Annotated in this window: 49 protein-coding genes and 1 tRNA gene (2 of these 50 only partly in view); 28 read left to right on the forward strand and 22 right to left on the reverse strand. The window is 40.7% G+C overall.

All coding sequences use genetic code 11. The annotated features are described in order from the left end of the window. Nucleotides 1-160, forward strand: partial view of a bifunctional diguanylate cyclase/phosphodiesterase gene (locus PISS_RS05075; protein WP_033103858.1) — the end only. 2843 nt of this gene lie to the left of the window's left edge; the window shows 160 of its 3003 coding nt (coding positions 2844-3003); its start codon lies off the left edge, out of view; it ends in the stop codon at nucleotides 158-160. A 15-nt stretch (nucleotides 161-175) separates the two neighbouring features. Here the strand turns inward: PISS_RS05075 and PISS_RS05080 are convergent, their stop codons facing one another. Next, nucleotides 176-505, reverse strand: a complete 330-nt coding sequence (locus PISS_RS05080) for an SUI1 family translation initiation factor (RefSeq protein WP_008464752.1) — start codon at nucleotides 503-505, stop codon at nucleotides 176-178. 247 nt (nucleotides 506-752) lie between these two features. On the opposite strand from PISS_RS05080, the gene PISS_RS05085 reads away from it, so the two are divergent. Both PISS_RS05085 and PISS_RS05090 read left to right on the forward strand, forming a co-directional pair. Further along, on the forward strand, nucleotides 753-1412 hold the full coding sequence (locus PISS_RS05085; protein ID WP_013464500.1) for a GAF domain-containing protein: 660 nt from the start codon (nucleotides 753-755) through the stop codon (nucleotides 1410-1412). 78 nt (nucleotides 1413-1490) lie between these two features. Further along, nucleotides 1491-2681 (forward strand): amino acid aminotransferase, encoded by a 1191-nt coding sequence (locus PISS_RS05090; protein ID WP_008464755.1) that lies wholly within the window; start codon nucleotides 1491-1493, stop codon nucleotides 2679-2681. 152 nt (nucleotides 2682-2833) lie between these two features. Here PISS_RS05090 and PISS_RS05095 read toward each other — a convergent pair whose 3' ends face one another. Genes PISS_RS05095 through PISS_RS05130 form a run of 8 tightly spaced genes read right to left on the reverse strand, consistent with a single transcriptional unit; the run spans nucleotide 2834 to nucleotide 11063 of the window. Further along, nucleotides 2834-3586, reverse strand: coding sequence for a DUF3379 family protein (locus tag PISS_RS05095; protein WP_013464501.1), 753 nt, complete (start codon nucleotides 3584-3586; stop codon nucleotides 2834-2836). Continuing rightward, on the reverse strand, nucleotides 3586-4143 hold the full coding sequence (locus PISS_RS05100; protein ID WP_058154369.1) for a sigma-70 family RNA polymerase sigma factor: 558 nt from the start codon (nucleotides 4141-4143) through the stop codon (nucleotides 3586-3588). Before PISS_RS05100 ends, PISS_RS05095 begins: the two co-directional genes overlap by 1 nt. A gap of 54 nt (nucleotides 4144-4197) precedes the next feature. Continuing rightward, nucleotides 4198-5844: a BatD family protein gene (locus PISS_RS05105; RefSeq protein WP_058154370.1), complete on the reverse strand. Its 1647-nt coding sequence runs from the start codon at nucleotides 5842-5844 to the stop codon at nucleotides 4198-4200. Beyond that, complete coding sequence (locus PISS_RS05110; protein ID WP_058154371.1) at nucleotides 5838-7745, reverse strand: vWA domain-containing protein; 1908 nt, start codon at nucleotides 7743-7745, stop codon at nucleotides 5838-5840. The genes PISS_RS05105 and PISS_RS05110 overlap by 7 nt, the downstream gene beginning before the upstream one ends. After that, the gene (locus tag PISS_RS05115; RefSeq protein ID WP_024602813.1) at nucleotides 7745-8728 is read right to left on the reverse strand and encodes a vWA domain-containing protein; all 984 of its coding nucleotides are present in this window, start codon (nucleotides 8726-8728) and stop codon (nucleotides 7745-7747) included. Before PISS_RS05115 ends, PISS_RS05110 begins: the two co-directional genes overlap by 1 nt. After that, a complete protein-coding gene (locus PISS_RS05120; RefSeq protein ID WP_013464506.1) occupies nucleotides 8721-9155 on the reverse strand; it encodes a DUF4381 domain-containing protein in 435 nt (144 codons plus the stop codon). The genes PISS_RS05115 and PISS_RS05120 overlap by 8 nt, the downstream gene beginning before the upstream one ends. 3 nt (nucleotides 9156-9158) lie before the next feature. Beyond that, the gene (locus tag PISS_RS05125) at nucleotides 9159-10103 is read right to left on the reverse strand and encodes a DUF58 domain-containing protein (RefSeq protein WP_024602812.1); all 945 of its coding nucleotides are present in this window, start codon (nucleotides 10101-10103) and stop codon (nucleotides 9159-9161) included. A gap of 3 nt (nucleotides 10104-10106) precedes the next feature. Then, nucleotides 10107-11063, reverse strand: a complete 957-nt coding sequence (locus PISS_RS05130) for an AAA family ATPase (RefSeq protein WP_013464508.1) — start codon at nucleotides 11061-11063, stop codon at nucleotides 10107-10109. 330 nt (nucleotides 11064-11393) lie between these two features. Between PISS_RS05130 and fadI the strand changes: the two genes are divergently transcribed. Both fadI and fadJ read left to right on the forward strand, forming a co-directional pair. Next, the gene (fadI, locus tag PISS_RS05135; protein WP_013464510.1) at nucleotides 11394-12704 is read left to right on the forward strand and encodes an acetyl-CoA C-acyltransferase FadI; all 1311 of its coding nucleotides are present in this window, start codon (nucleotides 11394-11396) and stop codon (nucleotides 12702-12704) included. After that, the gene (gene fadJ / locus PISS_RS05140) at nucleotides 12704-14896 is read left to right on the forward strand and encodes a fatty acid oxidation complex subunit alpha FadJ (protein WP_013464511.1); all 2193 of its coding nucleotides are present in this window, start codon (nucleotides 12704-12706) and stop codon (nucleotides 14894-14896) included. Before fadI ends, fadJ begins: the two co-directional genes overlap by 1 nt. A gap of 110 nt (nucleotides 14897-15006) precedes the next feature. Here the strand turns inward: fadJ and PISS_RS05145 are convergent, their stop codons facing one another. Beyond that, entirely contained in the window at nucleotides 15007-15393 is a 387-nt protein-coding gene (locus PISS_RS05145; protein ID WP_013464512.1) for an MmcQ/YjbR family DNA-binding protein, read from the reverse strand. Nucleotides 15394-15586: 193 nt separating this feature from the next. Between PISS_RS05145 and efpL the strand changes: the two genes are divergently transcribed. Together efpL and PISS_RS05155 are read left to right on the forward strand one after the other, a co-directional pair. Further along, nucleotides 15587-16159: an elongation factor P-like protein EfpL gene (efpL, locus tag PISS_RS05150; protein ID WP_024602810.1), complete on the forward strand. Its 573-nt coding sequence runs from the start codon at nucleotides 15587-15589 to the stop codon at nucleotides 16157-16159. Nucleotides 16160-16333: 174 nt separating this feature from the next. Next, complete coding sequence (locus PISS_RS05155) at nucleotides 16334-16528, forward strand: hypothetical protein (protein WP_138686387.1); 195 nt, start codon at nucleotides 16334-16336, stop codon at nucleotides 16526-16528. Here the strand turns inward: PISS_RS05155 and PISS_RS05160 are convergent. Together PISS_RS05160 and PISS_RS05165 are read right to left on the reverse strand one after the other, a co-directional pair. Then, nucleotides 16525-18765 (reverse strand): sensor domain-containing protein, encoded by a 2241-nt coding sequence (locus PISS_RS05160; RefSeq protein WP_033103870.1) that lies wholly within the window; start codon nucleotides 18763-18765, stop codon nucleotides 16525-16527. The two genes, PISS_RS05155 and PISS_RS05160, sit on opposite strands and share 4 nt — an antisense overlap. A gap of 51 nt (nucleotides 18766-18816) precedes the next feature. After that, nucleotides 18817-21540, reverse strand: a complete 2724-nt coding sequence (locus PISS_RS05165; RefSeq protein WP_058154372.1) for an insulinase family protein — start codon at nucleotides 21538-21540, stop codon at nucleotides 18817-18819. A gap of 184 nt (nucleotides 21541-21724) precedes the next feature. On the opposite strand from PISS_RS05165, the gene sixA reads away from it, so the two are divergent. Continuing rightward, nucleotides 21725-22201, forward strand: a complete 477-nt coding sequence (sixA, locus tag PISS_RS05170; RefSeq protein WP_024602806.1) for a phosphohistidine phosphatase SixA — start codon at nucleotides 21725-21727, stop codon at nucleotides 22199-22201. A gap of 66 nt (nucleotides 22202-22267) precedes the next feature. On the opposite strand, the gene PISS_RS05175 is transcribed toward sixA, so the two are convergent. After that, nucleotides 22268-23191 (reverse strand): AEC family transporter, encoded by a 924-nt coding sequence (locus PISS_RS05175; RefSeq protein ID WP_058154373.1) that lies wholly within the window; start codon nucleotides 23189-23191, stop codon nucleotides 22268-22270. Between the two features lie 32 nt (nucleotides 23192-23223). Beyond that, complete coding sequence (gene smrB / locus PISS_RS05180) at nucleotides 23224-23781, reverse strand: endonuclease SmrB (RefSeq protein ID WP_016899440.1); 558 nt, start codon at nucleotides 23779-23781, stop codon at nucleotides 23224-23226. A gap of 296 nt (nucleotides 23782-24077) precedes the next feature. Between smrB and prmB the strand changes: the two genes are divergently transcribed. From prmB to PISS_RS05195, 3 genes are all read left to right on the forward strand, one after another. Then, on the forward strand, nucleotides 24078-25013 hold the full coding sequence (gene prmB, locus PISS_RS05185) for a 50S ribosomal protein L3 N(5)-glutamine methyltransferase (protein ID WP_013464520.1): 936 nt from the start codon (nucleotides 24078-24080) through the stop codon (nucleotides 25011-25013). A 91-nt stretch (nucleotides 25014-25104) separates the two neighbouring features. Next, the gene (gene aroC / locus PISS_RS05190) at nucleotides 25105-26202 is read left to right on the forward strand and encodes a chorismate synthase (RefSeq protein ID WP_013464521.1); all 1098 of its coding nucleotides are present in this window, start codon (nucleotides 25105-25107) and stop codon (nucleotides 26200-26202) included. A 126-nt stretch (nucleotides 26203-26328) separates the two neighbouring features. Then, a complete protein-coding gene (locus PISS_RS05195; RefSeq protein ID WP_028835364.1) occupies nucleotides 26329-26715 on the forward strand; it encodes a DUF4112 domain-containing protein in 387 nt (128 codons plus the stop codon). Between the two features lie 45 nt (nucleotides 26716-26760). Here the strand turns inward: PISS_RS05195 and PISS_RS05200 are convergent, their stop codons facing one another. Further along, complete coding sequence (locus tag PISS_RS05200; protein ID WP_175527458.1) at nucleotides 26761-27459, reverse strand: 2'-5' RNA ligase family protein; 699 nt, start codon at nucleotides 27457-27459, stop codon at nucleotides 26761-26763. A 220-nt stretch (nucleotides 27460-27679) separates the two neighbouring features. Here PISS_RS05200 and PISS_RS05205 point away from each other — a divergent pair, with 220 nt between their 5' ends. The 5 genes from PISS_RS05205 to PISS_RS05225 all read left to right on the forward strand — a co-directional run bounded on the left by PISS_RS05205 (nucleotide 27680) and on the right by PISS_RS05225 (nucleotide 34714). Then, a complete protein-coding gene (locus PISS_RS05205; protein WP_058154375.1) occupies nucleotides 27680-30865 on the forward strand; it encodes an HD domain-containing phosphohydrolase in 3186 nt (1061 codons plus the stop codon). Nucleotides 30866-31045: 180 nt separating this feature from the next. After that, nucleotides 31046-31600 (forward strand): elongation factor P hydroxylase, encoded by a 555-nt coding sequence (locus PISS_RS05210; RefSeq protein ID WP_058154376.1) that lies wholly within the window; start codon nucleotides 31046-31048, stop codon nucleotides 31598-31600. Then, a complete protein-coding gene (locus PISS_RS05215) occupies nucleotides 31590-32732 on the forward strand; it encodes an ATP-NAD kinase family protein (RefSeq protein ID WP_058154377.1) in 1143 nt (380 codons plus the stop codon). Before PISS_RS05210 ends, PISS_RS05215 begins: the two co-directional genes overlap by 11 nt. 3 nt (nucleotides 32733-32735) lie before the next feature. Further along, nucleotides 32736-33011, forward strand: a complete 276-nt coding sequence (locus PISS_RS05220; protein WP_054202147.1) for a YfcL family protein — start codon at nucleotides 32736-32738, stop codon at nucleotides 33009-33011. Between the two features lie 143 nt (nucleotides 33012-33154). After that, nucleotides 33155-34714, forward strand: a complete 1560-nt coding sequence (locus PISS_RS05225; RefSeq protein WP_058154378.1) for an AbgT family transporter — start codon at nucleotides 33155-33157, stop codon at nucleotides 34712-34714. Between the two features lie 79 nt (nucleotides 34715-34793). On the opposite strand, the gene PISS_RS05230 is transcribed toward PISS_RS05225, so the two are convergent. From PISS_RS05230 to PISS_RS05240, 3 genes are all read right to left on the reverse strand, one after another. Then, complete coding sequence (locus PISS_RS05230; RefSeq protein WP_232311338.1) at nucleotides 34794-35345, reverse strand: hypothetical protein; 552 nt, start codon at nucleotides 35343-35345, stop codon at nucleotides 34794-34796. Between the two features lie 416 nt (nucleotides 35346-35761). After that, the gene (locus PISS_RS05235; RefSeq protein WP_016899447.1) at nucleotides 35762-37594 is read right to left on the reverse strand and encodes a DEAD/DEAH box helicase; all 1833 of its coding nucleotides are present in this window, start codon (nucleotides 37592-37594) and stop codon (nucleotides 35762-35764) included. Between the two features lie 160 nt (nucleotides 37595-37754). Beyond that, nucleotides 37755-38018 carry a GrxA family glutaredoxin gene (locus PISS_RS05240; protein ID WP_008114535.1) on the reverse strand — a complete coding sequence of 88 codons (264 nt, stop codon included), beginning with the start codon at nucleotides 38016-38018 and terminating at the stop codon, nucleotides 37755-37757. A 289-nt stretch (nucleotides 38019-38307) separates the two neighbouring features. Between PISS_RS05240 and PISS_RS05245 the strand changes: the two genes are divergently transcribed. Beyond that, a complete protein-coding gene (locus PISS_RS05245; RefSeq protein ID WP_016899448.1) occupies nucleotides 38308-38754 on the forward strand; it encodes an Hsp20 family protein in 447 nt (148 codons plus the stop codon). A 59-nt stretch (nucleotides 38755-38813) separates the two neighbouring features. On the opposite strand, the gene PISS_RS05250 is transcribed toward PISS_RS05245, so the two are convergent. From PISS_RS05250 to PISS_RS05265, 4 genes are all read right to left on the reverse strand, one after another. Continuing rightward, the gene (locus PISS_RS05250; protein WP_058154380.1) at nucleotides 38814-39326 is read right to left on the reverse strand and encodes a hypothetical protein; all 513 of its coding nucleotides are present in this window, start codon (nucleotides 39324-39326) and stop codon (nucleotides 38814-38816) included. Next, nucleotides 39323-40513, reverse strand: a complete 1191-nt coding sequence (locus PISS_RS05255) for a peptidyl-prolyl cis-trans isomerase (protein WP_058154381.1) — start codon at nucleotides 40511-40513, stop codon at nucleotides 39323-39325. The genes PISS_RS05250 and PISS_RS05255 overlap by 4 nt, the downstream gene beginning before the upstream one ends. Then, nucleotides 40513-41526, reverse strand: a complete 1014-nt coding sequence (locus tag PISS_RS05260; protein WP_058154382.1) for a phospholipase C/P1 nuclease family protein — start codon at nucleotides 41524-41526, stop codon at nucleotides 40513-40515. The genes PISS_RS05255 and PISS_RS05260 overlap by 1 nt, the downstream gene beginning before the upstream one ends. A 160-nt stretch (nucleotides 41527-41686) precedes the next feature. Next, nucleotides 41687-43267, reverse strand: a complete 1581-nt coding sequence (locus tag PISS_RS05265; RefSeq protein ID WP_058154383.1) for a cryptochrome/photolyase family protein — start codon at nucleotides 43265-43267, stop codon at nucleotides 41687-41689. A 224-nt stretch (nucleotides 43268-43491) separates the two neighbouring features. Here PISS_RS05265 and PISS_RS05270 point away from each other — a divergent pair. The 11 genes from PISS_RS05270 to PISS_RS05320 all read left to right on the forward strand — a co-directional run. Next, nucleotides 43492-43568 (forward strand) — tRNA-Met (locus PISS_RS05270). Between the two features lie 279 nt (nucleotides 43569-43847). Beyond that, nucleotides 43848-44303, forward strand: a complete 456-nt coding sequence (rimP, locus tag PISS_RS05275) for a ribosome maturation factor RimP (RefSeq protein WP_008114543.1) — start codon at nucleotides 43848-43850, stop codon at nucleotides 44301-44303. Nucleotides 44304-44341: 38 nt separating this feature from the next. Beyond that, nucleotides 44342-45841, forward strand: a complete 1500-nt coding sequence (nusA, locus tag PISS_RS05280) for a transcription termination factor NusA (RefSeq protein WP_013464535.1) — start codon at nucleotides 44342-44344, stop codon at nucleotides 45839-45841. A gap of 25 nt (nucleotides 45842-45866) precedes the next feature. Further along, nucleotides 45867-48524 carry a translation initiation factor IF-2 gene (infB, locus tag PISS_RS05285; RefSeq protein WP_013464536.1) on the forward strand — a complete coding sequence of 886 codons (2658 nt, stop codon included), beginning with the start codon at nucleotides 45867-45869 and terminating at the stop codon, nucleotides 48522-48524. A gap of 157 nt (nucleotides 48525-48681) precedes the next feature. Continuing rightward, nucleotides 48682-49089, forward strand: coding sequence for a 30S ribosome-binding factor RbfA (rbfA, locus tag PISS_RS05290; RefSeq protein ID WP_008467148.1), 408 nt, complete (start codon nucleotides 48682-48684; stop codon nucleotides 49087-49089). Beyond that, on the forward strand, nucleotides 49089-50033 hold the full coding sequence (gene truB / locus PISS_RS05295) for a tRNA pseudouridine(55) synthase TruB (RefSeq protein ID WP_013464537.1): 945 nt from the start codon (nucleotides 49089-49091) through the stop codon (nucleotides 50031-50033). The genes rbfA and truB overlap by 1 nt, the downstream gene beginning before the upstream one ends. A gap of 109 nt (nucleotides 50034-50142) precedes the next feature. Continuing rightward, nucleotides 50143-50412: a 30S ribosomal protein S15 gene (rpsO, locus tag PISS_RS05300; RefSeq protein ID WP_006793376.1), complete on the forward strand. Its 270-nt coding sequence runs from the start codon at nucleotides 50143-50145 to the stop codon at nucleotides 50410-50412. Nucleotides 50413-50774: 362 nt separating this feature from the next. Continuing rightward, the gene (gene pnp / locus PISS_RS05305; protein WP_013464538.1) at nucleotides 50775-52901 is read left to right on the forward strand and encodes a polyribonucleotide nucleotidyltransferase; all 2127 of its coding nucleotides are present in this window, start codon (nucleotides 50775-50777) and stop codon (nucleotides 52899-52901) included. Between the two features lie 185 nt (nucleotides 52902-53086). Beyond that, complete coding sequence (nlpI, locus tag PISS_RS05310; RefSeq protein WP_013464539.1) at nucleotides 53087-53959, forward strand: lipoprotein NlpI; 873 nt, start codon at nucleotides 53087-53089, stop codon at nucleotides 53957-53959. Continuing rightward, nucleotides 53943-55082: a hypothetical protein gene (locus PISS_RS05315; protein ID WP_058154384.1), complete on the forward strand. Its 1140-nt coding sequence runs from the start codon at nucleotides 53943-53945 to the stop codon at nucleotides 55080-55082. Before nlpI ends, PISS_RS05315 begins: the two co-directional genes overlap by 17 nt. A gap of 289 nt (nucleotides 55083-55371) precedes the next feature. Next, nucleotides 55372-57671, forward strand: the 5' portion of a protein-coding gene (locus PISS_RS05320) for a monovalent cation/H+ antiporter subunit A (RefSeq protein ID WP_058154385.1). It continues 493 nt past the right edge of the window; only the first 2300 of its 2793 coding nucleotides appear in the window; the start codon lies at nucleotides 55372-55374; its stop codon lies beyond the right edge, outside the window.

The following is a 57671-nucleotide window of genomic DNA, read 5'->3' on the forward strand; positions in this document are numbered from 1 at the left end:
TGATGTGGTTGCTGAAGGGGTTGAAACAATAGAGCAAGTTGAATTTTTACAAAATAATAATTGTTTTATTGTGCAAGGCTATTACTTTAGTAAGCCCGTTGCCGAAGCCGATATCCCTGTGTTGTTTGATCAATTAGCTGCGTTAAAAGTCCCTGAATAGAACAAAAATTGCGGGTTAACCACCCGCAATTTTTACCTTAAACTTTAATCCTTCTAAAATCGCCTTTAACTTATCGCGATCATCACCTTGTACTTCAATAACTCCTTCTTTTACTGCGCCACCTTGGCCCATCTTACTTTTTATTGTTTTTGCTAACTTTTTTAAATCGTGCTGTTGGGGATCTAATCCTACAACTAGCATTACGCCTTTACCTTTTCGACCTTTGGTTTGACGCTCTATGCGAATAGACCCGTCTTTAAATAGTTTTACATCCAGTTCTTTTTCTGGCTTTGGCTGGTCAATTCGCCCTGTTGCCGTTGAATACACTAAGTGATTATCACTCATAATTAACCTATCTAAGATTGAATCTAATATTGGGCTAAATAATAACAAATTTGTGACGCAAAGGCGTAATTTTTGCGCCTAAGCTGAACACCTTTTAATCCCGCAAAGATAAACATCCTCTGTTTAAGTACCGCAATAGTGCTTATGAATAAAAGTGCTTAAGGATTTTAAAAAGCGCTTTAAATTGGCTAGCGCTATAAAAATATCCATGCTACTATTTCGGCATTATAGATGTATGGATGGCCAAATGATAAATTCTTATTTAGAGCAAGCTCAGCTTAATGTAGAGCAACAGTTAATTAATGCTGAGCTAGAAAAGCTTGAGCAGTACTTAAATAGCAATGCTGCACCGGCCGTGCGTTGGCAGTATCAAATTCCAGAACTCGGTGAAGGTGGCGCATGTAGTTTATTCGGCTACTTGCAAGATGAGCCGTTTAATTTAAACGATTACGTTAGCCAAAATACGCAAACAACGGCAAAGTTAGCGCAACTTCAGTTGATTGTTGACTATGTAATCGAAAACACCCAGTTAGATTGGTATGGCATCTATCAAAATACGGCCACCCCTGAAGGCGAGCAGTTATTAAAGCTCGCTTATTTTGGTGCACCGAGTCGCCCTTTATTTCCGCTCACCGCTGAATTTGCAACCGGCAGTAATAATGTGCAAGTGGCACTCAGTGGTAAAGGACGTGTCATTAATAATGTTGAGCAATATTTAGCCGCGGGTGGTGAGTATTACACCTGCGATCCGAAAGTAAAAGCAGAGGCCTGTTTACCACTATTTAATGCGCAAAAGCAGTGCATTGGCATTGTCGATGGCGAAGCCTTTAGCACGGATTTTTTTGATAATGCGACACTCGCGTTATTAATTGCATGCTGTATTAAAATTCCTCACTTTTTAGTGTAAATAACACTGGTCAATCGAGTGAGTTTTTATGTTAAGCTTAGCGCAACAGCTAACCCCTAAATAACGAAGAGATAGTCAATGTTCTCAGTATTAAAACCATTACCAACAGACCCTATTCTTGGCCTTATGGCGGCCTATAAGCAAGATACTAACCCTAATAAGATTGACTTAGGGGTTGGTGTATATAAAGACGAGCAGGGGAATACCCCGGTATTAAAGTCAGTAAAAAAAGCAGAAGCGTTTCGTTTAGAAAATGAAATGAGCAAATCTTACATTGGTCTTGCTGGTAACTTAGATTACTGTCAACAAATGGAAAATCTTCTTCTTGGTGAGCACCCGGCATTATTAGCTAATCGCGTACGCACAGCACAAGCACCTGGTGGTACAGGCGCACTTCGTGTTGCAGCAGAATTTATTGTACGTTGTAACCCAGGCGCTACTGTATGGGTTACTAACCCAACGTGGGCTAACCACATTAGCTTATTTGAAGCTGCAGGCTTAACTGTTAAAGAATACCCATACTACGACTACGAAAACAAAGATTTATTGTTTGATGAAATGGTTGAAACATTAACACAGGTGCCTAAGGGCGATGTTGTGTTATTACATGCATGTTGTCACAACCCAAGTGGTATGGATTTAAACGAAACACAATGGAATACCATTGCTGAACTTGCAAAAGATGTGGGCTTTACGCCATTGATTGATATTGCATACCAAGGTTTTGGTTCTTCTTTAGAAGAAGATGCGAATGGTTTACGTATTTTAGCCAATGCGGTTGAAGAGTTGATCATTTGTTCATCATGTTCTAAAAACTTTGGCTTATACCGTGAGCGTATTGGTGCGTGTTCAATTATTGCAAAAGACAGTGCAACCGCTGATATTTCAAACTCGGTATTATTAAGTGTGGTACGTAGCATTTATTCTATGCCGCCAGCGCACGGTGCAGACATTGTAAACACCATTTTAAGCAGCACAGAGTTAACGCAGTTATGGCACAGTGAACTTGATGAAATGCGTAACCGTATTAATGGTTTACGTAGTTTAATTAAAGACAGCCTTGCAGCCAAAGACATTGCTCAAGACTTCTCATTTATAGACCGCCAACACGGTATGTTCTCTTTCTTAGGTATTAATAAAGAGCAAATCGAGCGTCTACAAAAAGACTACGGTATTTATATTGTGGGCTCTAGCCGTGTAAACGTGGCGGGAATTAGTCAAGCAAACATCGATTACTTTGCTAACGCTGTTGCTGATGTATGTAAGTAACCAATAATAAGTTTTAGCTTATTAGCAATAAAAAAACCGCACACTCGTTGCGGTTTTTTTATTGTTTGTAATACCCATCCCCTTATATCAATCTGCTTAGATATAAGGGAGTTTAACTCGTTAAATTGTTCAAATATTTATACAAATTGGTATTACAGCCAGCGAATAGCGCCTGCAATACGTTCATTATACATATCAACCGGTGAGCCTAGGCTTGCTATTAGTACAGTATCAGCTTGTTTTCCTCGGCTTATATGGCCTACGTAGCGAGAGTCACTAAAGTCACCCGAGCCAATTTCAAAGACTTTGTTATCACTAGGGACAATAAACACGGTCATAGGGCCAAAGTCCGATTCAAACACTAAATGGATGCCTTTCTCGCCTTGAAAATCGCAAAAGTTAACATAAGTAACTTTCCCAGGTAAATCATTAAGTTGACCGCCAAGTAAAGCCAGCTTTTCATTGACTGTTTGTAAGCTGATAGGTTGAGTTTTATTTAACGCGTTAAGTTCATGATAAACATGCGCCAATGCATGCTCGCCAGCCGCATGATTCAAGTTTTGCTCTGTGCTAAACATAAACGCACTTACCGCAATCACAAATGAAGCAGCGAACGCCAAATATACACGGTCAAACTTAAAGCGTGAGCGTGAATCAATGACATTGTCTTTTTGTTCAAGCTCATCTTTTCTGACTTTTTCTTTTAACGAGGTGTTTAAAATAATCCGTTCAGCAAGGTTGTCAGGCACAGGAATATCAAGCGCATCATTGAGTTGCTTATCAAATGTTTTGTTTTCATTTAAAAATTGTTGTCTATCGGGACTGCTGTTTGCAAATTCCAGTAGTTCTTTGTCTAGCTCGTTTGGCTGTGCAATCGTGCGGCGACGAAACTCAAGTTCATCCATTATTTTGATGCCCCTTTAAGTTGTTCATCATCACGGCTTAGTGCCTCTTTAAGTTGATTTTTTGCTCGAAATAAACGTGTCATAACCGTATTTTTGTTTAAATCGAGTATGTCTGCAATTTCACCCCCAGAGCAGCCCATAACCACTTGTAATAGTAGCGGCTCTTTGTATTCATCGGCCAACAACGAAATTTGCCGTTGAATAACGGTTTGCTCCATTTCATCATCTAAAGAATGACTGGTTTGATCCACTAGCGTGTCGTTGTCTACATCACTGTAATCAAATTGCTTGCGCTCAAAGCGCCTTGCATTTTCACGTCTTAAAATTGTTAGCAACCATGGCTTAGCTGCTTTTTGATCGAGTAACGAGTCAAGCGAGCGCCAAGCACGTAAAAAGGTTTCTTGCACTAAGTCATCTGCAATATTCGGATCGTTACATAACCAGTAAGCGAAGCGATAGAGTTCCTTATGATAAACGTGAACCAGGGCTTCGTAGCGTTGTTGTTTTTCAGCCATATTTAATAAGACCCGATCATTCGATTTTTTATTTCCAAACATAAGCACTTTTTAATTAAAATTATTATAGGCCAAAAAAGCAAAATACAATTGAGATCAAGAATACAGCTCTTTTAACGCAGGTGATGATGGCTTAGCTGTTTGCGATTGATGTGCCTTTAACATGCTAACTATAGCGTCTAAGTTGGCGCTAGCCGTTTGCTTACTGTACAACTGTGCTTGTAAATCGTTTACCTGCGCGGTGAACTCTGAGTTGTTTATCATAGCGCATAAATGGGATAAGGCCCCTACCTTTTTACCTGTAAGGGTTAGTGCATACTGATTAAGCGCATCGTAAAATGCTTTTTCGTCATGGCTTTTAGCTAATACCAGCAGGGCTTTTAAAGATGGTTGTTGATTTGTTTTATTAGTTGTTTGAGCCGCTTGTTGCACTTCTTTAGCTGGGCGTTTAATAAAGTAAAAAATCACCGTCGCAATCCATAAAACATAACCAAGCGAGGCCACAATAATTAGCCACAGTGGTGTGACAGTTTGCTGTTGCACTGTAACTGCTTGCTCCGTTGACTCTGCCATAGTGTTATTTAGGTTGTTTTCAGCTGGCGGATTAAGCGTTTGCACTGGCGCTGTTGTACTGGGGGTTACTGTAATAGTACGCTCAGGTAAGGTCGCGTAACTAATTCGATTCATTTTGGTGTTATACCAAGGCAAGCTAATTTCAGGTAATGTGTAAGTGCCAGGTGTTTGTGGCAGTAGCGCATACGAGGCGCTTTGCTGCGATACCACTCGACCATCACGTACCGCATTATTGGTTTCTTTTTCATCAGGGTAGCTGCGAATACCATTAATAGTAGGCATATCAATTTCGGGTAACTGCTCTTTAGTCACCCCTAGCGCGGTGAGCATAATTGTACGTGTTATCGGCGTGCCGGCTTCAACGGTATTATCCTCTGGCTGCCATTGCTCGGTTAAGCTCACCAGTTCACTGGGTAACCAGTCTCCTTGATAGTTTTCAGGGATAGGTTTAATTTCAATTTGCTGCTCATCGCCAAGCGCTGACACTTCCAATTGACGATAGTTTTGCTGAATACGCCCCTGAAAAACGGGAGCTGCAATAGTGTAGGCGCCACTTTTTTGGGGCTGAATTAAATAATTACGGGTGATCACTAAATAACGTTTACCGTTAACCAGTTCATAATCTTCGCTTTGTTTACCGAGTTGGGTAAGTTGTGCATCTTCCATACTTGGCGCACTTAAGCTGCCATCAAGAAGCTCTTTGGCTAAGTAAAGCTTAATGGTGTAAACGCCAGCCTCTTGTACAAATAAGCTGTTGTTTGAGAGTGAGGTTTTTAAAAATATATCGTTATTTTTATCTGCGTCGCTGCTGCGCTCTTTAACCGATAAACTAATTGGTTGCGAGTTTAGCCCTGCAACACTAAAACTGGGAATGGTGTATTCACCCGCCTTGCGGGTCATTAGTTTAACAGACCAAGAGGTTTGTTTTTTTATACTGCCATTAATAATGTTAGTGCGGCTACTTAAGCTCATAGGGCCGACTACAAAATCTTTTAATAATGCTGAGGTGTCGGGTTGTTGCCCTTTTATTGAATCATCAATGCTAATATTAAGCATAAAAAATTCACCCGCTAATACTGGGTTTTTATCAACGCTTGCCTCCAAAGTGGTGGCGGCCATTAATGGCATGGCAGTTAATAGCAATAAACAGCAAAATAATCGCATTACCATGATTTTTCTACTCCTGTTGGACGACGTTGATATTGTCTTTTTTGGGCTTCTAATTGCATTTTGTTTCTTAATAAAATAGCGGGATCGTCGGGCACTTTTCTTAATAACTGATTTAGTTGCTGTGCTTTTTCTTTTTCTTCATTAGTGAGCTCAGCGGCTTGTGCCTGCATGGCTTGTTGCTGTGCCTGCTGTTTTTGCTCATCAGAGGGCGGTTGCTCACTCATTTCATTAGGTTGATTTTGCGGCTCATCTTGCTGCGGTTTATTCTCGTCTTTATTTTCATTTTGTTGGCTTTGTGACTGAGCTTGCATGTCAGGCTCATTCTGTTTGTCTGATTGCTCACCAGATTGGCCTTGTTGATCTTTTGATTGTTCCGAGGACTGATCTGATTGCTGTTGTTCACTGTTTTGGCTGTCCTCTTCGCTTTTATCTGCGCTGTTTTTCTCGCCATTTTTTTGCTGATCTTGTTTTGATTTATCTGCATCATCTTGACTTTGCTCATCTTGATTTTGCGAATCATTGCCTTGCTGATTTTCTTGGTCTTGCTGTTGATTCAGTAACTGCTCAACAAGCGCTTGATTCTCAGCGGCTTCACTAAAGTTATCTTGCTTTACTTGCGCTTGTTTATACGCGTCAATGGCAGCCTCTAATTGTCCTGCTTTAGCCAAGGCGTTGCCATAGTTATAATAACCGGTTGCTGACTTATCTTGGCTAAACTCATTCAAGGCAGCATCAAATTGCCCTTGCTGATAAAGTGCAGCCCCTTTGAGAGCGCTTGAGCGAGCCTGAGCTGCTTGTTGATACTCTTTGTTGTTGTATGCCTCTAATGCCCGTTGATCCGTATTTTTAAACAGGGTTGGCAGCTCTGCGGCATGCGCATTTTGTTGAGGTAAAAAGCTAAGTAATAGTACTGCGCTAACTAATGCAGATCGTCTAAATAAATACAAAGCTAAAGGCAGTAAAATAAGCAAACCATAAATACCGGCGTCAATTCGCCATAAGGCTAAATTTGGTTTTTCACTTTTTAATACTTCACTGTTTGCTTGCGGTGAAAAAACGGCAATATCGCTATTGCTTGGCTGATAATCGGCAAACTGCCCACCACTATTTTTTGCAAGTCCTTCAAGTAATGATGCATTGAGGGTTGGCACCACAATTTGACCATAATTATCTTTTAAAAACCCGCCTTCAGGTAACTTTATAGGAGCTCCTTGCGCTGTGCCTACGCCGTAAATATTAAGTCGATATTGGCTACTGTTGGTAAAACGGCTTACATCGCTTTGCTGTTGTTGTTCAATACCATCGGTGATCAAAATAATATCGCCATCGAGGTAGCCGGCTTGGCTTAGTAGCTCTTGTGCCATATCTAAGCCAGCGAGTACGTTTGAGCCTTTATCTGGCATAATTTCAGGGCTTAAACTAGGAATAAGGTTGGCAAGAGTCTTAGCGTCGTTGGTCAGTGGTGAAATGGTATAGGCAGTGCCTGCGTAAGCCACTAACGCGGTATCGCCTTCTTTAAATAGCTCAACCATATCGAGGGCTTTAAAACGTGATTGCATTAATCGATTGGGAGCAATGTCGGTGCTATACATAGAGTAGGACATATCCATGACAATAACGCGGGCACTTTTACTTTGAAATACGGGTACTTGTTTCTCTTCAAAGCTTGGCCCTGCACTAAATATAATCGCTAAATTGCAAAATAACGCAACCAGCCACAGCGGCTGGCGAGCTTTATTGTTTGATTCACTCATTACAAATGGTGCCAAATGCGGCGCAATAAGTGGCGCAATAAGTGGCGCTGACTGGGTTTTTTTATGTTTTAGTAAGGCGATAAAAAATAACCCTGAGGCAGGGAGTAACAGCCATAAAATAGCAGGACGAATAAATTCAAAATCCATTAGTTTGGCTCCTTCATTGCGCGCACCGTTTTTATCAATGCCATTGCACTTATGAGTAAAATGGCCAGTAATAACGGATAATAGAACAAGGCTGTTTTTGGGCGAAAGGTTTGCTCATCGGCACTAATTGGTTCAAGCTTATCAAGCTCAGCGTAAATCTGTTGCAGGCCAGCGACATCTTTTGCTCTAAAATACAGACCGCCTGTTTGCTCAGCAATTTTTTTCAATAAACCCTCATCTAGGTTACTGCCCCCAGAGCCCATATTAAATAAACTAAAGCCGCGCGGGTTATCTGAACCGACTCCGATGGTGTACACTTTTATACCTTCTTCACGGGCAAGTAACAGTGCATCTTCTGGGTTTAAATTTCCCGCGGTGTTTTGTCCATCTGTAAGCAACACCACAATACGGTTACTTTCTTTTTTACTGGCAAAGCGTTTTACCGATAAACCTAAAGCGTCACCAATCGCCGTGGCGCGTCCTACTAAACCAATTTGCGCCTCAGAGAGCATTTTACTGACGGTTTTCACATCACGCGTCAATGGGGTTTGTAAAAAAGCGGTATCACCAAACAATATAAGGCCGAGCCTGTCGCCTTGGCGCTGCTCTATAAAGTCACTTAGCACTGCTTTAACCATGGTTAAACGGTCAACATATTGGCCATTGTAAGCCATGTCTTGTTCGGTCATTGACCCTGACAAATCCACAGCGAGCATTATATCGCGGCCTTCGTTGGGTAGCGATATGGGCTCATCTAACCACGTTGGATTTGCTGATGCGGTCACTAATAATAACCACAGCAACCACTCGATAATATTCAATTTACGCGCACTTGGCTCTATGCTTTGATTGCTTAAATTATGTGATGCAAAACTTGGAATGCGCAGACGCGTGTTGGCATCATTGGCGGCGGGTTTTAATAGTAACAATATTAAAGGTAGCGGCAGTAATAAAAACAGCCATGGCCAGCTAAATTCAAACATGCAGCGGCTCCTTTAGTTTAAATTGTTTAATGGCTTGGCGAAATTTATCACTAAGTGCTGCCTGTGTTTGATTAGCGTTATATAGGCTTAAAATTTCTTCTTCTGTAAAGCCAATAGCTGAAAGTTGGTTTAATGTGTTGCACCAATGCGTTGTTGATTGCGCGGCCAAACGCGGATCGTAATAGGTGATCACTAAACGCTTTAAAATGACATGCAATTGCTGCGCTGACTGTTGTTGATTAGCTAATGCAATGGCATCACGTTTTGGCTTTTTAAAGCGATAATTTTTATAAATTATGACAATTAAGCTACACAATAAACACACAGCAATTGCAATAACAACCCACCAAGCAGGAGCGAGTGGCCACCAGTCGACTTGGGTGGGAGCAATAATATCGTGTAGACCATCAAGTGGAGAGGTTTGCATGATTTATTTTCTCACTAATTGCAGTTCCAGCGCAGTGGCTGCATCAAATGATAATAGGGTGAGTCCAGACTTTGTTAAGCGATTAATGCGTGCGCTAAATGCGTGCTCGGCATTTTTGGCAAATCGTTGTCTAAAGCTCTTGTCCATTAAGGGCAGGGCAAATTGCTGATTATTAGCACTGACGGTTACCGTTTGTTTAAAAGCAGGTAATTGATGTTCAAAGGGGTCGCTAATATGACACCCAATCAGTTCACAATGACGCGCTAAAAGTTCAAGTTGCTTAAAGCTGGCGTCATCCAAGGCGTTAAAATCAGACACGATATAAACCAAACTACCGGGCTTAGCTAAGTGATTTAAACGTTTGAGGTTATCGCTAAAATTATTCGCGGCCGGCTTATCAATGTTTTCAAGAGCCAGCTGATGCGCATCGCATAAATTATGGCATAGTTTTAATACCGCTTTTTCACGAGCGCTGGGTTTTAGCTCTAAATGCGAGTGCTGATTAAACACAATACCGCCAATTCTGTCGCCACGCTGACACGCTGACCACGCAACTAAGGCGCTAATATGTGCCGCTTGCACCGATTTTAACAGTAATTGCGAGCCAAATAGCATTGAGTTTGAAAAGTCAGTAAACACAAATACCGGGCGCTCTTTTTCCTCTTGAAAAAGTTTAGTGTGGGTTTCGCCTGTGCGTGCGGTAACGCGCCAATCAATAGAGCGTATATCGTCACCGTTTTGATAATGACGCACTTCGGCAAATTCCATACCCCGGCCTTTGTGGGGCGCAAGGTATTGCCCCGCCAAGGTGTTTTTTATTCTAACTTTAGGTGCCAGCTCAAGCAGTTGCGCTTTTGCTTTATAATACATCAGCTCTTTAAGCGATAAATTAACACCATGGCTATGGCTTAATTTAAGCCATGCCTGAGAATCAACGTGTGTTTGCATAACTTAAGGTACTGCAACTAGTTCAACAATACGGCTAATAACCTGATCTTTTGTAATACCATCGGCCTGTGCTTCGTAACTTAAAATAATACGATGGCGCAATACATTATGTACAACAGCTTGTATATCATCAGGTGATACAAAATCACGGCCACTTAGCCACGCATGAGCGCGGGCACACTTATCAAGAGCGATAGTAGCGCGAGGGCTTGCGCCGTATTCAATCCAGCGGCCAAGTTGCTCATCTAAGTTTGCGCCTTCTCGAGTAGCAATAATCAATTGAACTAAGTACTGCTCTAATGGCTCGGCCAAATACAGACCTAAAATTGCTTTTCGCGCAGCAAACAAATCGGGTTGTGAAATTTGCTCAAGCACTGGGGCTTCATCATTAAGTGCTTCACCACGGGTCAAACGTAAAATATCAAGCTCATGCTCAGCACCTGGGTAATTAATACTTAGGTGCATTAAAAAACGGTCTAATTGCGCTTCTGGTAGCGGGTAAGTACCTTCTTGCTCAAGCGGATTTTGTGTTGCCATCACTAAAAACAGGTCACTGAGTGGATAGGTGTTTTTGCCCACCGTGACTTGGCGCTCGGCCATTGCTTCTAATAATGCCGATTGTACTTTTGCTGGTGCTCGGTTTATTTCGTCCGCTAAAATAAGGTTATGAAATAAAGGGCCTTTTTCAAACACAAACTCACTGGTTTGTTGGCGATAAATATCGGTGCCGGTCACATCGGCTGGTAATAAATCTGGGGTAAACTGAACACGCTGAAACGAGCCTTCAATACCTTTTGCTAAGGCATTAACAGCGCGTGTTTTTGCAAGCCCCGGTGGGCCTTCAACTAATAAATGACCATCGGCTAAAATAGCAATTAATAGTGCTTGAGTGAGCGCAGGCTGGCCAATAATTTGGGTGTCTAAATACGTTTTTAATTGTGAAAATGCGTTAGCTGCCATAATAAGTGGACTGTCCTCGTCAGCTTAAATAATACCTAAATTGGTTAGGTAACAAATACTGAACTAGTTATAAGGTTTATAAGTGGATAACTCAAGAGTTAGACTGATTTTTTAAAAATAGTTCGTTATTTTTTAACGATTTTTTAGCCTAACATAAAACTTTGTAAAACCAGCTAAAAAAGCCTATTGTATTACCCTCATACAATGTATGTAGTGATTTACAATGGCGCTTTTGTATTAATTTACCTTTATCTATTGGCTTTATCACACGGGTTGTTTAGAATCGGAGAAAACATACAGGTCTGACCTGTCAGCGGGAGAGAATAATAAATGTCTGAGCAAAACATACTTAAAACACCAAAAGGCGACCGTATTGCCATCGTAAGCGGCTTACGTACTCCTTTTGCTAAGCAAGCGACTGCGTTCCACCATGTACCAGCGTTGGATATGGGTAAGTTAGTAGTTAATGAAATGCTTGAGCGATTAAATTTCGACAAGTCAGAAATCGATCAATTGGTTTTTGGGCAAGTAGTACAAATGCCAGAAGCGCCAAATATTGCGCGTGAAATTGTATTGGGTACTGGGATGCCAGTATCGGTTGATGCGTACTCTGTATCGCGTGCTTGTGCGACGAGTTTTCAAGCGATAGCAAACGTTGCCGAATCAATTATGGCAGGCTCTGTAAGCGTAGGTATTGCCGGTGGTGCCGATTCATCATCTGTATTGCCAATTGGTGTAAGTAAAAAATTAGCGGGTAGCTTAGTTGATTTAAACAAAGCACGTACGCTTGGTCAGCGTTTAAAAATATTCTCAAAACTACGTTTAAAAGATTTATTGCCAGTGCCGCCAGCGGTTGCTGAGTACTCAACGGGTTTATCAATGGGACAAACAGCCGAGCAAATGGCTAAAACCCATAACATTAGCCGTGAAGATCAAGATGCCTTAGCGCATCGTTCTCACTCACTGGCAACTCAAGCCTGGGCTGATGGCAAGCTTAAAGATGAAGTAATGACGGCTCATTTACCGCCTTATAAAAGCTTTATTGAAGAAGATAACAATATTCGTAAAAACTCAACGGTTGAAGGTTATGCCAAGCTTAAGCCGGTATTTGACCGTCAACACGGCTCAGTCACTGCAGCCAATGCAACCCCATTAACCGATGGCGCAGCCGCAGTGTTAATGATGAGCGAAAGCAAAGCAAAAGCATTGGGTTACGAAATTTTAGGCTACGTACGCAGTTTTGCGTTTTCAGCGATTGGCGTAGAAAAAGACATGCTAATGGGGCCGGCTCACTCAACGCCTATCGCACTTGATAGAGCAGGTATTACGTTAGCCGATTTAGATCTAATTGAAATGCACGAAGCGTTTGCATCGCAAACCTTAGCGAATATGAAAATGTTTGCTTCAGATAAATTTGCACAAGAGCACTTAGGGCGTAATAAAGCCATAGGTGAAATTAACATGGATAAGTTTAACGTGAACGGCGGCTCGCTTGCATATGGTCATCCATTTGCGGCAACCGGCGCGCGTTTAATTACACAAAGTTTATACGAGCTTAAGCGTCGTGGCGGTGGTTTAGCGTTAACGACTGCCTGTGCTGCGGGTGGTTTAGGTGCAGCCTTTGTATTGGAGAGTGCGTAATGACAGATTCAGTATTTAATTTAACGGTTGATGATAACAAAATAGCCGTAGTGACCATTGATGTGCCGGGTGAGAAAATGAATACCCTGCGAGATAGCTTTGCTGATGATTTAAAAGCATTATTAGCACAAGCTAAAGAGCACGCAGTTAAAGGTATGGTATTTATTAGTGGTAAAAGCGATAACTTTATTGCTGGTGCCGATGTTAAAATGCTAGACAGCGTGCAAAAGCGTGAAGATGCATTAGCTATTAGCGAATTATGCCATCAAGCATTTTTTGATATGAAAAAGCTTCCGTACACCACAGTTAGTGCTATACATGGCGCAGCGCTTGGTGGCGGTTTAGAATTTGCTTTAGCCTGTGATTACCGCGTAGGTACAGATAGCGATTTAACTAAAATTGGTTTACCAGAAGTGCAACTTGGTTTATTACCTGGCGGTGGTGGTACACAGCGCTTAACTAAAATCGTGGGCATTCAAAAAGCCCTTGAGTGGATGCTAACCGGAAAACAAATTCGTCCTAAACAAGCTAAAAAAGCCGGTGTATTGGATGATTGTGTACCACAAAGCGTACTGCTAAAAGTGGCCAAAGAGTTTGCGGCGAAGAAAAAGCCACAAGCTAAAGAGCCTAAACTTGATAAGATCAGTAAGTTATTAGAATCAAACCCGTTTGGTCGTAACTTTATCTTTAAAAAAGCTAAAGAAAACGTTCTTAAAAAAACCGGTGGTCATTACCCTGCGCCGCTTGCAATTATTAAAGCGGTACGTGCAAGCGTAGAGCTTGATGAAATGAAAGCGTATAAAACCGAAGCAGAAGGTTTTGCCACATTGGTAATGAGTGATGAGTCTAAGGCGCTGCGCGGTATTTTCTTTGCAACCACTGAAATGAAAAAAGAATGGCGCAATGATGATGCTCCCGCGATTAGTAAAACTGCCGTGTTAGGTGGTGGCTTAATGGGTGCAGGTATTGCCCATGTGAGTGCGGTCAAAGCTAAATTGCCGGTGCGAATTAAAGATGTGGCAGAGCAGGGCATAAGTAATGCCATGAACTACACATACAAAATTTTAGATAAGCGTCTTAAACGCCGTATTATGTCTAAAGCCGATATGCAGTTAACCATGAACCGCATTACCGGCACTACCGATTACAGCGGTTTTAAACACATAGATTTAGTGATAGAAGCCGTATTTGAAGATTTAGAGCTTAAGCAAGGTATGGTTGCTGATGTAGAGCAGCATTGCCAAGCGAATACTATTTTCGCAAGTAATACTTCGTCATTACCTATTTCGCAAATTGCAGCTAAAGCAGCGCGTCCTGAAAATGTAATTGGTTTACATTATTTCTCACCAGTAGAGAAAATGCCACTGGTAGAAATTATTCCTCACGAAGGCACCTCAAAAGAAACGATTGCTCGTGTAGTTAACTTTGCGCGTAAGCAAGGTAAAACGCCAATTGTGGTAAAAGATATGGCTGGTTTTTATGTTAACCGTATTTTAGCGCCATACCTGAATGAGGCGGCAAACTTAATGCTTGCCGGTGAGCCAATTGAAAAAATTGACGCAGCCTTAGTTGAGTTTGGTTTTCCAGTAGGGCCGTTGGCACTGCTTGATGAAGTCGGTATTGATATTGGTTCTAAAATCGCGCCAATTCTTGAAAAAGAACTCGGTGAGCGTTTTAAAGGCCCAGATGCTTTCTCGCGCATGATTGATTCAAAACGCTTAGGCCGTAAAACGGGTCGTGGTTTTTATGAATACGACAAGAAAGGCAAAAAGGTTGATGAGTCAGTCTATGAGCTACTAGGTGTAACCCCAGCTCCACGTTTAAATAAAAACGAAATTGCTAAGCGTTGTATCTCACAAATGCTTAATGAGGCCGTTCGCTGTTTAGATGACGGTATTATTGCCAGCCCGCGTGATGGTGATATTGGTGCTATTTTTGGTATTGGTTTCCCACCGTTCTTAGGTGGCCCGTTTAGCTATATGGATAAATTAGGCGCAGGTAAAATAAGCTCTGATATGTCTACTCTGGCTAACAGCAACGCTATTTTTACACCTTGTGATACTTTACTTGCAATGGCTGACAAGGGCGATAAGTTTTACACAACAGCCGCTAATAAAGCTGAAGTGGAGTTAGCGCAAGGTGATGATAAATCAACTGACACTCCAAATGAGACGACTGAACACAAAGATTAATGTTTTAAGTTAACGTAAAAAAGCCGCAAATTATGCGGCTTTTTTGTGTTCGATAATCAACAATAATACTTAATCAATCGAATTGGTAAAAGTTGCGTCTGGACGCTTATTTACAGTAACGCTTCAATGGCCTTTTTATCTTTATCAGGCATGTTGTCGACCACCAAATTAAACGAGTTATCAATCATACGCTCAATTTCACCCTGTGGTACTGAGCCATCTAAAATCACGGTATTCCAAAGGCGTTTATTCATATGATAACCTGGAATAACGGCAGGGAAAATATCTCGTAATGATTGCGCCTCATCAGGATCGCACTTTAAGTTTAGCCACCAAATAGGTTCGCCATTTTCGTCGGTTTCACCCTCATTGCTAAGTGCAAGAGTGGCAAACATTTTATGATTTACTTTATACACATCAACATCTTTAGCAAAAGGCTGGGTTAGTTTAACTAACGGCTTGTTCATTAAATAGGTATGTACAGTTTGTTGGTTCATGAGCCATTCCTTGAGGTCATAATCGATAACTTAACCATAGCAGCTTTTTGCCACTAGATAACACGAGTTTAAGTCTAAATTACAGATTTATGAGTCAGTACGAAGTAAGAAGCTAATCATATCACTTTATTGTTGAACAAAATCAGTTTCGTGGTATGTTTCTCGCAATCAAAAAAACAATAGGAATTCACCCATGCCAAAGGCAAGTGATGTTAAAAAAGGAACGGCTATTGACTTTAATGGCCGTGTATTAGTAGTAAAAGATATCGTACGTTCTGTACCACAAGGTCGTGCCGGTGGTAGTTTATACCGTATGCGTTTATACGATGTGGTCACGGGTAGCAAAGTTGACGAAACATTTAAAGACAGCGACATGCTTAACCTTGCGGATTTAACCCGTCGTGAAGCGATGCTGTCGTACATTGATGGCGATGAGTATGTCTTTATGGATAACGAAGACTACACGCCTTACAACTTGGCTAAAGACGCGATAGCTGAAGAGATTCAGTTTGTTAACGAAGAGACCCAAGGCGTGCATGTTATTGTGATTGATGGTGCGCCAGTTGGGCTTGATCTTCCTTCAAGTGTTGAGCTTGTAGTTGAGGAAACCGACCCTTCAATTAAAGGTGCTTCAGCCAGCGCGCGTTCAAAGCCTGCTCGTTTATCAACCGGCTTAACTATTCAAGTGCCAGAGCATATTTCTACGGGCGATCGCATCCGTATTAATACTGCAGAGCATAAGTTTATGGGCCGTGCTGACAAGTAAGCCGCTATAAATCTATGATGATTAGCCGAGTATTTAAGTTGCTCGGCTTTTTTGTGTCTGATTTGCCCCTCAAATTGATTCAGCATTATTGCTGATTAGCAGCATGCGTTGCTTCAAATTTAGCCAATTTAACGCTATTATACGCGCCTTATTTTTGAGCTGGTTGAGGTGGTGGTGTTATTTATTTTGCTTAGCGGTGTATTTATAGCGCTTATGTATTTAGAAACCATTAAAAAGGGCATGCCTGTTAAACGCTGGTTATTTTTAGGTGGCGTATTTGGTCCTGTTGCTTGGTGCTTGTTTAATATACATTATCGACGTGCATTGATACGCAATATAGGTGTAAATGCGTGTCTATGGCGTGCTTAACTGGTCGCTCTAATTAAACTGAGTTTTGATTGGCTTTGTTGTTGTTTTAAAAACGCAGTAAATTCATCTTTTGAGAGTGGTTTAGAGTAGTAATAACCCTGCAGTGTTTCACAGTTTAGCTCTTCAAGTATGCTTATTTGCGACGCTTGCTCCACCCCTTCGGCAACTACATGCAAATCAAGGTTATGCGCAATAGTGACGATAGAGTCCACCATATTGCGGCCACGTTCAGTCTTCATATCATCGATAAAGGCTTTATCTACCTTAAGCGTATTGAGTGGAAACTGCTTTAAATACGCAAGTGATGAATAGCCGGTACCAAAGTCATCCATTGCTAAGTGAATTCCACGGGCACTTAAAGAGCGCATAATCGCAATGGCTTCTTGTGGATCGTCCATTACGGTGCCTTCAGTTATCTCAAGCTCTAAAAAGTACGAGGGCAGTTCATTTTTTTGTAAAATCACATCTATGCGCGAGGTTAGATCGGGTAGGCTAAATTGTTTTGCTGATAAGTTAACAGCAACACGGGCATTAAATAAGCCTGCATCTAACCACTGTTTTACATCGCGACAAGCTTTGTTTAAAACTACTTCACCAATTTCAATAATTTGCCCTGTTTCTTCGGCAATTGGAATAAATACCCCTGGGCTAATAACCCCCTTTTTCGGGGTAATAAAACGTACCAACGCTTCCATTCCAGCAAGCTTACCAGTACGAATATTCATTTTAGGCTGGTAATACACCTCAAAATGATCTTCTTTTAAGCCAAAGCGCATTAGGTTTTCTATTTGCAGTCGTTTTACTGCTTGGCGGTTCATGGTGTCATTAAAGAACAGGTAGCTATTGCCTTTCTTTTTAGCATGATACATCGCAGTATCGGCGTTCTTTAATAGTATTTCGGGGGTGTTACCATCTTCGGGGAACAACACTATACCAACGCTTGAGGTGATAGCAAGTTCATGGCCTGCCATTTTAAATGGTGTAGCTATGGCCGCCAAAAACTGTTTAGCCATGCGAGTGATAGTGAGAATATCGTTGGTGTTTGACATAACTAGCGCAAATTCGTCGCCGCCAAGGCGATAAAATACGTCATTTTCACGGGTGAGCTTATTTAAACGCATAGCAAGCTTTGCCAGTAAACTATCACCTAATTGATGGCCTAATGAGTCGTTTATCTTTTTAAAGTTATCTAAATCAAATACGAGTAATGCATGATGAGAGTGCTGCTTTGCGAGTTTTTGTAAGTCAGAAAAAAACAAATTACGGTTAGGTAAGCTGGTGGTGCGATCTCGGTTTGATAAATTATTCAGTTCAGATTCGGTTTTTTTACGTTCGGTTAAATCTGAATACACCACCACATAATTGGTTATTTGATTTTGTGCGTTTTTAATTTCATCTATTGAAATTTCAAATGGCAGCAGAGCATGATCGCTATTGCGAAGCTTTACTTCTTCTTGAATATGTTCGTGCTTTCTAACGGTATTTTTTATGGATTCTATATAGCTTTTGTCGTAACCGGCTAAATGAAACTCTTTCTTTAGGTATTGCTCGCGTACGCCGCCAAACAAAGTTAAAAAGCTGGGATTAATATCCACAAGCCTAAAGTCTTTATCATAAATGGCCAGCGCATCAGTGAGTGACTCAACACATTTTGCAAATAAGTTAAGTCGATCTTCCGTTGATTTTAACTGCGAGATATCTCTGACTGTGCCAGTCATTCGCAGTGGGCTTAGGTTAGCGTCTTTTTCAATGATTTTTCCGCGGTCGAGCACCCAGTGCCATTTACCAAAGCTGTCTTTAATACGATAAGTTGCTTCAAAAAAAGTACTTTCTTCGGCAAAGTGTTTTTTTAGTAGGTAATCAACATGGGTTAAATCGCGGGGGTGGATCAAGCTTTTATTCGGTGGAAATTCTACTAGGTTATTACTATTCATCACGTATTTGTCATTGATACGAATAACTTTACCGGTTTTGATATTCCAATCCCATAGAGTATCACCACTGCCTTCTACGGTACTTTTTAATCGTTTTTCAGAAAGCTGTAATTGAGAGTGTGAACGCTTGAGTGAGTGAACAATCGTTAACAAATAAACCACAACTAACGACATTATTGCGCACACGCTCACGACCAACGCATTTAAATTCAAGTTAAACGATGACTCGAATGCACTCGCTGAGTAGGCTGTGGCCAAAGAGGCCAACAATAGAATGTATTTTATTATTTTTATTTTTTTCATTGTCTTACTTCTTATTAACAAAAGACAATCTAAATCAAGCGCGAGCAAGAGTCAAAGAGAATGCGAATAAAGTGGTAGTTTCTCAGACAAATTCACAGATTTGGCACTTAAAAGCTCATATCTTGGGCGATCTGCATTAAAAATTTCAGCGGCGTAGGCTTTTAAATCTTCAAGCGTTAATGCGTTTAAAGAATCCAGCAGGCGTTGCTGCATATTAAACCGATGATCGCCATTACCTATAGCAAGCCATAAACGTTGTGAACGTAAACGCAAATTTTTGTCTTTTTCAGCAATATGGGTTGTTAATCCATGTTTTTGTTGCAGCCAGTCTTGTTCTGTTAGTTCATTAATTGTTGCTAAATACTGGCTAATAAATAAATTATGCCTGTGCAGTAACGTGGTGGGCTCAAATTTTGGTGATTGTATATAAAAGGCAATACCAGCACGGGTATTAAAAGGAGCGTATCCTGCGCCTACTAAATAACCGAGTTGTTGCGTGGTTCTGAGTTCATTAAAGTAATCTTGATTAATTAAATGATTTAGCGCCATCATTTTCACTTTTTCAATAACGTCATCGCTTTGTGCTTGGTAGTAAATCACCATGGCATTATCGCTGCAGGCAAGTTCAAGCTCGTAGCGGGTCACTTTAGTAATTTCATAAAGTGGGCGCTTTAAATCGTCGATAACGGCTGATTTTTTAAGGTGCTGGGCGACCTTCTTTTGAAACTCAAGCGCATCATTTTGCTGCCAATTACCATGTAAAAAAGACTCAACATGAAGGGCATTAAAAAACGCTTGTCTAAATTCATTAAACTGATGGAAACAGGTGTCTTTGAGTGCATTTGCTAACTCGTCAGGCTGAGGATTCCACGGCATTATTTTAGCGCCTAAAATACTAAATAGCTCACTAACGGGTTTGTTTTGATTGCTATTACGCCAGTGTCTAACTAATTGCTTTTTATATTCTGCAAAGCGTTTGGCACAAATTTTTACGTTAAATAGTGCATCAATCAGCTGATCGACTAATTCGAGTTGGCTTGAAGAAAGCCCCGCAGTGTGAAGCGTTAAGCCACCTTGATGAGAGGTTAAGTGATAACTTAAGCCCGCAAGTTCCGCTGGGTAAAACTGTTCGCCAACACTGTCCATGAATAAATCTGAAAATAACCGCGTCAGTGCCATATGTTTCACATCTTTTACTGCAAAGTCAGAGTCCATGGCTAAATAAAAATGCCCTTTGGCGACTCTAAAGGTGGCGTCTTGTTTAAACCAAAAGTCAAAGCCTGCTTCTTTTACCAGTAATGTTGGATGTCGTTGCTGTGATTCAACCGGATATAAAATGACATCTTTAGCTAAATAAGGATTAGCCGTGGGCAATAGCATTTCACTTTGTGGCTGGCTAATCTGTGCAAGTGCTTCGAGCCAATGTAGCGACAATTTTTCAATTTTATAGGGGGTGTTATACCAAGCAGCTGTGTGTTCAGGCTCTACATCAGGATGAATAAGCACTAAACGCATGTTGTGCGGAGTTAACCACTGCATAGCCATTTCATGCGTGCTGGCTTTAAAGCCCTCCATTAAATAGTCACCCTGTAAGTAATTAACTTCATCGTAATGTTGCATGTTAATACTTAAATTACTGACCCAATCAATTAGGCGAGACTTTTCTTGGTTATCAAATGCGATTTGTAATAGTTTTTGCTTATCTTGATATAGGCGAGGTAATTTGCTGGTGTTGTTATTAATTAAACAAATGTATTCAAACACCATTTCAATAATATCTTCGTAGTATTCAATGCCTTCATCGGTCAGCGCCATACTAATATTAAAGTCTTTAAAATTACTGCCATTAATTCCGCCACCTGCAGAGAGGGCATTGATCCAACCTTGCTCTTTAAGCACAGAATACAACGAGCCTTGCCCCTCATAACCTAGTAAGTGCGCAATAAAGCTGACCGTTTTATGACGATAAAAATCGTCAATGTTTGGCATGGCAAAGCTAATAATCAGCTTTTGTACATGTTTGTGTGGTTCAATATGAAGCAACTTACCCAAGTCTTGGCTGCGATAAAGCGGCGCTTCTATAGGTGGCTTTAATTGGTGTTTATCTCCCTTTATCTGGGAGAAATACTGGGTTGCCCATGCCTCAAGTGTATCTAATGACTCATTGGCACAAATCACTAACGTCATCCACTGAGCTTGGTAATGCCTATTAAAAAAGTCACGTAATTCATCACTAATACAGCGCTTTCTATCTGCTAATGTTTGCAAGTTTCCCACTGAGAACTTGGCAAAAGGATGTTCTGGGTTAACCGTTTCTTTATGCACTTGATAAATTCGACGGCCATCGTCTTTAATTTTTAATTTAAACTCAGCCTCAATAGCATTACGTTCTTTTTCTGTTTCTGCTGGGTTTAGTATGGGCGCTATAAAAAACCGACTAAATTGTGCTAATGCTGTTTCAATATGATGGTTATTAATATCAAAGAAATAGCAGGTATGCTCTGTGCCAGTCCACGCGTTGGTATTGCCACCAGACTGCGAGACAAAATTATTAAAACTTCCTGATTCAGGATAAAGGTCAGTGCCTAGAAACAACATATGCTCTAAAAAGTGCGCTAGGCCTTGTCTATCAAGCGGATCATCAAAGTGACCAGCGTTAACAGCCATGGATGCGGCAGCTTTTGCTGAGTCTTGATCGTGCACTAAAAGTACTTTTAGACCATTGTCCAGTGTTAGTGTGCGGTAAGCTCTGTTATCATTGGTGCTGATTTTCAAATGATGCTCCTGAAACTAAACGTATAATTGTTAACAACAGATGATAACTTCAGGAATGCAATGCTATTTACCTGAACATCATGAAAGAACTATTTTAAGAAAATAAATAGGTTTGAGTTATTAATATAGCGGAAATTCGAGCAAACTGGCTACTGTTTTATATTCTTTAATTGGTTGATTTTTTATGAAAACAATCTTGATAATGCGTCATGGTGAAGCAATACCGATGCACTCTGATGATGTCAGTAGAAATTTGACTCCTTTGGGCCATCAGCAGGTAGAAAAAATGGGGCTGTGGTTACAAAAAAAGCATGCTCCAACGGGGTTATTAGTGAGTCCTTATGTAAGAGCGCAGCAAACAGCTGAGGGTGTTAAAAAAAATAATACCTTTTTATTTGAAGAGACCTGCCAAGATATTATTCCTGAAGGTAACCCGCAGGTTGCTGCAGATTATTTAGAAACGTTAATCGCGCTTCATCCGGAATGCGATACTTGGCTTGTGGTTGCCCATATGCCTATGGTGAGCTATTTGGTTGATCAGTTGTGTGCTGGGCACATGCCTATTTTTAATACCGGCGCTGTTGCACAAATTAGTTATGATGAAACTCGCCATAAAAGTGATTATATCACCATCAATGCACCAGCGAATGTAGATGCATAGCGTGTAAACTAGCATTTAGCTAAGCCACTTTCTGTTAGATAAATGCCAATACTTTTAGGTATTTGTCTACAGTAGAATTGTTAACCACATACTAAAACTCACCACACTCAAAACTGTCGATAAAACAACCGCACTGGCTAACGTATCTTGATGTTGTTTTATTTGGCATGCAATTAAGTACGCATTAACTCCCAAGGGCGATGCGCTCAATAATACGAGTACTTTTAAGAGTGACTCATTAATAGCAAATACGTGTGTGCCTAACACTAATACTAAGGCGGGCAATATAACTAGCTTTAACAGGCTGGCAATAGCTGCCGCTTGCCAGTTATCGCTAATTTTATAAAAAGCTAAGTTTGCGCCTAAAACAAATAACGCACAGGCAATGGCAGGTTTAGCTAAAAGCGCTATGCCATTAGTTAAATCAGCAAATAAAGTAATCCCTGCTAAATTTACCAACAAACCCGTGCTAATACTCAATACGACAGGGTTGAGTAGCATATTTTTGGCAAATGTTGACCAAGAAAACGCATGACTGGCACTGTTTGCACTAATTAAAAAGGTAAGGGTGAACAATAGCGCGCTATGAAAGGTGATGATCATAAAAATAATGCCCATCATTTGCTCACCCATGGCGGCTATGATAATGGGCAAGCCCACCAATACGGTATTTGAATAACTACTGCCAAGGGCAAATACACTGTGACGTTCATATTGAGGATATTTAGAGAGAGTGTAGCGGTCAATAATGAGCGCAAAAAAATAAATTAAAATAACGGGAATATAAAAGCTTAAAAAGCCATTCAAGCTCACGCTGGTTTTTAAGTCTGCTTGGGCCATATTTAAAAATAAAAAACTGGGTACACTAATGTAAAAAGTAAATTTACTGAGCCCTGTTATATGAATGCGTTCTAAAAACTGACTTCGGCTTGCTATGTAGCCGCATAACACAATAAAAATAAGCGGAAATATAATCGAAAATATATGCACTAAAAAAGACTCTTATTGATTGGCTCTAGTGCTCAGCGTCTAAACTCATCACTTTGCGGTAAGTTAATTAATATGAGTACCGCCCCTTTACCGCCATACTCAAGCGGAGCTTGGTGCATAGCAATTACATCGGGGTGTTGCACTAAATATTGCGGTACTTTATGCCTGAGGATATGGCCGCCAATTCCGTGTACAACACAGGCACAATAGTAATGCTTTTTTTTACACTCATGAATAAGCCCTGCGAGTTCATCTTTGGCTATCTCTTTATTTAAGCCATGCAGGTCGAGGGTTAAATCAGGAATAAAATCCCCTCGACGAAGTTGTTTGGCTAAAAAACGATCCTGACCCTGTTGTACATAATTAACGGTACCATGTGTGTCTATATCGGGCACATATTCATCAGAAAAGAAAAATTCTGACTGTTGTTGCTTTTTTTGCTGGGCAAATTGCTTCGCTTGTGACACTTTAGGTTTATTGCTAAAACGGTGAGTGTCTTGTTTAAATACACGCGCACCACTGATACTTTGACGGAACAAGTCAATGTCGTCAGGACTAATTAGGCTGTTTGAGTGGGGATCTTTTTTCATAGCGGCAGTCTAAACAAAAAAGCGGTAAAAATCGAGTAAAAAGGTGTGATACCCAAGCAGCTTTGAGGTGCATAGTACAGCGCCATTAAGGTTAGTTTAAAAGCGATTTATACTGCGTTATTGATTTGAACAATAGAGTGACTATTATTTGCAATCAAAGCCTTACCTAAATCGCTTTTAACACTAACTGCGCTCGCACCTAAAGGTGGCTTGGGTATACAATAGGGCAATCATGGGGCCAATGATGCGCCCCGATTGAGTTTATTTTTTTTGAAAGTAGCAGGCAGATAATACTGATGAGTGAATTACTAATAGAAGAAGCAACCCTAGATGAAGCTGTTGCAGAACTTTCAACCTTACACGATTGGCTTCGTTGGACAACTAGTCAATTTGCAAGTAGCGGTATTTTCTTTGGTCATGGCACCGATAACGCATGGGATGAAGCGGTAAGTTTGTTATTACCGGCGCTTAGTTTGCCTATCGATGCACCCAAAGAGCTGATGCATGCGCGTTTAACCAGTACTGAAAAAAATCGTTTAGCGGGCTTAATTGCCGAGCGCATTAACGATTTTACCCCAGTACCTTACCTTACCAACATTGCATGGTTTGCTAACATGCCATTTTATGTGGATGAACGCGTATTAATTCCTCGCTCGCCTTTTGCTGAGCTTATTAATAATCGCTTCACCCCTTGGTTAGAAAAACCAGAGTCAGTAGGGCGTATTTTAGATTTATGTACAGGCTCAGGTTGTATTGCTATTGCCTTGGCACAAGCGTTCGAAAATGCGCAAGTTGATGCGGTTGATATATCCTATGAAGCGCTTGAAGTGGCTGATATTAATATCACTGACTATCAACTAAGTGATCGCGTACTACCGATTCAGTCTGACGTATTCAGTGGTGTACCTGGGCAAAAATACGACTTAATCGTAGCAAACCCGCCGTACGTTGATGCTGAAGATATGGCTGATTTACCACGTGAATTCCACCATGAACCAGAACTAGGATTAGCATCGGGACACGATGGCCTTGATGTAACACGTACTATTTTAGATCAAGCTAGTGAGCATCTAACAGATAACGGTTTGTTATTTGTCGAAGTAGGTAACTCTATGGTACATATGGATGCACTTTATCCAGGCGCACCATTTGAATGGATTGAGTTTGAACAAGGCGGATTAGGGGTGTTTGTTATTAGCAAACAACAACTAGATGCCTACTTTGCACAGTAATAATTAGTACTAGCCATTCATCCGAAATGGCTGGGCAAAACAATAGCCGAGTTAATCCTCGGCTATAAGTCATTAGGAATGAGGAAAGTTAATGGCAGGTAATAGCATAGGGCAGTTATTTAAAGTGTCCACCTTTGGCGAAAGCCACGGCGTTGCATTAGGCGGCGTAGTGGATGGCACGCCCGCAGGCCTTGAAATCACTGAGGCCGACATACAACACGATTTAGACAGACGCAAACCTGGGCAAAGTCGCTATACCACGCAGCGCCGTGAGAGCGACCAAATCAAAATTTTAGCGGGCGTTTTTGAAGGTAAAACCACTGGTACCAGCATTGGTTTATTAATTGAAAATACCGATCAACGTTCACAAGATTATGGCAAAATTAAAGACGTATTTCGCCCAGGCCACGGTGACTATACCTACTGGCACAAATATGGCCTTCGCGATTACCGTGGTGGTGGCCGTTCATCTGCGCGCGAAACCGCTATTCGGGTTGCCGCAGGCGCTATTGCTAAAAAGTATTTAAAGCAATTTCATGGTATTGAAGTACGTGCGTGTTTGAGCCAATTAGGGCCAATTAAAGCCGAAAATTACGATTGGGATGAGGTGGAAAATAACTTATTCTTTTTCCCAGACGTTAGCAAGCTTGAAGCACTCGATGAATATATGCGCGAGCTTAAAAAGCAAGGTGATTCAGTGGGTGCCAAAGTAAAAGTAGTGGCTAAAAATGTGCCAGTTGGTTTAGGTGAGCCGGTATTTGATAGGCTAGATGCCGAACTTGCCCATTCATTAATGAGTATCAACGCTGTAAAAGGCGTTGAAATTGGCGATGGCTTTGATGTGGTTGAGCAAAAAGGCTCAGAGCACCGTGATGAGTTAACCCCTGATGGTTTTACCTCAAATCATGCCGGCGGCGTATTGGCAGGTATTTCTACAGGGCAAGATATAATCGCATCCATTGCGCTTAAGCCAACATCAAGCATTACCATTCCCGGTAATAGTATTAATACCGAAAATGAAGCGGTCGAGATGATCACCAAAGGTCGTCACGATCCTTGTGTAGGCATTCGTGCTATTCCGATTGCTGAGGCAATGATGGCCATTACTTTAATGGATCATTTACTACGTCAACGCGGTCAAAACCCGCATGTAAACCACGAACATGGGCCAATTAAAGGCGCTATTTAAGCGCGCTTTACTATAAATTAATAATAAACGCGCACTAGCGCGTTTATTATGTACAGGCTATACATCTTTATTGCCGCTCAATAATTTCCATGTGCTTAGCGCACCTAAAAATAAAGAGCAGTTATTATGCAAAAAAATAATCAATCTCACGTTACACAAGCTGAATATAAAGCCACCATAAAACGGCTTGAAGAGTTTAGCCGCTTTACCGACAGCAGCATTGGTATTCCGTTTACTAAATTTAGTTTCGGTGTCGAATCATTGATAGGGCTATTGCCAGTGGTAGGCGATTTAGCCGGGCTTATTTTATCTGGGTATGTACTAATTGAAGCGCAGCGATTGGGTGTTGGTAAGCGAGTAAAAAGCCGGATTATTTTAAACATGTTAGTTGATTTTGTAGGTGGGCTTATTCCATTTTTTGGTGATATTTTTGATGCCATGTTCAAAGCAAATACGCGCAATACCCGCATACTGAAAAAGCATTTAAGCGATAAGCTAACCACAAATCCATAAACCATTTAAGTTATTAAATGTGTAATTAGCCCCGTTATTAACTATTTATTTGGTATCAAAGAAGTACTTAGCGATGACTTGTTTTTGTTGCCCAAACTGATCAGAAATTCCAATTCCAATCCCAATTATTTCACCTTGTGCTTGCGGTGGCTCAGCTTGCATGACTTTATTAAACGCAGCCAATGTAGGGTTTTGCTCATTTGCAAGTAGGGTTAAATGTGGCTGAAAGTTTTGAAACACATTTGGACTACCATAACGCTCAAAGGCCACGAGTTTATTAGGGTAATGCTTTACCCAACTTGGAACTGGCGCTTGATGATCGCGAAGTGGCTCAAGTTTAAGTGTCACTTCATCGGCTAAGCGTTGTAACTGATAAGATTTTTCTAAGTCTATAAAGGCCCAATTACTGGCAGATACACTAAACCCATTGGCTTTAATTTCAAAAGGTTGATGTTTCTTTACAATACGCTCCACCACCTGCTTAATTTCATTTTGTGCCTCTTGCGGATAATCAGTCAAATATAATGTGGCATGCACGGGTAAGCCTTGCTGATAAAACGTGGTTATTTGCTGTTTGGCTAGTTCATTACTGGTTGTAGCCATGAGCTCAACAATTGGCGAAGAGGGAATAGCAAACACGTTAATACTCACGCTTTTTGCATAACTATTGGCAGAGGCACTCAGTAGCGCTAAAAAAGTAAGAATGCTAACTGGCCATGCTTTAGTGGTGTGTTGTTTAACCATAAGAGTGTATTCATTTAGGTTTTTAGTTTGCATATGGTAAGCGCAATTAGGTGTTCAGTAAATAAAGGCATAAAGTTTTTAAATTTCTGATTTTGTGACTAATATTATTTTAGCTCAAACAATTAATGATTAACTTACTTCATAGGCTTTGAATATTGCTAAATTGCAATTTTCAACGACGTATATTTACTGCTTTTAAAAGTGTCGCAAGGAACGTTCAATGATATTTAAAGCGCTTAAAAAGTTAACAAAAACAGTACGCTTTTCTATTCGTTTGACGGTTGTGGCAGTATTTGTGTTGGCAACGTCTATTACCGCTATTATAGCCACGAGCTTACAGTATTATTTTAGTGAAAAAATGGCGCTCGAGTCGAATGTGCAACACTTTAATATGACCACTCAATCGGTTGCTGATTACCTAACACGCATTAATGAAAAATCTGAAAATACTTTATATATGATGGTAAAAAACACCTCGTTAGTCGGTGAAAACCTTTCAGATAAAACAGAGCTACGAAATGTATTAAGTGAAATGATGGATTTGAATCCTTTGTTTTATGCTTTTTATATGGGCTATAACAATGGTGACTATTTTGAGGTTATTAATCTTGAAAGTAGTGCGATGGTTCGTCAGCGCCTTGGTGCAACGGATAATGACCGCTGGGTCGTTATTCAAATAAAATCTGAAGAAGGGCAAAGAATACAGCAAACGCTTTATTTTGATGCGTCATTTAGCTTAAGAGAAAAAACCAAAAAACCGACGTATTTTGATCCCCGCGAGCAAGCATGGTTTAAGCAAGCAAACTCACAGCAAGTAAACAAAACCAAGCCTTATCTATTTACCCATTTACAAACCTCTGGGCAAACGTATTCGATTAAGATAGCGGGTAAAAATCATGTGCTTGGCTTAGGGATTATCGTTGATAACATGTCTAATTATTTAATCGAACAGAAACAGCGTTTGGAGATGCACAGCTCAACACAGTTACTTATTTATAACCGAGAAGGAGAAATTATTGCATCAAATCAGCCCTTTAGCTCAACGGTTGAGGCAAGGCTAAATCGGTTGGTACTGGATGAGCAACAGCAAAAAATAGTTGCCAAATATCCTACTATCACAGTTTCAAATGAAACCAATTGGGCACCTATGGATTTTAGTGTCAGTGGTAAGCCTAAAGGCTACAGTGTTGAATATATAAATGCGATTGCTGAACTGTTGGGTATTAAGGTTAATTATATTAATGGACTCAGTTGGCAAGAATTACTTAATTTATTTGAAAATAAGCAGATAGATGTGATTCATCCGGTACTTAATACAGCATCGAATAATACATTGGGTATGCTCAGTATACCCATGGTAACTTTGCCTTTAAGTATTGTTAATCAACAAAACAATCCACCAATTACCCATATGCAGCAACTTGCTGGTAAGTCAGTTGCGGTGGGAGAGGGCTGGTCAATTGTAAAAATATTACGAGCGCAATTTCCAGAAATTAACCTCGTGGAAGTTCCCAACACAAAGGCGTTGTTAATGCATGTTGCCAATGGTGATACTTATGCGGGAATAGACAGCAAAGCCGTATTGCAATATATACAGCAGCAATTTTTTATTGAGGGGATCCAGTACAATCCGCTTGATGAAGACAGTGCCGCGCTTTTTTCAAATGACTACCATTTATTGTTTCAAAACCAAGACGCACAATTAAAAGCTTTGTTTGATTACGCCGCCACGCAACTTCCTCTGCAATTTAAACAACAGCTTAGTGATAAATGGCTCAATACTAACTCAGGGAAAAAATCAAAAATTGTAGGCACTGTTCCTGATGAGCAATTAATCACTTTATTGGATGATGATAGTAACTTCTCTAAGCTACAGTTAGTGAACATTAATGGTAAAGAACAGTATGTTTTTATTAAGCCACTATCTGATTATTTAGCGCAAGCTAGTACGGGCTATTTAGCCATTATGGTTTCTAAAGAAGATGTATTGAGCTCCACAAGAGAAAAAATAAAGCTTTCAATAATAATTACGGTTGCCTGCTTAATTATGATGTTACCAGTGTCGTGGTTTTTTGCATCCCCCATTGTCGGTCCTATTAAAACGCTGGTGGGTGAAAACAATAAAATTAAAAATCGGCAGTTTAAACAAGTCTCGACTTTAAAAAGTCATATTAAAGAAATTAATACGTTAGCTTACTCTATGGTTGATATGAGTAAGTCGATACAGCAACATGAAGACAGTCAAAAAGCACTCATGGCGTCGTTTATCGAGTTAATAGCACAAGCCATTGATGATAAATCTCCCTATACAGCGGGGCATTGCGAGCGCGTACCTGAACTCGGTATTGAGCTTGCTAAGGCCGCTTCAGAGTCAGAGTTACCCGCTTTTAAAGGGTTTAAGTTTAAAAATGATGATGAGGTTGAAGAATTTAGTTTAGCCGCTTGGCTACATGATTGCGGTAAAATAACCACTCCAGAGCACATAGTTGATAAAGGTACTAAGCTGGAGACTATTTATAATCGTATTCATGAAATTAGAACGCGTTTTGAGGTACTTTGGCGAGATGCCGAACTTGATTACTATAAATCATTGCAACACAGTCCTCAAAATCAGCTCGACTTAACCAAGCAGTTGGCAGCTAAACAGCAACAGTTGCTGGACGACTTTGCTTTTATTGCACAATGTAATATTGGCGGCGAAAAAATCACAGAAGCTGCCCTTGGGCGTTTAACTGCGTTGAGTAATATTACTTGGCAGCGTCATTTTGACGATAAGTTGGGGCTTTCACCAGTAGAAATGTATCGCTATGAAGGGACTGATGACACGCTTCCCATCACAGAAAAATTACTCAGTGATAAACCTTGGCACTTAATTCCTCATGATAAGCCGATTGAATATGATGAGCGTTTAGGGATTAAAATTGCCCCATGTAAATATAAATATAACCTAGGGGAGCTTTATAATTTAACAGTTTCAAGAGGCACTCTTACTAAAGAGGATAGGTTTAAAATTAATGAGCACATGATAAGTACGATACGTATGCTCGATACACTGCCGTTCCCTAAGGAACTTGAGCGCGTACCGCGTTATGCCTCTACCCATCACGAAACATTAATCGGCACAGGCTATCCGCGTAAACTCAATGCGGATGACTTATCGATACCAGAACGAGTATTGGTGCTAGCTGATATTTTTGAAGCCCTAACGGCGGCCGACAGGCCCTATAAAAAGGCAAAAACACTCAGCGAGTCGATGAGTATATTAGCCAAAATGGTGGCCGATCATCATGTTGATAAAGCCGTGTTTGAACTGTTTTTAAGTTCAGGTATTTATCTTGATTACGCTAAACGCTACCTCAGTGCTGAACAAATAGATGAGGTAGATATCTCTCAATACTTGTCATAACAACAATGAGCATGACTCAGCGTGTGTAAACTTAAAGAGATTTATGTGAACATCGCTTTAAATCGCTAGCTTTTTACTTTGTGCAGAAAAGTACGTACAATTCGCCTCGTTTTTAGTGCGCTTTATATTAGTTTTATATGGCTATAAAGCATCGGGTTCAAACGAGTATACGAAATATTTATGCATCAAATAGCGGATTTAATTTCTATTTTCGAACACACTTTTTTCCAAAGCTATAATACGCGTTTGGTAAAAGGTGAGCACGAGCCTATCTACATTCCCGCAAATGATACAACGCCTTATCATCAAATTGTATTTGCCCATGGTTTTTACGCCAGTGCGCTGCACGAAATAGCCCATTGGTTAGTAGCAGGTTCTCAGCGCCGCTTAGTTGAAGATTATGGTTATTGGTATTGCCCCGACGGGCGCGATGCTTTACAGCAAGCAGAGTTTGAATCTGTAGAGGTAAAACCTCAAGCAATAGAGTGGGCATTGAGTGTGGCTGCTGGGTTTGATTTTAACGTATCGGTAGATAATTTAAATGGTGAACAAACCTGTCGATTTGCGTTTCAATCGCGTGTACATGCAAAGTTATTACAGCTGCTGCAAGACGGATTTAACCCACGTACTACAAGGTTACTAAAAGCACTGTGTAAATTTTATAACACAACGTGGCCTTTAAATGCTGCGCAGTTTTCATGGCATTCTCCCGAGGAGCTAAAAGATGCAGTTTAAGTTAGGGCTGATTGTAAACCCGGTTGCAGGATTGGGCGGTAGCGTGGCGTTAAAAGGCAGTGACGGCGAAGACACCGCCGCTAAAGCCATTGCATTAGGCGCTGAGCCTAAATCAAATAGCCGCACTAAAGCTGCACTTGAAGTGCTTGTACCTCATCAGTCAAATATTACTATTTATACTGTTAATGATGAAATGGGGGAGCAAACAGCAAAATCACTCGGCTTTAATACGCAAGTGGTTTATCAAAGTAGCTCACCCACAACCAGTGACGATACTGAAGCGGCAGCTCGTTTATTACAGCAGCAAGGTGTAGATTTAATTTTATTTGCAGGTGGCGATGGCACAGCACGTAATATTTGCCATGCGGTAGAAGACTCTGTACCTGTGTTGGGCATTCCTGCAGGGTGTAAAATTCACTCTGGAGTATATGCCATAACGCCAAAAGCTGCAGGCCGCGTAGTTGAAATGTTAGTTAAAGGTGAGTTGGTAACGCTAAGCGATGCCGATGTCATGGACATTGATGAAGTCGCCTTTCGCCAAGGAACAGTAAAAGCAAAACGTTATGGCGAAATGCAAGTACCCAGTGAAGTGCGCTATGTACAAGCGGTTAAAAATGGCGGTAAAGAAACCGATGAATTGGTACTTGCTGATATTGCCGCTTATGTGGTCAGTGAAATGGATGCCGATACCCTCTATGTAATGGGCAGTGGCTCTACCGTTGGCGCGGTGATGGAAGAAATGGGACTTGAGAACACGCTGCTCGGTGTTGATTTAGTTGAAGATCAAGCTTTAGTAGGCCAAGACTTAACAGCTCAACAATTACTTGAACTTACGACAGGGCGTGAGACAAAATTAGTGATCACCTTGATTGGCGGTCAAGGGCATATTTTTGGTCGAGGTAATCAACAACTCAGTCCTGCGTTAATTAAAGCGATAGGCCGCGACAATATTATTGTAGTGGCAACAAAAACCAAATTACAGGCTTTAAATGGCCGACCGCTGATTTGTGATACCGGTGATAGCAAATTAGATGATGAATTAAGCGGTTATATCCGTGTAACCAGTGGGTTTAACGACTATATTATGTATGCAGTAGGTCATCAAGATGGGCTGCACCTTGAGGAGAAGTAACACATGAGTTTAGTAAATTACATAGATGCTGCGCAGCAATATTTTGATGATTTAGTGATAAAAGCCACTGATGATGAGCTATTTGCCGGCGGTTATTTACGCGGCCACTTTGACTTAGCCGTAGGTTATGCACAAGTTGAAGAATTAAATCTAGAAGTTGCAGAACTAAACGATACGGTTGAAAAAAGCTTAGTAAAAGCTTATCGCAACGGCGAACTTAATGAAGACGATAAAGCACTCGTAGTAAGAATATGGGATGAAGTAAAAGCTCTTGCATAAGCTTTTTTCATTCATTAAAAATAGCGCGGCTACTGAGCCGCGTTTTTTTGTGCCTAAAAAAGAACTTGTTTATTCAGTTAAAATTTACCTCATTCCTTAGATACGCTAAAGTAGCGTAGTCTAAATTCTAGGGAACAAGTGAAATGAATAACAATAATGATGCGACAATGCCAACGGGCATAGTTGCGCGATTTTTAAATTTTGTTGAGCGGGTAGGTAATAAGCTGCCTGATCCAGCAATTATCTTTTTGTTTGCCATGTTATTAATCTGGTTTTTGTCTTGGTGGTTTTCAAGCGTCACATTTGATGCAATAGACCCTCGTACTGGCGAAGCCATTATCATTAATAACATGCTTGCCAGCGATTCGTTGGCCACTTTTTTATCTTCTATGGTAAAAACATTCACCGGTTTTGCACCACTGGGTGTAGTGCTGGTTGCAATGCTAGGTGTGGGCGTTGCAGAGCATTCGGGCTTTATTAATACCGGCCTTAAATTAATGCTCAAAGTAACGCCTAGAAAATTACTAACTCCCTCAATTATTTTAGTGGCTATTGTGAGCCATACGGCTACCGATGCAGGGTATGTGCTGGTTATTCCACTTGCTGGGGTAATATTTTTTGCAGCAGGTCGTCATCCGCTTGCCGGTATTGCAGCGGCATTTGCCGGGGTAAGTGGTGGCTTTGGGGCTAACTTTATTCCATCTGGAATTGACCCGTTACTGCAAAGCTTTACGCAAAGTGCAGCACAAATTATTAATCCAACAATGAGCATTAACCCGCTTAATAACTGGGGCTTTGCTTCAGCATCAAGTTTATTTATTGTGATGCTAGGTTGGTATATCACCGATAAAATTATTGAACCACGTTTAAAAAATTCACCTGTTGATGGCGAAACTCAAGACCTACCAGCATTTGAAGATGCGCGTAGTGACGAAAAGCGCGCCTTTCTTATTGCAAGTAGCGTAATGATTGCAGGTATTGCGTTATTAGCGTACGTATCCGTACCAGCTGATTCAGCGATGCGCAGCAGCGATGGCTCTTTAACAAACTTTAGCTCACCACTAATGCAATCAATAGTACCGCTGATATTTTTGTTATTTTGGATCCCAGGCGCAGTATATGGTTTTACCGTAGGCACCTTTAAAACCTCTAAAGACATGATAGATGCAATGAGCAAAGCCATGAATGGTATGGCGTATTACATTGTTATGGCATTCTTTTGTTCATTATTCATTGCTGCATTTAGTAAATCAAACCTAGGTGCATTGCTGGCAATTGAAGGGGCTCAAGTATTAAAAGCAATGGAGTTACCGAGCTCTGTAACGGTCGTAGGGATTATTTTCCTAACTGGTTTTGTAAACTTGTTTGTTGGTTCAAGCTCGGCTAAGTGGGCACTATTAGGTCCGGTATTTGTACCTATGCTAATGCAGCTCGGTATTTCGCCAGACTTAACGCAAGCAGCGTACCGTGTGGGAGATTCTAGCTCTAATATTATCACCCCGCTAATGCCATACTTCCCGCTGGTGGTGGTGTACTGCCAAAAATACGTTAAAGGCACAGGCATAGGTACGCTTATCGCGATGATGCTACCGTACTCAATTGCCTTTATGATTGGCTGGAGTATCTTCTTGCTAGGCTACTGGGCACTCGGTATCCCATTAGGGCTTGATGCCAGCTATGTGTACCCAGCAGTAGCGCCTTAACTTAAATCTTGATTCATAAACCTCACTCACTCGAGTGAGGTTTATATAAAAGTGCTGTAATATTCAAAGTAAGTCTAAGTTACCTTTCTAAATCTCTCACTATATAGCCAAACAAACTGGCCTCACCAAGAATATAAACATAATCGTTTTTGTTATTAATTATTGTAGACTTATCTTCGTACCATCTAAAATCATGAGTTTCGTTTGTTTTAGGATCTTTAAAATATAAACGAGTACAACTATCTTCATAATCAGAACCACACTTTTGTACATCAGTTAGGATATATTCCTTATACCAATAGTCGCCTTGCGTGTAGTAAGCCCATAACTTAATGGGCTCAGAGATAAAAATATAGAGTGTTCCATAGATTAAAAAAGGGATTAATGGATACGTGAATATTAATGATAATTTCGTTTTTGTATCTGAAAAACTATATTTAAGATGCTCCCTGTATTTACTGCAGCGTCTATATTTATTGAATACAAGTATATTTAAATAGATGAATGATGCGCCACAAATAATAGGGAATGCTATAAAGAAAATAACGTCGTATATTTCATTTGTGATAAATGGTGGATCTGTAAAGTCCATTAAAATAGGAATAATGATGCATAATAAAATAGGGAACATTATTACTACAAAGAGTAAGTTGTCGTAATTTCTTTTCAATTTTTAATTCATCCGTGAATTATAGCCTTTGCTTAGTTTACATAAATTTTATTGTTTTAAAAATCAAAGAAAACATGTTTATACACATTAAGTAATCTGAGTTTTGGATAATAAAGCTATCTCAAGCAGCTTTTTCAACGCTAATTACGTTGAATTTACTTACAATAGGCTAGCTATTGACGCGTAATTTCGCCTTGTTTTCACTGCAATCTCTGGTTAGAGAAAACAAAAAAATATTTTTTAATTCAATCTGTTAGTTAAGTGCCTAATACTGACTTGCGGCTTCAAGTTACGGAAATTAAGCAGATACCTGAATCCCAGACACAAAAAAGCCTTGGCACTTTCATGCCAAGGCTTTTTTTCTAAAGAGTCGTTGCTTACTTAGCGGTAAAGCTAACTGGGCGACGTTCTTTACGAGGGCCGCTACGCTTATCAGGGCGTTGACCATCTTTATTAAAGCTACGCTTCTTGTCACCAGCAGGGCGTTCAGAACGCTCGCCGCGTGGCTCAGAAGGGCCTTGATCTTGTGTTAATGTCATACCCATTGGGCGTTTACAAATAAACACTTTCTGGAAGTGATCAAGTACATCTTTAGGCATGTTTTGCGGTAATTGTACCGTACTGTGACTGTCGTGAAGACGAATGTCACCAATAAACTTGCTTGAAATGTCTGCTTCGTTAGCAATTGCGCCAACAATGTTCTTAACCTGAACACCATGCTCACGACCTACTTCGATACGGTATGTATCCATAGGGCCTGCATCACGGCTGTTACGCTCGCGTGGTTTACGCTCAGCGCGCTCACCACCGCGTTCAGGGCGTTCGTTACGACGACCACGGTCATTGCTACGAGGATTACGATCATTACGTTCGTTACGCTCACGCGGTTGAATCTTAACTTCTTCAACTTTAATTGGAGATTGTTGCTGTGCTAAACACAGTAACGCACCCGCTAAGTCTTCAGGAGCAAGCTCAAGTTTTTGTGCCATGTTGGCAGCCACTTCATTGAAGAAAGTTATATCTTTGTTTTCAAGAGCAAGCGTAAGCTTTTCTTGTAAGGCATTGATACGTTTTTCTTCAACAACTTTAGCTGTAGGTAATTCAACTTGTGCGATTTCAGATTTAGTATGACGAATGATATTTTTAAGTAAATAACGCTCGTTATGCTTAACGAAAAGAATCGCTTTACCAGTACGACCAGCACGACCTGTACGGCCGATACGGTGAACGTAGGCTTCAGAGTCTTGTGGAATGTCGTAGTTGATAACTAAGCTTAAACGGTCTACATCAAGACCACGTGCCGCTACGTCTGTTGCAATAACAACGTTTAGCATGCCGCTTTTTAAACGATCAACCGTGCGCTCACGCGCTTGCTGGTTCATGTCACCGTTAAGTGGCGCTGCAGAGAAACCTTCGCGCTCTAATAACTCAGCAAGTTGCACTGTATCGTTACGCGTACGTACGAAAACAATAGCACCTTCATATTGTTCAGCTTCTAAGAAACGAACAATCGCTTTATTTTTATGTACGTGTGCATTCCAAAACACTTGTTCAACTGATGATACAGTTGAGTTGCGCGCAGAAATATGAACCTGTTCAGGGTTATTCATATATTTGCTGCTGATGTTTTGAATTTGCTTAGGCATAGTCGCAGAGAAAAGACATGTTTGCTTTTCACGCGGTGTTTTTTCCATGATGCTTTCTACATCATCGATAAAGCCCATACGTAGCATTTCATCGGCTTCATCAAGTACAAGTGCTTGTAAAGCATCAAACTTGATAGTGCCACGGTTTATGTGATCGATTAAGCGACCTGGTGTAGCAACGATAATCTGTGCGCCACGACGAAGTGCGCTCAGCTGGATGCTGTAGCTCTGGCCACCATAAAGTGCCAATACTTCAACACCACGAGTGTGTTTTGCATATTGTTCAAATGCCTCAGCTACTTGGATCGCAAGCTCACGGGTAGGTGTGAGTACAAGGATCTGTGGCTGTTTCACAGACGGGTCAATATTATTTAGTAATGGCAGTGCAAATGCTGCTGTTTTACCTGTACCCGTTTGTGCTAGTCCCAGTACGTCCTTTCTTTCTAGCAATAACGGTATACATTGAGCTTGGATTTCAGATGGTGTCTTGTAACCCAACTCTTCAACTGCCTTTAAAATTGCAGGAGAAAGATTTAGAGATTCAAACGTGACTGGTTCTGACATTAATACGCCTCAACGAATTTAAAGAGGCGCGCATTGTATAGGAAATGCGAGGCAAATGCTTGTATAAATTACAACTAATTTATATGTGTTTGATGTTGGTCGAAATTTAACCAGCTTCAATTGTGCGTTAATTGAGCTGGTTAACACTCTGTCTACAAAATTACTGGTAAAGGCCTAGGTTTTCTTTAGCATAAGCTTCAAATTCAGTGAATCCACCAATATGAGTTTGGTCTACAAAAATCTGCGGTACGGTTGGGCATGGTTTGCCTGCAGACTTCTCTAAATCTTCTTTACTGATACCTTCTTTGATGATGTCGATGTAGCGGTATTTAAAATCATCGCGATCATTAGCAAGTTGCTCTGCAACATCTTTAGCGCGAACACAAAAAGGGCAGCCTTCACGGCCAAAAATTACTGTTAACATAACGCTCTCCTCAAATTAGTTGACCCTAGTGTAACTAATTTCATTTTTTATTACAGTGCAAAAAAACGATTATTGCGTTCGCTTTTTTTAGGGCCTGTAAAAAAATAAAAATATTTTATAAAAAAATCTTGAAATAAAATTGCCCGCCCATAAATAGTTATTTGAGGACGCCTGATGGGTCTTCAGTAAATCAGAACTATTTGAAAATTATATTATTAATTAACTTTTGCCGTTACTTGTTCAAACGAAAAGTAGCAGCAATATATCGCTTAAATATGAGGATATTATTATGCGTACAGTAGATTTATCACCCCTATACCGTTCATTCATTGGTTTCGATCATTTAGCATCATTAATGGATGCCGCTGCACGAACTGATAAGCAGCCAAGTTTTCCTCCTTATAACATCGAAGCGCTTGATAAAGACAAGTACCGTATCACTATGGCAGTCGCTGGATTTAGTGAAGACGAGTTAAGCTTACAATCTGAAAACAACACTTTGGTTGTATCAGGCACTAAAGCAGGTAAAGAGCAAAATGATGAGCGCAAATTTATTCATCAAGGGATTGCCGAGCGTAACTTTGAGCGTAAGTTCCAGTTAGGCGACCACGTTAAAGTACTTGGTGCAGACTTAGCCAATGGCTTACTAAGCATCGATCTTGAACGTGAGATTCCAGAAGCGCTTAAGCCACGTAAAATCGAGATTGGCTCAGGCAATATGCTAGAAAGCAAATAGTTAAGCTAGCACACGTATTTTCCCTGTGAAAAGCCGCCATTTGGCGGCTTTTTGCGTTGTTAGTCTTTTAAGTTTATTTGCATTTGTTTTAAAGCGTTAATTTTATCTATCGCAACTTGCAGTTGTTCTTGTGAAAGCTTTTTTTGTCGGCCTTTAGCCAGTAATTCTTCAAGTTTTAATATTTTGGCTTTTGCAGCAATAACAAAACGTTGCTCTAGCTGTCTTTGCTGTTCAAGGTGGAAATCTTGATATGCCTGGTGATTATTTAAATCACCGCCGTACTGAGCAACTGGCTGAGTATTTTTTACTATGTTGGGTAAATAGGCAGGAGAGGTTATTGGTGGCAAAGGCTGAGGGCTCGTATTGTTAGTTGTAACCGTGTTTAATTGCGTGCTTTTCAGCTCTTGGGTCATGTCAGCAGTAGTCAGCTCAAGTGACGTTATTTGCTTAACACTTTTAGCTTGGTTAAGGGAATCAATATTCTTTATCGTTGGTTTACTAGTATATTGAGTAAAAAGTGCGTACATACCAACACAAGCTACAACAACAGAAACGAAAACTTTTTTGCTCATAAAATTACTCCTGTCTTATTTTGCCACTTGAGCCAAGTATCCTCATACTGTTGTACCGCTTTTTGTTTTGCGATGGCCTTTGTTGCTTGGTATCGAACGGTTTCATCTTCTGGCGAAAAGTACTCAAACTGATGCTCATAACTGTGTATCACCACCCATTCACCACTGGGTGTTCGTATAACAGGAGAAATAGTGTTTTCTTTAGTTGTGAACGCAAGTTGTACAACCCAGCTACTTTTGTTTTTACGGTTTAATTCACTGTTGTATTGAGCATATATATCTTGTTTTCCTGATATTACTAATGCTTGTTTTAGCGTTTTGTTAACGGCCAAGGTGCGAAAACCTACAGCATTGGCTCGATGAGCAAATTGAGCTCCATGGGCTTTTACGTGGCTTAAAAATTTAAACTGTGATTTATTGGCTTGATAAAATGCTTTAATTTCGCTTTTGTTTACTTGTTTCTCTAGTTTTTCAAGAACGGGGCTTTGCATATGCATCATTGTATTTATACCTAGCCAGCTTTGAATGGAGGGGCGCAGAATATCTCCTTTAGCTATTTCATACAGATGTTCAATATCAATATTCTGTTTTGCCAAAATCGGTTTGGCTTTTGAAAACGCTATATTGAATTGCCGTTTTTTTATTAATTCACTTTTGAATAGTTCACTATCTCCTTTGTGGAGTTTAAAGCGTACCTGCATTGATAGTGAATCGACAAATTCATATAAATTAATGGCGTTATACAAAAGAGGGGTTAAATCAAACTGCTGCATTTTTTTGATGGCGCTTTGCACATACTGGCCATTTTTAGGGTAGGGCCCTAATGTGTGTTTAAGCCATTGGTTATCATAAGTTTCAAGCTTTATCGGGCTTGACTGTGCGATTATAGCTAATTGTGAATCGAACAGATTTTTTAAGTAACGTTCAACATGGTATTGAGTACTAAAACCAACGGCAGATTGTCGTTTTATTATCGCAGGTGTTTTTAGCGCAGCTTGTTGTAATAAAAACTGATTCTCATACAGACGAGTTCTAACTTCATTGATTGTAATATCAGGGTTGTGCTTTAAATAAGCACGATGCATAAAGTTAATTTCATCACTGCTGTATTGTGTAAATGATGCCATTACTAGGGAGTGGTAAAACACACCTAGTAATGTAATCACTAAAATAGCTATTTTTTTCATTAGCGAGCAACCATGGCGTGGTTTAATAAGTGCACCACCATTGCTATTGCATGGGGCACGACCTGCTTAGCTATATTAAGGCGATCAAAATGATCTTCTGAGTTGAGTACAATCCCACCTTGTGCATAAGAAAATGAACCGCCTTGAGTTAATAATGGGCGAACATCTTGGCTATTTTTATCTAAAGGCGAGAACGTTTGCATTGCTTGAGTAACGAGTGATAAATCGTTGAGCTGCTCTTGGTCATAGTAATCGTTTACCCAACTTTCCCAGCTAGAATGATTTAGATCTGATGTGGTCCATGTGTGGTGAGGTTGTAATAAATCAGTAGTATGGAACACAAACCCTAATACTTGCGGATTGCCGCTTTGTAAGTAACTTTGATACCAATATTGCCCTAAATTATCGATAGGTTGAAATGGCATTTCTTCAAAGTCATCGTACATAGAATAGGTTGAGTTGCTATCGATTCTATAGTGAGATTCTGTCACACCATAACTGTTATATTTTGAAGAATCGGCATTAAACCAACCTGTTTCTCCCCCTTTACCATCATCAAGATAGTCACCTTTAAGCCAAGCAGATGCAAGATTATCAATAGTGCCCCAAACAGTGAGCTTTTCATAATTATAACCACCAAAATCGTTTCCATGTTGGTCTGCACCTTGGGTATGATTTTGAAAATGCCAATAGCTTGTATATTTAACTATACTTTGCGCTGCTCCCCATACTGGCGCTTGAACACATGAACCTGTAATAGCACCACAGAAAAAGGTGTCTTCAAAGTCATCTACATCATAAGCAGCTTGTCCAAGCAGCTCGGCTAATTCAGAGATAGTCAGATTGTTTTGTTCGGCGTACTGTCGTAGGGCTGCATATTCAGTACTAGTTGGGTGCTGCTGCATATAGTTAACAGCATCAAGAACAATACGTTTGTGAGTTTCTTGACTAAAAGCTTGAGCTTGGCTTGTACTCAGTAGTAAAAGTGTCGCTGCAATTAATTGTTTTTTCATTTTATTCTCATCATAGTCTGGAGTAAGAGATGCAATTAAAAAATAAGCTCATTACACTGACATGACAAACAGATTAAACATTTAATTAACAATATTACCTGTATTTGGTACTTTAATATTAACTATTAAGGATGTTGCCGCCAATTGACGGCATTTGTATTTATAGCTCTTCAATACTATTTAAATAGTGGCTAGCTTGATCTAAAGTTTCTTGGCGTAATGATTCATCTTGTTTATCCCAATTGCGATAAATCATGCCTATTCGTGGATTTTTTTCAAGCCGCTCTCGGTGTGTTTGCATAAATTGCCAATAGAGGCTATTTAACGGGCAAGCGTCTTTTCCTACTTTTTCTTTCACCTTATATTGGCAGCTTTTACAGTAGTCGCTCATTTTATTTATATAGTTGCCGCTAGCCGCATAAGGCTTGGTAGCAATGATGCCATCGTCAGCAAATTGGCTCATCCCTCGTGCGTTAGGCATTTCTACCCATTCAATAGCATCGATATAAACACCCAAATACCATTCATCCACTTCATCAGGGTTAATAGCGGTTAGTAAACAAAAATTACCTATTACCATTAAACGTTGAATATGATGGGCATACGCGCTGTCTAAGCTTTGTGTTAATGAGTGGCTTAAGCAGTTCATTCTTGTTTTACCATTCCAAAAATAACGTGGCAGTGCACGGGTTGCATTAAGCTGGTTTTTGTTAGCGTAATCGGGCATGTTTTTCCAATACACGCCACGCACATATTCGCGCCAACCCAGTACTTGACGAATAAAGCCTTCAACCTGAGAAATAGATATTTCATCTTGGCGTTGTTGGTATTCTTTGACCACACGGTCGATAACATAGCGAGGGTGTAAAATTTTGGCATTTAACGCAAATGATAACCGGCTGTGATAAAAGGTATCTTTATCAGGGCATTGATCTGTCATCGCATCTTGAAATTGACCAAAGCGGGGGAGTAAATGTGCACAAAAGTGATCAAGTGCGCTTATTGCTTGTTTACGGGTTGTTGGCCAGCTTAATTGGGTTTCTATTTGCCCAAAGTATTTTATTTTATGTTTATCTAAACGCTCAATGATGGTGCTAACATCATTTTTAAATAATTTGGGTTTGGGGATATCGGCTAAATCGCTTTTTGAAAACTTATTACGGTTATTCGCATCAAAATTCCATTGACCGCCATGAGGTTTGTCATCGTCCATTAAAATATCAAACTGCTTTCGCATTGCCCGATAAAAATGCTCCATAGTGACGTGTTTATCTTTTTTAAAGCGTTTGTCTATATCGTTAAATGCTAATAAAAAATGCTCGCTGTCACAGGCAGTCACAGCTAATTCGCTGTCACAGGCAGTCACAGCTAATTCGCTGTTAGTGGCAAAGTCGTGCAGTTGTGTTTTTAAACGGTACTCATCTGGGTATTGATATTCAATTGAGGTGCATTCATGCTGCTTAGCTAATCGAGTTAAAAGAGCGGGTAAGTTATCATCGTCTTTGGTGTCATCTAACGTTAAATGCAACACGTTAAAGCCGGCATCTTTTAAGGCGTTAGCGAAGTTTTCCATGGCTTTAAAAAAGGCTGATATTTTTTGCACGTGATGCTTTACGTACTGCGCTTCTTGCATGAGCTCGGCAATAACAAACACGGTGTCATCGGATTTATCTTTAAACCAAGAATGAGCGGGGTTTAGCTGGTCACCTAAAATTAGTTTTAAGGTTTTGAATTTTTTCATAATGAGCCAAAATTATTTTTATACGCTGTATTTTAAAAAGCGATCGATTTCTACATGTCGTTTTAATCATAGAGCAAAGCAATAAACAGCATTGCTTTTTTTATCAACTTATTACTTATTGTGGTTGCTAATTTAGGCGTACATCTTTATAATAGCGGCCATTGTTTAGTAGGTTATAAAATTTACTAACAGCGATATTAAGTTATTAACTTTTTATCTATTGGCGCGGGATGGAGCAGTCTGGTAGCTCGTCGGGCTCATAACCCGAAGGTCGTTGGTTCAAATCCGGCTCCCGCAACCAATCTTAATAGTAGGTTTATGCTTACTACTTTATATCGCGCATTCTAAGTAATGCGCGTTTTGCGTTTAAGCTAATGAAGTTTAATTTGGTCAGGATACTGACTCGCAACCAAGCTTGGCCCTAGGCCACACAGTTTTGCGTTTTTTGGTGTGACGCCCCGCTTGGTTCGGGGCGTTGTTGTATCTGCACCGTTTGATTTAATGTTTATCGATTAAATCAAAATTTAAACTCAGTATTTTAGGGCTATAAGCCCTTTTTTTGTTTGTATGGAGGATTTTCGTGACAAAACTTGAACAAGATTTAGTAACCATGTTAACGCCTGCGGTAGAAATGTTAGGCTTTGAATTACATGGGCTTGAGTTTGTACAAGCGGGTCGCCATTCTACCTTAAGAGTATACATTGCTCATGAGGATGGGATTTCAGTTGACAACTGCGCCGATGCAAGTCGTCAAATTAGTGCGATTTTAGACGTCGAAGACCCAATTACAAACGAATACGATTTGGAAGTGTCGTCTCCTGGTGTTGATCGTCCATTATTCAAACAAGATCACTACGAGCAGGCGCAAGGAGAGGAAGTACGCGTGCGTACTAAGCTTCCACAAGATGGTCGCCGTAATTTTAAAGGCGACTTAATAGCAGTTAGCAGCGATATGATCACACTATCTAGCGATGGTGCGGAGCATTTAATCATGCTTAGTAACATTGAACGTGCGAACATAATCGCAAAGTTTTAATTCGAGTGCGAAGGAATAGGGCAAGCGAGGCATTACCCATGGCAAAAGAAATATTATTGGTTGCTGAAGCCGTTTCCAATGAGAAAGCGGTTCCAAAAGAAAAGATTTTTGAAGCTCTAGAGTTCGCATTAGCGACAGCGACAAAGAAAAAGCATGATGGTGAAATTGATGTACGTGTTGCAATTGACCGTAAAACCGGCGATTACGATACCTTCCGTCGCTGGCAAATAGCTGAAGTTTTAGAAGATGGTTCTTTAGAGAATCCATACAGCGAAATCACGTTAGAAGCTGCTCAAGTTGAAGAACCTGACTTGAAAATGGGCGACTACGTAGAAGAGCAAATTGAATCAATTAAATTTGACCGCATAACAACACAGATGGCTAAGCAAGTGATCGTACAAAAAGTACGTGAAGCAGAGCGCGCCTTAGTCGTTGAAGCATATAAAGATCAAGAAGGCGAGCTGGTAACGGGTGTTGTTAAAAAAGCAACCCGTGATGCAATCGTACTTGATTTAGGTAACAACGCAGAAGCGGTTATTTATCGTGACGACATGCTGCCACGTGAAAACTTCCGCCCGGGTGATCGTATCCGCGGTCTTTTATATGAAGTGAAGCCTGAAGCACGCGGTGCACAATTATTTGTAACCCGTTCTAAACCAGAAATGCTGATGGAATTATTCCGCATTGAGGTACCAGAAATTGGCGAAGAAATGATTGAATTACGCGCTGCAGCACGTGATCCAGGTTCACGCGCTAAAATCGCGGTTAAATCTAACGATAAGCGTATTGACCCTGTTGGTGCGTGTGTTGGTATGCGTGGCGCACGTGTTCAAGCGGTATCGTCAGAACTTGGCGGTGAGCGTGTTGATATCGTACTTTACGATGACAACCCTGCACAGTTTGTTATTAACGCAATGGCACCAGCAGAAGTGGCTTCAATCGTAATGGATGAAGATACACACTCAATGGATATTGCTGTTGAAGCTGATAACTTAGCACAAGCTATTGGTCGTAATGGTCAAAACGTACGTTTAGCAAGCCAATTAACTGGCTGGGAATTAAACGTAATGACCGTTGATGAAATGCGCGCTAAGAACGAAGCTGAGTCAGATAAGTTAATTAACTTATTTACTGAAAACTTAGATATTGATGACGAGTTTGCATCATTACTTATCAACGAAGGTTTCTCAACACTTGAAGAAGTTGCTTATGTACCTGCTTCTGAGTTTTTAGAAATCGACGGCTTAGATGAAGAAACAGTGGACGTATTACGTTCACGTGCAAAAGATGCATTAACAACGAAAGCCCTTAAAACGGAAGAAAGCTTAGAAGGCGCTGAGCCTGCTGAAGACTTACTTGCGCTTGAAGGCTTAGAGCGTCATTTAGCATTTGTTATGGCAAGTAAGGGTGTAGTAACACTTGAAGACTTAGCTGAGCAAGGCATTGATGAGCTTGTAGATATTACAGAGCTATCTTCAGAGAAAGCGGGCGAGCTAATTATGGCTGCACGTAATATTTGTTGGTTTGCAGACGAGTAATTTATTAACGGAGGTATTAGAGACTATGGCAGAAGTAAATGTTGAAAAACTAGCCGGTGATATAGGTACAACTGTTGATAAATTACTACAGCAGTTTTCACAAGCCGGTATTACTAAACAAGCAGGCGATAATGTAACTGAAGCTGAAAAAGCGACGTTACTTGATCACCTAAGCAAGCAACATGGTGGCACGGGCTCTGAAGGCCCTGCTCGCATGACATTGCAACGTAAGAGCAAAAGCACATTAAGTGTGACGGGCTCTACGGGTAAAGCAAAAGCTGTGCAAGTTGAAGTTCGTAAAACACGCACTTATGTGAAAAAAAGTGCCGTTGAGCAAGAACAAGAACAGCAACGTCTAGCCGCTGAAGAAAAAGCACGTCTTGAAGAGCAGCAAAAAGCTGAACAAGCCGCTGCTGAATTAAAGGCAAAACAAGAGGCAGAACGTAAAGCAAAAGAAGACGCTGATCGTAAAGCCAAAGAAGAAGCTAAACGCAAAGCAGATGCTGAGCGTAAAGCGAAACAACAGCAGATGACCCCTGAGCAAAGTGCTAAGTCTGAGAAAGATCGCATCGAAGCTGAGCGTCTGCAAAAAGAAGCAGAAGAGGCCGCATTGAAGAAAGCTGAAGAAGAAGCGAAACGTCAAGCAGAAGAGGCAAGAAAGCTAGCTGAAGAGAACTCAGCACGCTGGAAGAAAGAAGAAGAAGAACGTAAGAAACGCGAAGAAACCGCGGATCACCACCTTACGACTTCAACGTACGCACGTGAAGCAGAAGATGTAGCTGATGCTCGCGAAGAGCAAGGCTCTCGCCGTGCGAAGAAAAAGAAAAAAGCGCCAGCAAAAGATAAATTTGCAGCGTCTAAAGGTAAAAAAGGTAAGCTAAAAGCGCCAGCGTCATTACAGCACGGTTTCCAAAAACCAACGGCTGATGTTAAAAACGAAGTGCGTATTAGTGAAACAATTACAGTTGCTGAGCTTGCATCACGCATGGCGGTTAAAGGTGCTGAAGTTGTAAAAACTATGATGAAAATGGGTGACATGGTTACTATTAACCAAGTTATTGACCAAGAAACTGCTCAACTTGTAGCAGAAGAAATGGGCCATAAAGTTATCATCGTTAAAGAAAACGAATTAGAGCAAACAGTACTTAATGACCGCCATGAAGATGGTAAGTCAGAGCCACGTGCGCCAGTAGTAACTGTTATGGGTCACGTTGACCACGGTAAAACATCGACGCTTGATTACATTCGTTCAGCTAAAGTTGCATCAGGCGAAGCCGGTGGTATTACACAGCACATTGGTGCATACCACGTTGAAACTAACGGCAACATGATCACTTTCTTAGATACTCCGGGTCACGCCGCATTTACATCAATGCGTGCTCGTGGTGCAAAAGCAACTGATATCGTAATCCTAGTAGTTGCAGCTGATGATGGCGTAATGCCACAAACTAAAGAAGCGGTACAGCATGCTCGCGCAGCTGGCGTTCCTTTAATTATTGCTGTTAACAAAATGGATAAAGAAGGCGCAGATCCAGATCGCGTTAAAAACGAACTAGCTCAGCTAGACGTTATCCCAGAAGAGTGGGGCGGCGATACACAGTACGTGCACATTTCAGCAAAAACTGGTTTAGGTATTGATGACCTGCTAGAAGCTGTATTAATGCAATCTGAGCTTTTAGAGTTAAATGCGCCGACCGAAGGTATGGCTGCAGGTGTTGTTATTGAATCACGTCTTGATAAAGGCCGTGGTCCTGTTGCGTCTATTCTTGTTCAGTCAGGTACGCTTAATCAAGGTGACATTGTATTATGTGGTCTTGAATACGGCCGTGTTCGTGCAATGCGCGATGAAAACGGTAAAGACATTAAGTCTGCCGGTCCTTCTATTCCAGTTGAGATTTTAGGTCTGTCTGGTATTCCAGCTGCCGGTGATGAAGCAACTGTAGTTAAAGATGAGCGTAAAGCGCGTGAAGTTGCACTTTACCGTCAAGGTAAATTCCGCGATGTTAAACTAGCGCGTCAACAAAAAGCGAAGCTTGAAAACATGTTTACTAACATGACTGAAGGCGACGTATCTGAAGTTAACGTGGTACTTAAAGCAGACGTTCAAGGTTCAATCGAAGCAATTTCAGACTCATTAACTAAGCTTTCTACTGATGAAGTAAAAGTGAAGATTGTTGGTTCTGGTGTTGGTGGTATCACTGAAACTGATGCAACTCTTGCGGCAGCGTCTAACGCGATTGTGGTTGGCTTCAACGTTCGTGCTGATGCATCAGCGCGTAAAGTGATTGATTCTGAAAACCTAGATCTTCGTTACTACAGCGTAATCTACGCGCTAATCGAAGAAGTTAAGCAAGCCATGTCTGGTATGCTTGCGCCTGAGTTTAAACAAGAAATCATTGGTCTTGCTGAAGTACGTGACGTATTTAAGTCTCCAAAAATTGGTGCAATTGCCGGTTGTATGGTTACTGAAGGTACTATCAAGCGTAGCGCACCAATTCGTGTACTTCGTGATAACGTGGTTATTTACGAAGGCGAGCTTGAGTCATTACGTCGCTTTAAAGATGACGTTGCTGATGTTCGTAACGGCATGGAATGTGGTATCGGCGTTAAGAACTACAATGATGTTCGCGTTGGTGACCAAATCGAAGTATTTGAAACAGTTGAAGTACAACGTACTCTTTAATTGTTATTAGGTGGTGTTGGACATTCAAGGTTGTACCTCGATAGCCCAACATAACCTATGCTAAGATTTTAAATGGGGGCTCAGCCCCCATTTGTGTATCCATTATTTAGTTAGCTTATTATTATTTTTCAATAAGTTATAATTTTAGGAAAGTGAAATGAGAGAATTTTCTCGCACTGATCGTGTTGCTCAGCAAATTCAAAAAGAAATTGCGGTGATTTTACAACGCGAAATTAAAGATCCACGCTTGGGCATGGTGACAGTGTCTGCGGTAGAAGTATCGCGCGATTTATCTTATGCCAAAGTTTTCATTACTGTGTTTAACACTGAAGATGAAAATGCAGCCAAGCAAAGTGCCAAAGTACTTAACGAAGCAACCGGTTATATCCGCTCGTTGCTAGGTAAACGTATTCGTGCGCGAATCATGCCTGAGCTTAAATTTGTGGTTGATAATTCATTAATGGAAGGGATGCGAATCTCTAACTTAGTGGACTCTATCATTCGTGAAGATAATGCTAAGCATGTTGATGATGAAACAGATAGCGAAGAAGGCACTAAAGACTAATGGCAAGACGCAGTAAAGGCCGTCCAGTTGATGGTATTTTGTTGTTAAACAAACCAGAAGGTATTTCATCAAACAAAGCACTGCAGCAAGCGAAAGGTATTTATTTTGCTCAAAAAGCGGGGCACACTGGTGCGCTCGATCCGCTTGCGACCGGTATGCTGCCTATTTGTTTTGGTGAAGCCACTAAGTTTACCCAGTTTTTACTCGATACAGATAAAACCTATGTTGTGCGAGCAAAACTGGGTGAGCGTACTACCACGTCAGACTCTGATGGTGAAGTGGTCGAAACGCGTGATGTTAATGTTACTGCTGAACTGCTTACACAGGAAATTGCTAAATTTTTAGGTGAGTCAGATCAATACCCATCAATGTACTCAGCGCTTAAATATGAAGGCAAGCCTTTATATAAATATGCGCGTGAAGGCATAGAAGTTCCTCGCAAATGTCGAAAAATTAACGTATTTAGCTTAACGCTTGATGAGTTTGATGAGCAAGCCAACGAAATACAAATGACTGCCCATGTATCTAAAGGCACATATATTCGTACTATCGTTGATGACTTAGGTGAAAACCTTGGCTGCGGCGCGCATGTGATTATGCTGCATCGTAGTGCTGTAGGGCATTACCCAGCAGATAAAATGGTCACACTTGAGCAGTTAGAAACGTTATTAAATCAAGCGAAAGAACAAGACGTTGCGCCTTCTACTTACCTTGACGAACTATTATTGCCAATGGATACCGCGTTAGTTGATTTACCTGTTGTGGAAATTACTAAAGAGCAGGGAATAGCATTTAGCCATGGTCAAGCTGTGGTGCTAGGTAAAGAATTACCTGAAGGTGCAATAAAAGTTCTGGCTGACGGAATCTTTATTGGTACTGGTGAACGTAATCCTGATGGCCATCTAAAATCAAAACGTGGCTTGTCTAATCAGCAACCAGAGTAAAGTTTAACTTGTAGTTATGCTGATAATTGGTAGAATACGCCCGCTTAATCGTTTTGGCTGAATTAGTGATCGGCTAAAGCACCTATTAAATTTAACTTTTGGAGTTATTATGTCACTAAGCAATCAAGAAAAAATCGATATCATTGCTAAATTCGCACGCGCTGAAGGCGACACTGGTTCACCTGAAGTACAAGTAGCATTACTTACTTTTGATATCAACAAGCTTCAAGGTCACTTTGCTGATCACAAGCATGACTTCCACTCACGTCGTGGTCTGCTTCGTAAAGTAAGCACTCGCCGTAAACTGCTTGATTACCTTAAAGGTAAAGATATCTCGCGTTACACTGCGTTAATCAAAGAGCTTGGCCTACGTCGCTAAGAACTTGATTATCAAAAGGGGAGCTTTTTAGCTCCTTTTTTTGTGTCTGAATTTTCTCGCTTTCCCCAGTACTTCTTAGTAAACCCCTTGAAATATCGAATAAAAGCCATACTATTATCTTTCACAAAGCGAATGTTTTTGACATTGCTGCAAGCACTATTTTATCTCGGTGCTAAGCTCGCAATTTTACCTGACTTTGTTATATACTATGGCGCGTAGATAAAAAGGTTTATCTACGGTTATTTACATCATTGCCAATTGTAGTACTTAATTGATTTCCAACTGAATACAATTATGTACTGTAATTGGTACTTTGATGAAAACTTAATTAATACTAAAAATACATTTAAGGAATATTTTAAGTGCAAGCAATTATAAAAGAATTTCAACTAGGTCAACACACAGTGACGCTAGAAACAGGTGCTATCGCCCGTCAAGCAGATGGCGCAGTACTAGCAAGCATTGGCGACACGTCAGTGCTAGTAACGGTTGTTGGTAAGCGTGAAGCTCAACCAGGCCAAGACTTTTTCCCACTAACAGTTAACTACCAAGAGCGTATGTACGCTGCAGGTCGTATCCCAGGTGGTTTCCTTAAGCGTGAAGGTCGTCCTAACGATGGCGAAACGCTAATTGCACGTCTTATTGACCGTCCAATTCGTCCACTTTTTCCAAATGGTTTCGTAAACGAAGTACAAGTTATCGCGACTGTTGTTTCTGTAAACCCTGAAATCCAACCTGATATGGTTGCGATGATTGGTACATCAGCAGCACTTGCTATCTCTGGTATCCCGTTCAGCGGTCCAATTGGTGCATCACGTGTTGGTTACATCAACGGTGAATACGTACTTAACCCAACACTAAAAGAGCTTGAAGAAAGCCAACTTGATTTAGTTGTTGCTGGTACTGATAACGCCGTACTTATGGTTGAATCAGAAGCAGACGTACTTGCTGAAGACGTAATGCTAGGCGCAGTTGTATACGGCCATGAGCAATCACAGTCTATCATCAAGGCAATCAACGAATTTAAAGCAGAAGCAGGCAAACCTACTTGGGATTGGACTGCACCTGAGAAAAACGTTGCATTAGAAGAGAAAGTAGCAACACTTGCTGCTGATAAAGTAGGCGAAGCTTACCGTATTACTGATAAAGTAGCGCGTAAAGAAGCATTAACTGCAGCAAAAGATGCCGTAGTTGAAGCGCTTACTAGCGAACTTGCTGAAGGCGAAACGCTTGATAAGCAAGAAGTAGGTAAAGTATTCGGTTCACTTGAGAAGAAAATCGTTCGTGGCCGTATCGCTGCTGGCGAAAAACGTATCGATGGTCGTGAACCAGATATGATCCGTGCACTAGATGTAATGACGGGCGTACTTCCACGTACTCACGGTTCTGCAATCTTTACACGTGGTGAAACGCAAGCATTAGTAACAGCAACACTTGGTACAGAACGTGACTCACAGTTAATCGATGATTTAACTGGCACGCACAAAAACCACTTTATGCTTAACTACAACTTCCCTCCATTCTGTGTAGGTGAAACGGGTTTTGTAGGTTCTCCTAAGCGTCGTGAAATCGGCCACGGTAACCTAGCTAAGCGTGGTATCCAAGCTGTAATGCCAACATTAACTGAGTTCCCTTACTCAATTCGTGTTGTATCTGAAATCACTGAATCAAATGGTTCATCTTCAATGGCATCGGTTTGTGGTACGTCTCTAGCGCTTATGAACGCGGGTGTACCAATTAAAGCCTCTGTTGCGGGTATCGCGATGGGCCTAGTTAAAGAAGAAGAAAACTTTGTAGTACTTTCAGATATCTTAGGTGATGAAGATCACTTAGGTGACATGGACTTTAAAGTAGCGGGTACAACTAACGGTATCACTGCACTACAAATGGATATCAAGATTGAAGGTATCACGCAAGAAATCATGCAAATCGCGCTTAAGCAAGCTAAAGCAGCTCGTTTACACATTCTAGGTGTGATGGACGAAGCGATTTCTGCACCTTCTGAAGAGTTATCTATGTTTGCTCCGCGTATTTACACGATGCAAATCCCACAGAAGAAAATTGCTGAAGTAATCGGTAAAGGTGGCGCAACTATTCGTCAACTTACTGAAGAAACAGGTACTACGATTGAAATCGGTGATGATGGCACAATCAAAATTGCTGCTACAGACGGTGAAAGTGCAGCAAATGCAATTAGCCGTATTGAGCAATTAACTGCTGAGCTTGAAGTTGGTACTATCTACGAAGGTAAAGTTGTACGTATCGTTGACTTTGGTGCGTTTGTAAATATTCTTCCTGGAAAAGATGGCCTAGTGCATATCTCACAAATCAGCACAGAGCGTGTTAACAACGTTGCTGACCACCTTAGTGAAGGTCAAGAAGTTAAAGTTAAAGTACTAGAAGTAGACCGCCAAGGCCGTGTACGTCTAAGTATTAAAGAAGCAATGGAATCAGCAGCACCTGCAGCTGACGAGTCTAAAGACGCGTAATTGCTAACCTTTCATCCAGATAATTACTGGATAGTATAAAAAGGGGCTGTTTAGCCCCTTTTTTTATGCTTTAATGTTAGCAACCTATTATGTTCAAGACGTTAAGTAACATATAACAAGAATGAACCTTACAAGACAGCTTATGTCTTATCTATTTGCTACTTACCTCGGTATTAAGGATTTTAATGAGACTTAAACATTTAGCCTTGGCATCTTTTGCTATTTTGTCTTTAAGCGCTTGTCAGGCTACTACTAAACCCGCTGCTATTATTAATGTGCCATTTACTGCGCCACTTGCATCAGACTTTAGAAATGAAATTGCCATTGCTCGTTTTTCAGAACTATTAAATAGAGCAGACTTAAGTACAGAGCAACAAGCAAAGCTGTATTATGACCGTGGTGTGCTTTTTGATAGCTTAGGCATGACAACTTTATCGCGAATTGATTTTAACCGAGCAGTTAAACTGAAGCCTGATTTAGCCGAGGTGTATAACTTTTTGGGGATTCAACATACCTTGATGCAGCAATACGAAAAAGCATACGAGTACTTTGATTCAGCCATAGAGTTAGACCAAGAACATGAATATGCGTATTTAAATCGCGGTATTGCTTTGTACTATGGCGATAGAGCCACGCTTGCAAAAGATGACTTTAAAACGTTCTTGGAGCGCTCTCCTAACGATCCTTATCGTGTGCTGTGGCTTTATTTAGCGCAAGCGGCACAAGATAAAACTCAGGCACTCGCTTCGTTAAAAGCTAATGCGGCGGCCCTTGATGAAAACGAATGGGCATATCAGCTTATTGCCTTGTATGTAGGTGATATGAGTGAAAAAGCATTTTTTTCAGGGATAGCCGATGGTGTAAGTTCACAACAAGAATATGCTCAACGTTTATGTGAAGCTTATTTTTACTTAGCTAAACAGCACCAAGCCGCAGGTGAGCTCTCAATTGCAACAGATTACTTTAAGTTGGCGCTGGCAACGAACGTTCACGAATTTATAGAATATAAATATGCGCGTTTAGAGCTTGAGTTGATGGCAAGTGAAAGCGCGGGCTAACTTTTTTAAATTAAGTATTTTATTACTGTGCGCTAGCTTAATTAGTGGCTCCAGTAATAAACAAAATAGCATTGGCTTTTGGCAAGTATTGCACGCCAAAGCCAATGTGATTGACAGTTATTGGCAATTCCCTAGTTACTTTGCATCGCATATTTTACAACTCCCCCCGACCTCATTAGCCACCTTAGCACGCAATAAAATAGCCCATGCACAATACGGATATGGGTTATCATTAATAGCCAATAATCAAACTGAAACCGCCAAGCTCTTTTGGCAAGCAAGCCTCGATGAGATAACAATTAAACAACAAAAACATCTCGCAGCTTCATTGCTTGCTCAACAGCGTTGGCAAGATTTAGCGTTATTAAAAGCCCACAATAAGTTACCTAAAGGGGATGCCTTTTATCATTTACAGTTACAACAGCATGCTCCCTTCGATGCATTAAACCAATCCTTTATGAATAAATTAGGGTTTTTGGTAGCGAGCGAGCAAATTGAGATACAAAAGCAATGCACATTTAATGTGCTAATGCTGAGCGATCACCGTGATGGTTTATATAGGCTCAACCACTTTGTGAAAAAATACGCACAACACCCAGAGCCTAGTAGTAATGCATTTTGTTTTTCAAAGCCTATATATGTTGGTAATGCAATTGCTTGTAACAGCACTAAAGCAACGCTTGCGCAGTGCGATTGGCAACAGTCATCACTTAAGCAGCGGCTTCCTAAAGGATTCGATTTTGCGATTATGATGCCCAAGCAAGGTACTGCCAATGTGCATCAGGGCTTAATGCATATTAACTCGCAGGCTAATTATGCAGTCTTTTTACATGAATTAATGCACTTTAATGGTTTTGAAGATGAATACGCTTTACCAGCAAAAAAACAAGCTTGGCTTTGTCAGCTTGAGGGGTTGGTTGCCCCTAACTTGTTTATTGCTCATAACACTGATGCGCCAAAAGGATGGCACAAAAGCAAAAGCTGTCAGCAAGGAGGTGTTGCTTATAAGCCAAGCGCACAGTGGTCTATTATGCAATATCAACAGGTTGGACTTTCAGAGCAATATCGGGCTTTGTGGCAAACTCATATAGAGCAACATGCAGATTTATTCCCGCGCTTTTAATCATTAAATAGAGTGCTTTTAGGTTGTTTAACCAATGATTATATGAGCCTATTAAAACTGCTTAAAAGCTGAGCCGGTTTTATCCCAGTTCATTAATTTATAGACTTTTTTGTTTGATTATTGCCCCGCTAGAAGCGCTTTCTATAGACAAAAACCGTGTTTATCAGTATAACTGTACGTATTAATGTTGTTAAAAAACAGATATAAAACGTATACCCAAGTCACTTTGGTATTTAATAATAACAAGTAGCGAATTGATAAACTTTATGATTCAAAAAGGCCCTTCATTATGACTTTGCTCTGGATACCCCTGTTATCCTTATTAGGCAGTGTTATTTCTGCATGCACCGGCAAACTTTCTCGAAATCAGGCAACGAGCCTAACGGCTATTGCGCCTTTAGCCGCGCTTGCAATTACACTTTATCATGCGCCTGCGGTTCTCGCGGGAGAAACCATTCGTTTTAGCGCGCAGTGGATACCTGCTTTAGGGCTGGATATTTCCTTACGCTTAGATGGATTGAGTTTACTGTTTTTATTTATGATTTTAGGAATAGGGCTGCTGGTTATTTTGTATGCCCGTTATTACCTAAGTCAAAACGATTCACTGCCAAAGCTATTCAGTTACTTAATGTTATTTATGACCGCCATGCTGGGCATTGTTATGTCAAACAATGTGATTCAGTTATGGGTATTTTGGGAGCTAACCAGTATTAGCTCGTTCTTGTTGATTAGTTACTGGTGGCATAAATCAGAGGCGCGCAAGGGGGCGCGTATGGCACTGGCGGTAACCGGTGCGGGTGGTTTAGCATTACTGGGCGGCTTAATGCTGCTAGGTGATATTGTTGGAAGCTACAACCTAGACACTATTTTAGCTAGCAAAGCGATTATTCAATCACATGATTTATACGAATTAGCGCTGGTGCTAGTATTACTAGGCGCCTTTACCAAGTCTGCACAATTTCCGTTTCATTTTTGGTTACCCCATGCCATGGCAGCACCTACACCGGTTAGTGCCTATTTACACTCTGCCACTATGGTAAAAGCGGGTATCTTTTTACTTGCGCGTTTTTATCCAGCACTGGCGGGTACCGACACTTGGTTTTTATTAGTCGGTTTGACGGGTTTAACTACACTTTTATTTGGCGCTTACATCGCGCTATTCAAACATGATTTAAAAGGCTTATTAGCCTATTCAACAATTAGTCATTTAGGCCTAATTACTCTATTACTCGGCCTAGACACACAACTTGCAACCGTAGCCGCTATTTTTCATATTATTAACCATGCTACGTTTAAAGCGTCGTTATTTATGGCCACGGGTATTATTGACCATGAAACCGGCACGCGTGATATGCGCAAACTCAATGGCATGTGGCGCTACTTACCTTATACGGCCACATTGGCGATGGTGGCCGCTGCCGCTATGGCGGGTGTACCGCTATTAAATGGTTTCTTATCTAAAGAAATGTTTTTTGCTGAAACACTGCATCAGCAAGTACTTGGCTCTATGTCGTGGTTAATTCCTGTGCTGGCAACCGTTGCAGGTGCGCTGTCGGTAGCGTACTCATCTCGCTTTATTCATGACGTGTTCTTTAATGGTGAACCGATAGACTTACCACGCACCCCTCATGAGGCGCCACGTTATATGCGTGTGCCTATCGAAATTTTAGTGGTGCTATGTATTTTAGTGGGTATTTTTCCGCACTTTGCAGTAGATGGTATTTTATCGGCTGCCTCATTGGCCGTACTTGGTCAAGCTATGCCTGAGTACAAGCTAACTATTTGGCACGGTTTCAATTTACCTCTACTTATGAGTGGTATGGCGGTGATTGGTGGTTTATTTATTTACGTTAATCGTAAGTACTTGTTCCAGTTTCAGGCGTCGTTACCTCCTTTTAACGCTAAAAAAATCTTCGAGCGTTTTTTAGCGGTTGTGGTTAATTGGTGTCAAAACAAAATCCAATCAACAGAAAATGGCTCATTACAACGCTATGTATTTATTATGTTAGGTGTTGTATTACTTGCCTCAGGTTGGCCATTATTTGAAATGAAACAGCTAGCTGGCAGTGTACCTAACACCCCAGTTGATATTCAAAATGCTATAGGTGCAGGGCTACTGATTATTGGTGCTATTGCTACCGTTATTTGGCATCGAATTCGGATGGTGTCGTTATTAATGCTGTCGATTGTGGGATTAATGGTGTCGGTAGCGTTTACACGTTTTTCAGCGCCTGACTTGGCCTTAACGCAACTTACAGTAGAAGTTGCGACCATCATATTATTAATGTTGGCACTGTTTTTCTTACCGCAAAGTACGCCAAGAGAGTCAAGCTCGTTGCGTATTTTACGTGATGTGGTTATTTCCTCTACGGTGGGGGTAATTATTGCTAGTATTTGTTATGCATTACTGACCCGTCCTCTTAATTCAATTTCTGAATTCTTTGTTGCTAATGCTAAAACAGGCGGTGGGGGTACTAACGTTGTTAACGTTATTTTAGTTGATTTTAGGGGCTTTGATACCTTAGGTGAAATCACCGTGTTAGGGATTGCAGCACTGGGTATATTTAAACTGTTATCAAGAATTCCGCT

Source organism: Pseudoalteromonas issachenkonii, from assembly GCF_002310795.1.
GTDB classification, from domain to species: Bacteria; Pseudomonadota; Gammaproteobacteria; order Enterobacterales; family Alteromonadaceae; genus Pseudoalteromonas; species Pseudoalteromonas tetraodonis.

What these genes read in the sequence shown, in the direction of transcription:
- PISS_RS05080 (WP_008464752.1), bottom strand. Translation starts at nt 505, where the DNA reads ATGAGTGATAATCACTTAGTGTATTCAACGGCAACAGGGCGAATTGAC.
- PISS_RS05085 (WP_013464500.1), top strand. Translation starts at nt 753, where the DNA reads ATGATAAATTCTTATTTAGAGCAAGCTCAGCTTAATGTAGAGCAACAG.
- PISS_RS05090 (WP_008464755.1), top strand. Translation starts at nt 1,491, where the DNA reads ATGTTCTCAGTATTAAAACCATTACCAACAGACCCTATTCTTGGCCTT.
- PISS_RS05095 (WP_013464501.1), bottom strand. Translation starts at nt 3,586, where the DNA reads ATGGATGAACTTGAGTTTCGTCGCCGCACGATTGCACAGCCAAACGAG.
- PISS_RS05100 (WP_058154369.1), bottom strand. Translation starts at nt 4,143, where the DNA reads ATGTTTGGAAATAAAAAATCGAATGATCGGGTCTTATTAAATATGGCT.
- PISS_RS05105 (WP_058154370.1), bottom strand. Translation starts at nt 5,844, where the DNA reads ATGGTAATGCGATTATTTTGCTGTTTATTGCTATTAACTGCCATGCCA.
- PISS_RS05110 (WP_058154371.1), bottom strand. Translation starts at nt 7,745, where the DNA reads ATGGATTTTGAATTTATTCGTCCTGCTATTTTATGGCTGTTACTCCCT.
- PISS_RS05115 (WP_024602813.1), bottom strand. Translation starts at nt 8,728, where the DNA reads ATGTTTGAATTTAGCTGGCCATGGCTGTTTTTATTACTGCCGCTACCT.
- PISS_RS05120 (WP_013464506.1), bottom strand. Translation starts at nt 9,155, where the DNA reads ATGCAAACCTCTCCACTTGATGGTCTACACGATATTATTGCTCCCACC.
- PISS_RS05125 (WP_024602812.1), bottom strand. Translation starts at nt 10,103, where the DNA reads ATGCAAACACACGTTGATTCTCAGGCATGGCTTAAATTAAGCCATAGC.
- PISS_RS05130 (WP_013464508.1), bottom strand. Translation starts at nt 11,063, where the DNA reads ATGGCAGCTAACGCATTTTCACAATTAAAAACGTATTTAGACACCCAA.
- fadI (WP_013464510.1), top strand. Translation starts at nt 11,394, where the DNA reads ATGTCTGAGCAAAACATACTTAAAACACCAAAAGGCGACCGTATTGCC.
- fadJ (WP_013464511.1), top strand. Translation starts at nt 12,704, where the DNA reads ATGACAGATTCAGTATTTAATTTAACGGTTGATGATAACAAAATAGCC.
- PISS_RS05145 (WP_013464512.1), bottom strand. Translation starts at nt 15,393, where the DNA reads ATGAACCAACAAACTGTACATACCTATTTAATGAACAAGCCGTTAGTT.
- efpL (WP_024602810.1), top strand. Translation starts at nt 15,587, where the DNA reads ATGCCAAAGGCAAGTGATGTTAAAAAAGGAACGGCTATTGACTTTAAT.
- PISS_RS05160 (WP_033103870.1), bottom strand. Translation starts at nt 18,765, where the DNA reads ATGAAAAAAATAAAAATAATAAAATACATTCTATTGTTGGCCTCTTTG.
- sixA (WP_024602806.1), top strand. Translation starts at nt 21,725, where the DNA reads ATGAAAACAATCTTGATAATGCGTCATGGTGAAGCAATACCGATGCAC.
- smrB (WP_016899440.1), bottom strand. Translation starts at nt 23,781, where the DNA reads ATGAAAAAAGATCCCCACTCAAACAGCCTAATTAGTCCTGACGACATT.
- prmB (WP_013464520.1), top strand. Translation starts at nt 24,078, where the DNA reads ATGAGTGAATTACTAATAGAAGAAGCAACCCTAGATGAAGCTGTTGCA.
- aroC (WP_013464521.1), top strand. Translation starts at nt 25,105, where the DNA reads ATGGCAGGTAATAGCATAGGGCAGTTATTTAAAGTGTCCACCTTTGGC.
- PISS_RS05195 (WP_028835364.1), top strand. Translation starts at nt 26,329, where the DNA reads ATGCAAAAAAATAATCAATCTCACGTTACACAAGCTGAATATAAAGCC.
- PISS_RS05200 (WP_175527458.1), bottom strand. Translation starts at nt 27,459, where the DNA reads ATGGTTAAACAACACACCACTAAAGCATGGCCAGTTAGCATTCTTACT.
- PISS_RS05205 (WP_058154375.1), top strand. Translation starts at nt 27,680, where the DNA reads ATGATATTTAAAGCGCTTAAAAAGTTAACAAAAACAGTACGCTTTTCT.
- PISS_RS05210 (WP_058154376.1), top strand. Translation starts at nt 31,046, where the DNA reads ATGCATCAAATAGCGGATTTAATTTCTATTTTCGAACACACTTTTTTC.
- PISS_RS05215 (WP_058154377.1), top strand. Translation starts at nt 31,590, where the DNA reads ATGCAGTTTAAGTTAGGGCTGATTGTAAACCCGGTTGCAGGATTGGGC.
- PISS_RS05220 (WP_054202147.1), top strand. Translation starts at nt 32,736, where the DNA reads ATGAGTTTAGTAAATTACATAGATGCTGCGCAGCAATATTTTGATGAT.
- PISS_RS05225 (WP_058154378.1), top strand. Translation starts at nt 33,155, where the DNA reads ATGAATAACAATAATGATGCGACAATGCCAACGGGCATAGTTGCGCGA.
- PISS_RS05230 (WP_232311338.1), bottom strand. Translation starts at nt 35,345, where the DNA reads ATGTTCCCTATTTTATTATGCATCATTATTCCTATTTTAATGGACTTT.
- PISS_RS05235 (WP_016899447.1), bottom strand. Translation starts at nt 37,594, where the DNA reads ATGTCAGAACCAGTCACGTTTGAATCTCTAAATCTTTCTCCTGCAATT.
- PISS_RS05240 (WP_008114535.1), bottom strand. Translation starts at nt 38,018, where the DNA reads ATGTTAACAGTAATTTTTGGCCGTGAAGGCTGCCCTTTTTGTGTTCGC.
- PISS_RS05245 (WP_016899448.1), top strand. Translation starts at nt 38,308, where the DNA reads ATGCGTACAGTAGATTTATCACCCCTATACCGTTCATTCATTGGTTTC.
- PISS_RS05250 (WP_058154380.1), bottom strand. Translation starts at nt 39,326, where the DNA reads ATGAGCAAAAAAGTTTTCGTTTCTGTTGTTGTAGCTTGTGTTGGTATG.
- PISS_RS05255 (WP_058154381.1), bottom strand. Translation starts at nt 40,513, where the DNA reads ATGAAAAAAATAGCTATTTTAGTGATTACATTACTAGGTGTGTTTTAC.
- PISS_RS05260 (WP_058154382.1), bottom strand. Translation starts at nt 41,526, where the DNA reads ATGAAAAAACAATTAATTGCAGCGACACTTTTACTACTGAGTACAAGC.
- PISS_RS05265 (WP_058154383.1), bottom strand. Translation starts at nt 43,267, where the DNA reads ATGAAAAAATTCAAAACCTTAAAACTAATTTTAGGTGACCAGCTAAAC.
- nusA (WP_013464535.1), top strand. Translation starts at nt 44,342, where the DNA reads ATGGCAAAAGAAATATTATTGGTTGCTGAAGCCGTTTCCAATGAGAAA.
- infB (WP_013464536.1), top strand. Translation starts at nt 45,867, where the DNA reads ATGGCAGAAGTAAATGTTGAAAAACTAGCCGGTGATATAGGTACAACT.
- rbfA (WP_008467148.1), top strand. Translation starts at nt 48,682, where the DNA reads ATGAGAGAATTTTCTCGCACTGATCGTGTTGCTCAGCAAATTCAAAAA.
- truB (WP_013464537.1), top strand. Translation starts at nt 49,089, where the DNA reads ATGGCAAGACGCAGTAAAGGCCGTCCAGTTGATGGTATTTTGTTGTTA.
- rpsO (WP_006793376.1), top strand. Translation starts at nt 50,143, where the DNA reads ATGTCACTAAGCAATCAAGAAAAAATCGATATCATTGCTAAATTCGCA.
- nlpI (WP_013464539.1), top strand. Translation starts at nt 53,087, where the DNA reads ATGAGACTTAAACATTTAGCCTTGGCATCTTTTGCTATTTTGTCTTTA.